Below are 52,292 nucleotides of genomic sequence, written 5' to 3'. Positions count from 1 at the left end.
GGATCTGCACTCGCAATAGGGCCCTATTGCGAGTGCAGATCCCGAGAGAGAGTGCGGGGATGGTGCACCAGCGCGCGGTGTGCGCTCGGCAGCGTGGTCTGCGACGACCCGCGCCAACGCCAGCCGCACCTTCTCTTGGGATCTGCACTGGCTATAGGGCCCTATTGAGGGTGCCGATCCCGAGAGAGGGTGCGGGGATTGGGTATCGGCGCGTGGTGTGCGCTCGGCTGGGGCCGTGCCCTGCGGCTCGGTAGCGTGGTCTGCGGCGAACCGCGCCAATGCGAGCCGCACTTTCTCTTGGGATCTGCACTGGCTCTGGGGCCCTATTGAGGGTGCTGATCCCGAGAGGGAGTGCGGGGATTGGGTATCGGCGCGTGGTGTGCGCTCGGCTGGGGCCGGGCCCTGCGGCTCGGGAGCGTGGTCTGCGGCGAACCGCGCCAATGCGAGCCGCACCTTCTCTTGGGATCTGCACTGGCTATAGGGCCCTATTGAGGGTGCGGATCCCGAGAGAGGGTGCGGGGGTTGGGTGCCGGCGCGTGGTGTGCGCTCGGCAGCGTGGTCTGCGGCGACGCACCCCAATGCGAGCCGCACCTTCTTTTGGGATCTGCACTGGCTATAGGGCCCTATTGAGGGTGCGGATCCTGAGAGAGGGTGCGAGGATCGGGGTTCGGCACGCAGCGTGTGCCTGCCGTGCTTGCGGAGGACTTCGTGCAAGTAGTGGACCCCACCCCGGATGGCCGCGCCGCTGCTCACCCGCGGACTCCGGCCGGCGCGCGCAGGCGTCGTACGCATGGGCGCTGTGCCTCCGATTCGCTCGCTCACACCGTCATTCTGCGTCGGGTGTGGCGCCGGAACTACGACCAGAATCAAGGTTTACGGCTACGAAACTGTTTCCGCAATCTTGTAACACAACCGAATTGGTTCGGAGTGAAGTATAACAAAGCATGGGAATCGTTCGAGCCGCGCTCGTCCAGACGAACTGGACCGGCGACAAAGAGTCCATGATCAAAGCGCACGAGGATTACGCCCGTCAGGCGGCCGCGCAGGGCGCGAAGGTGATCTGCTTCCAGGAGCTGTTCTACGGCCCGTATTTCTGCCAGTTGCAGGACGCGAAGTTCTACGAGTACGCGGAGTCGGTGCCGGGTCCGACGACGGAGCGATTCGCCGCGCTGGCAAGGGAATTGGGCATGGTGATGGTCCTGCCGGTGTACGAGCAGGAGCAGCCGGGCCTGCTCTACAACACCGCGGCGGTGATCGACGCCGACGGCAGCTATCTCGGCAAGTACCGTAAGCACCACATTCCGCACGTCAACGGCTTCTGGGAGAAGTTCTACTTCCGGCCGGGCAATCTGGGCTGGCCGGTGTTCGATACCGCGGTCGGCAAGGTCGGCGTCTATATCTGTTACGACCGGCATTTCCCGGAGGGCTGGCGGGCACTCGGCCTGGCGGGCGCGGAAATCGTGTTCAACCCGTCCGCCACCTCGCGCGGCCTGTCCGGCTACCTGTGGAAGCTGGAGCAGCCCGCCTCGGCGGTGGCCAACGAGTACTACATCGGCGCGATCAACCGGGTCGGCATCGAGGAGTACGGCGACGACGACTTCTACGGCACCAGCTACTTCGTCGACCCCGAGGGCAAGTTCGTCGGCGAGGTCGCCTCCGACACCGACCCCGAGCTGGTGATCCGCGACCTGGACCTGGATCTGATCAAGACGGTGCGCGACCGGTGGGCCTTCTATCGGGACCGCCGCCCGGACGCCTATGGTCCGCTGGTGGCTCCCTGAGGCCCGGCGATCACATGACACTGACCTTCATCCACGGCGGCACGGTGGTCTCGGCCACCGGATCGCAACTGCTCGACGTGCTGGTGGACGGCGAAACCATTGTCGCCGTACTACAGCCCGGCTCGACCGCCCTCGGCGCGGACCTTACCGCCACCGCCGAGGTGGTCATCGACGCGACCGGCAAATACGTGATTCCCGGTGGCGTGGACGGACATACGCACATGCAGATGCCGTTCGGTGGCACCGAGGCGTCCGACACCTTCGAGACGGGCACCCGCGCCGCGGCCTGGGGCGGCACCACGACGATCGTCGACTTCGTGGTCCAGACGCCGGGGGAGCGGTTACAGGACACACTCGGCGCGTGGCATCAGAAGGCCGCGGGCAAGTGCGCGATCGACTACGGCTTCCACCAGATCATCGGTGAGGTCAACGACGAATCCCTCAAGGGCATGAGCGAATTGGTGTCCGAGGGCGTTACCAGTTTCAAGCTGTTCATGGCCTACCCCGGCGTCTTCTACTCCACCGACGGCCAGATTTTGCGCGCCATGCAGTCGGCGGGCGATCTGGGCGCGCTGCTGATGATGCACGCGGAGAACGGGATCGCCATCGACGTGCTCGTCGAGCAGTCCATCGCGCGCGGCGACACCGCCCCGTACTTCCACGGCACCAGCCGCCCGTGGCAGATGGAGGAGGAGGCCACCCACCGCGCGATCATGTTGGCGCAGTTGACCGGTGCGCCGCTCTATGTGGTGCATGTCTCGGCGAAGCAGGCGCTGGAACAGATCGCCACCGCACGCGGCAACGGCCAGAACGTCTTCGGCGAAACCTGCCCGCAGTACCTGTACCTCTCGCTCGAGGAACAGTTGGGCGCACCGGGTTTCGAGGGCGCCAAGTGGGTGTGCTCGACGCCGCTGCGGTCCAGGGCCGAGGGACATCAGGACGAGCTGTGGCGCTACCTGCGCACCGGCGACGTGACGACGGTCAGCACCGACCACTGCCCGTTCTGCATGAAGGATCAGAAGGAAATGGGCATCGGCGATTTCAGCAAGATCCCGAACGGGATCGGCGGTGTCGAGCATCGGATGGACCTGATGTTCCAGGGCGTCAAGAGCGGCCGGATCTCGCTCGAACGCTGGGTCGAGGTCTGCTGCACCACGCCGGCCAGGATGTTCGGCATGTACCCGCGCAAGGGCGTGATCAGTCCCGGCGCGGACGCCGACGTCGTGATCTACGACCCCAACGGGCACACCAGCATCGGCCTGGGCAAGACCCACCACATGAACATGGACTACTCGGCCTACGAGGGCTTCGAGATCGACGGCCACGTCGACACCGTGCTCTCCTGCGGCCGGGTGGTCATCGACAACGGCGCGTACCTCGGCAGCGCCGGGCACGGCCGGTTCGTCAAACGCGAACTGTCGCAGAACCTGATCTGACAGCCGAGCTGTCGCCGACCTCGAAACGGAGAGTGCCGCATGGACATCGGTGTGGTGCTGCAATGCACACCCCCCGCCTCCCGGGTGGTCGAACTGGCCAGACAGGCCGAGACCCACGGGTTCTCGCACGTCTGGACGTTCGACTCGCATCTGCTGTGGCAGGAGCCGTACGTCATCTACAGCCAGATCCTCGCCGCCACCAGGAAGGTCGTGGTCGGCCCGATGGTGACCAATCCGGCCACCAGGGACTGGACCGTGACCGCGTCCACCTTCGCCACGCTGAACGACATGTTCGGCAACCGCACCGTGTGCGGCATCGGCCGCGGCGACTCGGCGGTGCGCACGCTCGGCGGCAAGCCGACCACCCTGGCCACCCTGCGCGAATCCATCGAGGTGATCCGGGAACTCGGCAACGGCCGCAGCGCCAGGGTCGGTGACACGATCGTGCGGTTCCCGTGGGCCGCCGACTCCAGGCTGGAGGTGTGGATGGCCGGATATGGCCCGCGCGCACTGGATCTCACCGGCGAGGTGGCCGACGGGTTCATCCTGCAGCTGGCCGACCCGGACATCACCGCGTGGACCATCGCTCGAGTACGGGCCGCCGCCGAGCGTGCGGGCCGCGACCCCGGTTCGGTGAAGATCTGTGTCGCCGCACCGGCTTACGTGACCGACGGGTCGGACGCCGCGCTGGCCCACGCCCGCGAACAGTGCCGCTGGTTCGGCGGCATGGTCGGCAACCACGTGGCCGACATTGTCGCGAAATACGGTGCGGGCAGCGATGTTCCGGCCGCGCTCACCGAGTACATCGCGGGCAGGCAGGGTTACGACTACAACCAGCACGGCCGTGCGGGCAACACGCATGCAGACTTCGTCCCCGACACCATCGTGGACCGCTTCTGCCTGCTCGGCACGCCCGACGATCAGCTGACCCGGCTGCGTGAGCTGGAAAAGCTCGGCGTCGACCAGTTCGCGGTCTATCTGCAGCACGACGCGAAGACCGCCACGTTGGAGGCGTACGGCGAGTCGGTCCTACCCCGGCTGGCCCACCCGGTCACCGCGACGGAAGGCGCCTGATGGCGACCCTGCTCGTGGGTATCGCCGCCGCACTGGCATTGGCGCTGATCGAGTTCGGCCCGCACCGCACCGATGACGAACAGCCCACGGCGCGCATGGATCGTTCGGCTGCGCACGGAATTGCCGGCAATTTCGGGCGCGGCTTGCGAGAAGGTGCGCGGCGGATGCGCTCGGTCGATCTGGAGGGCCGATGAGGTTGCGGACGGGGCGCGTCGGTTACGCGCTCGCCGTTCTGGTGCTGGTGCTCGCACTCTGGGAGTTGGTGAAACTCGTTGTCCCGGAACGTGGTGTGAGCATCGGCGACCAGCGAATCCTGCCGCGCACCGGAGATGGTGCGCTGCCGCACGTATGGTCGGTCGTCACGGTGCTGGGAGAGCGGGACAGTTCCGGCACGGTGGGCCAAACCTTGCTCAAGACAGCCGGATTCACATTCGGACTGGCCATGCTCGCGCTGCTCATCGGCACCGTCGTCGGAGTCGCGCTGGCGATCCTCATGCAGCGCTTCGCCTGGGTCGAACGCGGACTGCTGCCCTACATCATTGTCTCGCAAACGGTTCCGCTGATCGCGCTGGCCCCGCTGGTGGCCGGCTGGGGCGGCAAGATCGTGATCGCGGGCGAGCCGTGGCGGCCGTGGATGAGCATCGCGGTGATCGCGTCGTACCTAGCCTTCTTCCCGGTGGCCGTCGGGATGCTGCGCGGACTGCAGGCACCGTCGAAGGCGTCGGTCGAACTGCTGCACAGCTATTCGGCCAGCTGGTGGGAAACCTTGGTGCACTTGCGTTTTCCGTCAGCTGTCCCACACTTGCTGCCCGCCTTGCGCTTGGCGGCGGCCGCCTCCGTGATCGGTGCCGTGGTCGCGGAGATCTCCACCGGCACCGCGGGCGGCATCGGCCGCCAGATCATCGTCTTTGCCCAGCAGGCGACCGGCGACGCCTCCAGGCTCTACGCGGCTGTCCTGGCCGCCGCTCTGCTCGGTGTCGCGGTCACCGCCGTCGTCGGCCTCGCCGAACTGGCCCTGCGCCGCTACAGCCGCCCCGCGGGCGCCTCGCGGTCGCTGAACGGAACCTCATGAACCACCGCGCCGCCACGGTGCGCCCCGGACAGATACATCGTTTTGACCGTCCGCCCCGCGAGGCGGGCAGCTTTCCAGGAGGTATCCGTTGACCGCCAAAGCACGACCGGCCGTCGCCACGGCGACGTCAGCGCCGGATCCGGCGGAGCAGGTGGGTGCCGTCGAACTCGCCGAGTCGGCCGCCGAGCGTATCGCGGCGGTGGAACTCGCGGATGTGGGCAAGATCTACGCCGCGGGTGCGGTCACCGCACTGTCGGATGTTTCGCTGACCGTCGCCGCGGGCGAATTCGTCTCGCTCATCGGCCCTTCCGGCTGCGGCAAGTCGACACTGCTGCGGATCATCGCCGATCTCGAGCAGCCGAGCGGCGGCACCGTCACGGTGCACGGCAAGACCGCGCGGCGCGCGCGGATCGACCAGGATTACGGCATCGCCTTCCAGCAGTCCGGACTGCTGGACTGGCGTACCGTGCAGGCGAATGTCGAACTGCCCTTAGAGCTGCACAAGGTGCCGAAGAGTGAACGACGCGCGCGCAGTGCGGAATTGCTCGAGATGGCCGGGCTCACCGACTTCGCCAAGCGCTATCCCGCCGAACTTTCCGGCGGCATGCAGCAGCGCGTCGCGATCGTGCGGGCGCTGGCGCCGAAGCCGTCGCTGTTGCTGATGGACGAACCGTTCGGCGCGCTCGACGAGATGACCCGCGAGCGGATGCAGGGTGAGCTGCTGCGGATCGCGGGGGAGACCGAGGCCGCCGTGGTCTTTGTGACGCACTCGATTCCGGAGGCCGTGTTCCTCTCGGACCGGGTGGTCGTCATGTCGCCGCGACCGGGGCGGATCACCGAGATCGTGTCGACCGGCGGCTGGGGCCGACGCGACGCGGCCGAGGCGGGCGATGACGTGCGTTCCAGCCCAGCGTTTTTCGAGGCGGTGGCCGCGGTGCGCGAGGCGCTGCGCGGCGGTCACGGCGAGACCGGCGGGTCGGTGTGATGACGTCCTGGAAGACGGCACTGCCGTGGCGAACAGTCTTGCCGCCGTTGGCGTTCGGCATCGGCGGGCTCGCGCTGTGGCAGGTGCTGACCGTCGTCGCCGGGGTGCCGTCGTTCCTGCTGCCCGCGCCCACCGCGATCGCGAGCGAGTTCACCGATAACTTCAGCCGCATCGCCGACGCGGCGACCGCCACCGGCACCAATGCGCTGATCGGCCTGCTGGTCGGCGCGGTGCTCGGCATCGTCGCCGCGATGCTGGCCGTCCGGTTCCGTCTGGTGGAGGGGCTGCTGACGCCGCTGTCCGCCGCCGCGGCCGCCGTGCCGATCGTTGCCCTTGCGCCCCTGCTGAATTCGATGTACTCGACCACCACGGACACCCCGCGCCGGATGGTCGTCACCATCGTCGTGTTCTTCCCGATGTTCGTCAGCACGGCCCGCGGCTTGCGTCAGGTTCCGCAAGTCCACACCGACCTGATGACGTCCTACGCGGCGGGCGGCTGGCAGGTCACCCGCACCGTCCGGCTGCCCGCGGCGCTGCCGTACCTGTTCACCGGCCTGCGCATCGCCGCGCCGGGCGCGGTGATCGCGGCCATCATCGCCGAATACTTCGGCGGACTGCAGAACGGACTCGGCAGCCGCATCACCTCCGCCGCCGCCAACACCGCCTACCCCAGGGCGTGGGCCTACGTGGCGGGCGCCGTGCTCGTCGGCCTGCTGTTCCTGGCCGCCGTCCTCTTACTCGAACAACTCACCCGTAGACCCCGCACCACCCTCTGGAGATCTAGATGACGAAGTCCACCAAGCGATTCCGTACCTGTTTGGCGCTCGCCGCGCTGGTCGCGGCCGCGCTCACCGGTTGCAGCACCACCGACAGCTCCTCCGGCACCACCGCCGACGGGCTCACCAAGGTGCGCCTGCAACTGCAGTGGTTCAAACAGGGCCAGTTCGCGGGCTACCTGGCCGCGGTCGACCAGGGTTTCTACAAGGAACAGGGCTTGTCGGTCGAAATCCTGGACGGCGGAACGGATATCGTCCCGCAGACCGTGCTCGCGCAGGGCCAGGCCGACTACGCCATCGCCTGGGTGCCGAAGGCGCTGGCGTCCCGCGAGGCGGGCGCGGGCATCACCGACGTGGCGCAGATCTTTCAGCGCTCCGGCACCAAGCAGGTGTCGTTCAAGTCGGAGAACATCCCCAATGCCGCCGCGCTGCGCGGCAAGACGGTCGGAAACTGGGGCTACGGCAATGAATTCGAGCTGTTCGCCGGCATGACCAAGGCGGGCATCGACCCGGCCAAGGACGTCAAGCTGGTACAGCAGCAGTTCGACATGAACGCCTTCCTCGGCAAGGACATCGCCGCCGCGCAGGCCATGTCGTACAACGAGTACGCCCAGCTGCTGGAGACCAAGAACCCGGCCACCGGAAAGCTTTACACCGCAGATGATTTCACGACCATCGACTGGAACAGCGAGGGCGTCGCGATGTTGCAGGACGCCATCTGGGCCAATAGCGAGAAGCTGAAGGACGCCAAGTATCAGGACCAGACGGTGAAGTTCATCGCGGCCTCGCTGAAGGGCTGGATCTTCTGCCGCGACAACGTGGACAAGTGCCGCGACATCACCGTCGCCGAGGGCAGCACGCTCGGCGCGTCCCATCAGCAGTGGCAGATCAACGAGGTGAACAAGCTGATCTGGCCGTCGCCCGCGGGCATCGGCATGGTCGACAGCGCGGCCTGGGCACGGACCGTGCAGATCGCCAAGGACACCAAGAACCAAGAGGGCGCAACGGTTCTCAAGAAGGATCCCGACGCGAGCGCCTACACGAGCGACTACGTCATGAAGGCACTGGAGCTGCTGATGTCCGCCGGCATCGATACGACCGGTGCGCACTACGCGCCGCAGCAGGTCACGCTGATCGAAGGGGGTAAGTGATTTGACCGATCATGTCTTCTATCCGTGGGCCGCGCAGGCCGAGCTGAACCCGGCGACGATCGTCGGCTCGTCGGGCTCCTACTTCTGGGACGACAGCGGCAACCGCTACCTCGACTTCTCCTCCCAACTGGTGAATGTCAATATCGGACACCAGCATCCGGACATGGTCGCCGCGATCACCGCCCAGGCCCAGCAGCTCACCACCATCTCGCCGACCGTCGGCAACGCGGCGCGCAGCGAACTGGCCGAGCTGATCGTCGAGCGCGCACCCGGTGACCTGAACCGCGTCCTGTTCACCACCGGCGGCGCGGAAGCGGTGGAACACGCAGTGCGGCTGGCCCGTAGCTTCACCGGCCGCACCAAGATGCTCGCCGCGTACCGCTCCTATCACGGCGGCACCGGCGTGGCGATCGGGCTGACCGGGGAACCGCGCCGCTGGGGCGCCGAGCCGACCAACGTCGACGTGGTGCGCTTCTTCGGCCCGTACCCCTACCGATCACCGTGGGGCACAAGCACTCCCGAGGAGGAGACGGCGGCGGCGCTGACCCATCTGCGGCAGGTGATCGAACTGGAGGGCCCGCAGAACATCGCGGGACTGATCCTGGAGACGGTCGTCGGCACCAACGGTGTATTGATTCCGCCGCCGGGCTATCTCGCCGGGGTGCGCGCGCTCTGCGACGAGTTCGGCATCGTCTACATCGCCGACGAGGTGATGGTCGGCTTCGGCCGGGTCGGCGAGTGGTTCGCGGTGCAGGCCTTCGACGTCGCACCGGATCTCATCGCCTTCGCCAAGGGCGTGAACTCGGGCTACGTTCCACTGGGCGGTGTGCTCATCGCCGAACGCATCGCGCAGCGCTACGACCACACCGTCTATCCCGGCGGGCTCACCTACGCGGGGCACCCGCTGGCCTGTGCGGCAGGCGTCGCCTCGATCGGCATCTTCGAGCGGGACGGCATTCTCGATCATGTGCGTTCGGTGGGTGCCGATGTGCTCGGAAAAGGCTTACAGGACTTGGCTACTCGGCATGCGAGCGTCGGCGAGGTGCGTGGGCTCGGCTTCTTCTGGGCACTCGATCTCGTGCGTAATCCGCGGACGCGGGAGCCGCTGATCCCGTTCGCCGCCGCCGGTGCGGCGGCCGAGCCGATGGCGAAGGTGACCGCCGCCGCGAAGGCACGTGGTCTCTGGCCGTTCAACGTGGGCAACCGTTTTCAGATCGCGCCGCCGCTCACCACGACGGCGGACGAGCTGCGCATCGGCCTGGAGATCGTCGACGAGGTGCTGAAAGTCGCTGACGAGTACGTGAACTGACGCCGGTGGGCCCCGCGAGCCGCTCGCGGGGCCACCGTCAGTCCTCGGCTTGCAGCTCCCGGAACACCGCTAATGCGGCGGGTTGGCTGGCGAAATCCAATCGCCGTGCCTTGTGGTTGACCTCGCCGTCGGTGGCCAGCGATACCGGGGCGCCGTCGACCCGAACGTCCAGATGCCCGACGCGCTGATGCACGTAGGTGTCCGAAAGATCCAAGGTCCCCGTGAAGGTGGCGAAGATCAGCCGGAGACGCGAAAAGCGAAGGTCCGCACGGAGATAGCGGACATCGAGGGTGCCGTCGTGTAAGCGGGGACGTGACATCGGGATCTGGTCGGCGGGATGGTACGCGCCGTTGCCGAGGAAGATCATCCAGAGGGAGCTGGGCTTGCCGTCGATCGTGGCGTGCAGGGGCTGCGCGCGAAACAGCACGCACAGCATGGCGAATCCGGCCGCGGGCCACTTGCCCACCCGCCGTTCCCAGCGTTCCCGGAGCCGGACGAAATCGGGGTAGCCGCCGAGGCTGGCCGTGTTGACGAAGGTGCGTTCCTCGCCGTCGTCCAAGCGCACCCGGGCGGTGTCGATGAGGACGAGTTGGCCCGAATCGAGCGCGGCGAGCGTCGTCACCGGATTCTCCACGCCGATGTCGCGCGCGAAGTGATTCAGCGTCCCGCCGGCGAATACCGCCAGCGGAAGGTTGTGTCGCACAGCGGCTTCCGCCACCGTCGAGACCGTCCCGTCGCCGCCGAGTACGCCGAGCGCCGCGATGTCGTCGCGCCGCACCCTGGCATCGATCTCGGCCTCGAGGTCGATGTCGCCCTGAAGTTCGAGGATCTGTGCCGCGGACAGCCGCGCGCGCAACAGATCTGCCAGCTCGCCGCCATCGTCGGTGCCCGAGGACGGGTTGACCACGAACAGCATCCCGCGTCCCTCGGGCAGCGGTTCGGTCCGCTTCGCGGGGCCCAGGGTGGCGGGCTCGTCGTCCCGCACCGCCCACCAGCGCCGGGTCGCCAGCGCGACACCGGAACCCAGCGCCGCACCGACCACCACGTCGGAGGGCCAGTGCACGCCGATATGCACCCGCGAGTAGGCGACCGCCACCGCGAGGGGCGCGATCACCGCGGCCGTCCCCGGCGCCTCCAGCGCCACCGCCGTCGTGAACGCCGCCGCCGAGGCGGCATGGCCCGACGGGAACGAGGAGGACACCGGCGGTTTCACCAGCCGCCGCAGCAGTGGCACCGCCTCCACCGGCGGCCTGCGCCGTGGGAACAAGGGCTTGGCGACACCGTTCGCCAGACCACTCGCCAGGCTCACCGCCGCGAGACCGCGCACCGCCCCGCGCCGCTGGGCCCGCCCGCCCGCCACGAAGAGCCCGGCGGCGATCGCCATCCACAGGCGACTGTGGTTGGCGCTCATGCTGAGTGAACGCAGGGCATGGTCGGCGGGCGTCGGTCGCAAACGCGCGGTGCGCTGCACGAGGCGGCGATCCAGGGCGTTGATCCGGTTCAGTCGTTTTCGCATCGTGTCGAGCTTATCCAGCAGAACGCCCACTAAACGGTGCCGCCGCAGGGATGTCGGCCACTGTGTCGGACCTGCTCGGTACCCTGCTCGCATGACGGAGATCTGGCACAACCCGCAGTGCTCCAAGAGCCGCAATGCCACCAAATTCCTGGACGAGGCAGGCGTCGAGTACTCGGTGCGGCGCTACCTCGACGCCCCGCCCACCGCGGCCGAACTGCGGGCCGTGCTGCGGCGGCTCGGCGCCGAACCGTGGGACATCACCCGCACCGGCGAGCAGATCGCCAAGGATCTCGGCATGTCCAAGTGGGGTCGCACGGCGGCCGATCGAGACCGGTGGATCGAGGCGCTCGCCGAGCATCCGCGGCTGATCCAGCGGCCCATCGTGCTGACCGCCGACGGCGGCGCGGTGGTCGCGCGCGACGACGCCGCATTGCGGTCGCTCGAATAGGCCGTCAAAGCACCGATAGTGGTGTCCTACCGCCGCGAATCAGCCGGTAGGGTCGCAGAATATGAAGGTACAACTGCGCCACAACCCCGCCTCGACCATCGCGCGGTGCTTCCTCGCGGGCGGCGAGCCGATGCGGGTCGAGAGCGGCGCCATGGTCGCCCATTCGGCGGGAGTCACGTTGGCGGCCAAGGCCGAAGGCGGCATCCTGGCCGGGCTGAAGCGCTCGGTGCTCGCCGGTGAATCGTTCTTCGTCTCGACGTTCACCGCGCCGCAGCAGGGCGGCTGGGTGGATGTGGCGCCCGCGCTGCCCGGCGACATGCTGAATCTGCAGATCACCCAGGATCGCCCGTTCTTCATCAGCCGCGGCGGCTGGATCGCGAATTCCCATGGGGTGCAGGTGGAAAGCAAGTGGGGCGGTTTCGCGAACCTGTTCGGCGGCGAGGGTGGGTTCGGTCTGCGCGCGCACGGTGACGGCGAGATCGTGGTCGGGGTGTTCGGCGCGATCGATGTGATCGATCTGCAGCCGGGGGAGCCGATCACCATCGACACCGGGCATGTGGTGGCCTACGACCTGGCGATGAACTTCACCATCCGCCGGGCGGTGGTCGGCCGGTCCATTCAGTCGCTCAAGTCCGGTGAGGGTTTCGTCTTCGACTTCGTCGGGCCCGGCCGGGTGCTACTGCAGACGCGCAACCCTGGCGCTTTCGCCGCGTGGGCAAGTTCGGTAGCCTCCTCCGGGTAATCCGGCGCGGCGACCATCGGCGTTCACGCGGTGTTCAAGCCTCGGCCTGTCGGTCGTCAAGGCTCCGGTGCTCATCGATAAAGCCAACAATCGGAGAATCATGGAATTGCTCGAAGTTGTCGCCAACCTCTTTACCTCCATCCTGTCGCTGGGTAGCGGCAGCGCGGCCTGATCAGCGTCGCTGAGTAAGACGAGCGCGCGAGCGCTCAGTTGAGCAGATCGCCGACGAGTACCCGGGTGTCCGGCACGAACGGCCACTCCGGGTCGGCCAGGTGGGCGCGCAGTTCCGCGTCGGTCCACCACCAGCCGTCGGCGATCTCCTCCTTCTGGTGGCGGATCGGCCCGTCGTAGCGCAGTTCATAGGCGAAAACGTGGCAGCGCATGGGTTTTCCCAGCCACTCGCCGTCCCAAGCCGCCTTGGCCGCAGGTCGGAGCGCTTCGGCGCCGGGCACCGTGATGCCGAGTTCCTCGGCCAGTTCCCGGACGGCCGTCTCGTTCGGCGATTCCCCCGGATCGACCACCCCGCCGGCCAGGCAGTCGTGCATGCCCGCGAACACCATCTTGGTATCGGTGCGGCGGTGCACGTAGATCCGCTCGCCGTCCCCGGACCGAACCAGCACACCGGCGCTCGCGTGCCACATGCCGTCGCGGTACACCGCAGCCCGGTCGGCGGACCCGACCACCCGGCCCGCCGCGTCGTAGACGGCGATCATCTCGGACTTCTGCTGGACTCGTTCCGGCTGCGCTGACACCGGTCGAGAGTAACCTTAGGCGCGCCCGCCGACTCGAGAGAGGACAGCGCCGATGGTGCTTCCACGCGCACTGGCGAAGTTCAACCGGTATGCCACCAACCCCGCCGCCGGACTGTTCGCGGGCCGTGCGCCCGGCTTCGCCCTACTGCAGCACAAAGGCCGAAAGTCCGGGCGCGAGTACAGAACTCCGGTGTCGGTGTTCGTTCGCGACGGCGTCTACCGCATCGCGCTGACCTACGGCCGCAACGTAGACTGGGCCAAAAACATCAGCGCCGCAGGCACTTTCACCCTGCACACGCGCGGCAAGACCATCGAGTTGACCGATCCCGCTGTCCTGCATGATCCGTCGGTGCACTGGGCGCCGGTAGCGGTGCGTCCGTGGCTGAAGGCGTTGTCGGCCGAGTACTACGTCGAAGCGCGGCCCGCAGCCGAGTAGCGCTCGGCCTGCGCCCGGGGCGGAATCCGCGAGACAGATTCCGCCCCAACGCAACTCAGTCCGCTATCGGCGGCGGGCGGGTTTCGCGCCCACCTTCGGCGCCGACTCTGCGCGGACCGGCTTGGGAGCCGACTGCGGGCGGATGGGTTTGGCGCCCACCTTCGGGGCCGACGGGGTGCGGACGGGCTTGGCACCGGGCTTGGGAGCCAGCTGGGCGCGGGCTGTCGCGATCTGCTCGGCCTCGGCGGCGGCCTCCGCATCGAGGCGGCGGTACACGAAGTGTTGTTGGGCCAACGTCCACGCGTTGTTGGTGACGAAGTAGAGCAGGATCGCCACCGGGACGAATGCGCCGCCGATCAGTGCGAACGCGGGGAAGGCCCACAGGGTGAGTGGGCGCATCAGGGCGAGCTGGGCGGGGGTTTCCTGGCGGGCCAGCGACGCGCGGGCGGTGAAATGTGTTGCGACAGCGGCGATCAGCATCAGCGGGATAGCGACGACGGCGACCGTTGCCAGCAGGTCGCCCGAGCCGGCCAGGATGGTCGACAGCGGGGCGCCGAAGATCTTGGCGTGCAGGAACGATTGGACGTCGGTGGCGCTGAAGACGTAATTGGGTGTGGCGGCGTTTTGCTCCGGGCTCATGGGGGTCGCGACGGCTTGGAAGGGGAGGTGGCCGAGTCCGGCGGTGCGATCGAATGAGCGCAGCACGTGGTACAGGCCGATGAAGGCCAAAACCTGACCGATCATCGGAATCAGTGTCGCGAAGCTATTGATGCCGTTGTCTTTATACAGTTTCTGTAGTTCGGTCGCCTGGCGTTGCCGGTCGTTTTTGTATTTTTGTTTCAGCTTGGAAACATCGGGTTGCAATTTTTTGACAATTGCTTGATTACGCGCCTGTTTCAGGAATGGCACAAAAAGGGCGGCGCGGAGGGTGAGCACCAGAAAAATCACCGAAAGAACCCAGGCGAGACCGCTCGCGGGTCCGAGTGCGGCGGCGAAGACGTAGTGCCAGAGCCAGAGAATGGCGGACACGGGGTAGTAGACGAAGTCGAGCATGGACAGCACCTGACTGTGGGCGTGCGTACGCGCACGAGAACGGAAGGGTTTCGACGACAACGCCGACGGCACCCCGCAGCAGGTGCGGAGTGGACGTCAGGCGGTCGGGAACCCTGGTGCTCGTGGGCGCGGACGCCCCGGGGTGTCCGGATTGCTCTGGCGCAGGAAAGAGCCACGTCGGCGGCGTTGCGCGGACGGTGGCGGGCCGGAGCCGACGAGTGCGAGCGGCAGTGCGGCGGCCGGGTGCAGCGTGGCCAGCGCGACGAACAGCGACGCCGCGACCATGCCGACGACGGCCACCGAACCGGGCTCACCGGCCGGGATCGCGAAGAGGACGAGCGCGGGCAGCACGAATGCGACAACCGCATACGCCATCAGCTGAGCCCGCGAGATCATGTTTCGAGCATACTGCCCGGCCCGCCGACCGGCCCCCGTCATGCCGGACGAACGCCGGATCGAGTCGCGAGATGAGGTCACGGCTCGACTCCGGCGTTCGCCGGCATGACGGGGAAACCGTCAGCTCAGAGGCTGATGTCCCAGTCGACGTCGCGGCTCATCATCGACGGCGGCAGCCCGAAGGTCCGCCGACAGGTCCGGGTCAGGTGCGAGCTGTCCGCGAACCCGGCCGAGGCCGACGCGGTCGTCACATCGTCACCGGCCATCACGCCGTTCATCGCGATGTGCAGCCGCAGCCACAGGATGTACCGGCGCAACGGAATACCGACCTGTTCGGTGAACAGATGGGTCAGCCGCGTCGCCGAAATCCCCAGCTGCCGCGCCACATCCGAGCCGCGCACCGACCCGCCCTTGACCATGTCGGGCAGCAACTGCAAGGCCGCGGTCACCACACCGTGCCGATCGTCCGGGCCCGCTTGCGCGTTGTCCCGCAGCAGATCCGCGAGGACGTCCGCGACGTGCTCGGCGAGTTTGCCGTGCGCGGGATCGACGCTGAGCGTATGCACCCATCCGTGCAGGTGCGCCCGCCGATCGGCGGCCGCACCGGCGATGGTTTCCGGATCCAGGTAGATCGCGATGCCGTGGCTGGCACCGCCGCAGACCCGGTGTGGCGCGTCGGTGGGCACCACGATGTGGGTGCCCTGCCGCCGCACCCCACTGCCGTCCACGATGGAGATAGGTGAGCACGCGGCCATCACCTGCACAGCGTGATGGGCATGTAGTTCGGTGGGTAGGATCTCGCCTTCGAAGGCCAGAATGCCCGGCCGGAGCAGGGCGGTGCCCTGCCACGTTGCCGCGGCGGTGTCGTCGGCGCACGATGACGTCGAAAAGTCGTTGCTGACCAGAGCCTTCATCATCGGACGCTCCCGGCTTTCACGAGAAAATTCTCGCTGGATCCTGTGCTGAGACTATCGGGTTCGGCTACCCGGTAGTCGTGGTTTGTCAATCGTTGCGGCCCGAACAAGTCCGCTTGTCCGCGGTGCGACATCCTCGTCTTCGAGGGCGTCGCGCCGGCGGGTCGAGACGGTTGCGCGCTGGGCGAGTAGTGGCACCTCATACCCGCACCGAGATCGCTGCGGACAGGGTCCCGGCGACCTTGTCGAGGAACTCACCGATCAGTGGTGCCGCGGTGGGTGTCGCGGGGAAACGGGTGCGCAATGCGAGCCCGTCGTCGGTGCGGGTGAACCACAGCTGCACGTCGTCCAACGGCGCGCTGCGGCTGAGCTGGGCCGGATTTCGGGGGACCGTCCGGGTGGTGTCGCTGCGCGAACCGCCCGGTAGTCGCCGGTAGTCGGTGTAGGAGACGCTGAACAGATCCCGCCTGGTCAGGCGCAGATCGTTGCCCATCGCGGCCAGCACCCGGTTCGCGGGAACCTGGGCCAGCCGCTGTCCAGACCGGACCGCGTCGTCGGCGGCCTGTGCGGTGGCGCAGAAGTCGTGCGCCACCGGCACATGCGCGGGCGCGTTCGACACCAGCCAGCCGAAGGTGTTGTGGTGCCGAGGCTCTCGCCGCGTGTGCACCGGAAACACCAGGTCGGTCCCGCTGCGCCCGCCGAGTTCGGCCGCTGCCATCGCGACCGCGGCCAGCAGTGCGGCGAACATCGAATACCCGTCGGCCCGCGACTTGCGATGCAGCGCATCGGTGGCCATCGAGCCGAGCAGCAGACGCACATCGCTGCCGAACGGAGCCACCGCCCCGGAAGGCAACCCGAGATCGAGCGGGAAGTGCGGCAGGTCGTTGCCCGCGGCGTGCAGGAAGTCGCGCCACGAGCGGATCAGCGGACCGGTGACCGCCGCCGGAATGGCGGCTTCCCTGGCCGAGTAGGACAGGAAACTGCCCGGCTCGGGCAGCCGGTCGGCGGCCGCGACGGCACCGTCGTTGCCGTCCTCGCAGGCGGCCCGGTACAGCTCGTCCAGTTCGGCCACCGCGATGGTGATCGACCAGGCGTCGCAGACCGCATGATCGAATCCGCACACCACGGTGGAGGTTTCGGGCCTGCTGATCGCGCCGAGGAAATACGGCGCGAAGGTGAACGGCGAGCACGCCTGGTCGAGCCGGCCGCCGAGGACGGTGCGCAGGTCCTCGGTGGTCGCGGTCTCGACGGCAGGCTGGGCGACGAGCCGAATGTCACTGTCCATCACCACGTGCACCGTCGGCGGCTTGCCGTCGGCCGGCGGTTCGAAACTGCAGTGCAGCGCGTCGTGGCGCGGCAACCACACCGAGAACGCCGTCTGCAGCGCGGATTCGTCGATCGGGCCCGCCACGTCGAAGGTGGCGGCGAGCCAGGTGGTCGGTCCGCCGGAGGACAGGTGGATGGCCTGGTTGGCGGAGGGCGGTGTCGCGTCCGGTGTCGGACCGGGCTCGGCGAGCGCGGTCCATTCGAGCAGGGTGCCCGGTGGTGCATTCAGTTGGTCGAGAAAAAGCAACTGCATCATGACCTCGCGAGAGCTGGTGCGGTGACCGCGAAATCGCCGGTGGCGGCGATGGCGCGCAAGGTGGTGCGGATCTGCCCGAGATAGTCGGCGGCCGACTTGTGCGCGACCGGTGTGTCCGGGTACATCATCGTGACGTGCAGCCGCTCCACCTCACGGTTGAACCAGATCGGCGAGGTCTGCCCGATCTTGCTGCGCGAGCCGAGACCGTTGATCCCGGAAACGCCGGGCATCGCGGCCTCCAGTGCCGGACCGGACACCGCGCGCATGTCCAGGTAGGACACCCACGGCCAGTCCGTCGTGACCGGCAGCGGCGCTCCGGTGAGCACGGCCGCCCGATCGAGCGCGGCATGGATCGGGACGTTCGCCAGCGGCTTGGTCCAGTCCAGTGCGACACCGGCTCGGCCGATCAGCTCGGTGAACCGATGCGCGCCGTCGAGATCGAACGCGATCGGCATCAGGTTGATGAACCACCCCTGCGCGAGCTGATACTGCGGTTCGCTTCGGGTGCCGACCACGTTCATGCCCAGATAGCTTGTCCGGCCCGCGAATTCGAGCTCGGCGAGGGCGACCGCGGCGTACAGCCCCGCGGAGAACGAACCGCCCGCGTTCTTGCATGCCGCGGCGAACGCGTCGATTTCGGCCGCATCGAGCATGTCGACCTTGGTGCCGAAGCTGTCGGCCACCTCGCCGGGCGCGAGGCCGAGCTCGATCGGCAGCGGGCGGACCTGATGCCCCTTCTCGGCAAGCAGGCCGGCCAGCTGCTCCAGCTCAGGCGGCTGTGCGGCGACGGCGGCGCGCTCGGTCCGCGCGAACTCGACGAAGCTGCCGACCGGCGGCAGCACCGGCTCCTGACCGGTGCTGAACGCCGTGTAGAGCGCGTGGAATTCGTAGGTGGACGTGAGCACCGACATGCCGTCGGTGAACGCGTGGTCGGCGCTGTAGACCACGGTGAAACCGTCCGCACCATGGTCGATCGCGCAGCAGACGATCGCGGGCCAGCGCGTCGGATTCGCGTTGGCCTTGAACTTCGCGACCAGGGTGTCGCGGAGCTCGCCGCTGTCGGTGAAGGTGGCCAGGGTGCGGGTTTCCAGGTCGACCGCCGCCGGGTCGAGCAGGTACCTGGTCAGCGCGAACCCGCCGTCGGACTCGTCGATCCGGAACCACGAGCGCAAGGTCTCGTGGCGCTGCAGGAACGCGATGTAGGTCCGGCGTAGTGCCTCCGCGTCGAGCGGACGCGCGACCGAGAAGCAGAACGAGAGCTCGGAGGCGAGCGGGTCGTTGGTCTGCCTGCGCGCCGACCAGCGGCGGATGTGCGATTCCTGCAGATAGGTCGCGGGAATGTCGGAGGGTGCGGTGGTCGCGGTGGCCGCCTGGCTCGCCGCGGTGGTGGTGAACTCGAGTAGCACGCCGGGTTTCGGCTGCCAGTGCTCGGTGAGGGTCATCTCTACCATGACAGCGGCGCTCCTTCGATCGGACGGATTCGGGCGTCTCCATAGCGGGTGAACTCGGCGAGCAGATCGCGCATCCGCAGCACGTGCCGGTGGATGTCGCGGGTCGCCTTGGTGGTGCCCGGGTAGCGCATGTTGAGCGTCACGCCGTGCTGTGTGCGGACGAACCAGAAGAAGAACTCGTCGGCCGACACGTTGCGGCTGCGCAGCCAGCGGGTGTTGGTATCGACCCAGGTCGGGGCGGACTGTGCGCCGCGCACGTCCATGTACGACACCATGAACGAGATGCGCGGCCGGGTGCCGAGCAACTCGCAGACCCGGCCGAACGGCACGGTCGCCGCGCCGCGGGTGCGCCGCAGCTCCTCGCCCGCGGGCCGGATGAGCTCGGCGAGATTACGTGCCGGACCGCAATCCAACTGGAACGGCGCCAGCCCGACGAACCAGCCGAGCGTGTCCGCCCACTGCGGTTCGGTGCGCGTGTGCAGCGGGATCACCGTGCGGAAATCCCGGCCTGCGCCGAGCTCGGTGGTGGTCACCGCGAACGCGGCCAGCAGTGCCGCGAACAGCCCCTGACCCTGTTCCCTGGCGACCACCGCCGCCGCGTCGGCCGCGTCGGCGTCGAGCACCTCGACCGACAGGTTGCGCTGCGGCGCCCGGCGCGGCGAGGCCTCGGCGGGACCGGTGAACTCGATCGGCGCCGCGGCCACCTTGCTGAGCGTGCCGCAGGGCAGGGTGTTCTCGGTGTTCTCCGGGAAGAAGGTCTCCCAGGTCTGCACCGCGGGGTTCGCGGCGGTGGCCGCGGTCGCACGGACCCGCTCGTCATGGCAGAAGTCGACGTAGCTGCCGGTATCGCACAGCTCAGCGGACTTGCCCGCGCGGACCGCGTTGTAGAGCGCGTGCAGTTCGCCGCCGGTGGAGACGGTCGAGTAGCCGTCCATGATCGAGTGATCGGCGGCGAACACGACGGTGAAGCTGTCGCGGTTCGCGATGGTCACGGCGACGTAGGAGGGCCACCGCAGCGGCGAGGTGCCGTCGTCGAGTAGCCCGTGTACCAGGCGATATGTCGCCATTGTCGAGGTCGGCGCGCCCGCGTCGACCGGTTGCACCCGGATCTCACCGGGCGGCAAGGTGTACCTGGCCGGCTGGCCGCCCTCGATGGCGACATGCGAGCGCAGACCCTCGTGCCGGTCGATCCAGGCATCGAAGGCGGTACGCCAGGCCTGCGGGTCGAGCGGTCCGTCGATCCGGTAAGCATGACCGAGCCAGTAGTGGCGCCGATCCCGTATTCGACTGTGTTCCACCGCATCTCGAAGATGATGCTCGTGATTATAGGAAACGGCACGAGTATCTCGCGGCCAGTCGGCCCAGTGCGAAGTGGCTGTCGGGAGCCACTCGATCACACGGCCGCTAGGCAACGGATAATCGGCCAGTTCGATGAATTCCATGACACACCTTCAGCTGCCCATCGGCGATCCCCGTGCGCGGTACGGGAATTGCCGATCCGAATAGTGACAAGAATTTCGGCCTGCATCCGAGAACTTTGTCCGAACGGTTCCGGGACGTCATCGTCGGACCGGAACGAGACAAACTGTAGAAGAAATTGTTGATGAATGTGTGGGTGAGCCTGATCACCGGTATTTGCCGGAGAAACACGGACAACGGCGTTGCGGGCGGCGCAATGGCCGAGCGCAACGCCGCTGCCAGCGCGGATGTGAAACAATCAATGTTCAGGTAGCTGATAGATTGCTGGACAATGTGTCTCAATGCACCTGGAATTCATCCCAGGTTTGCATGATCTTTACAGCTCCCGGGCATGAAGCCGGGCTAAACGTGACGTCGGCCGCAGGCCGGATCGGGCGATCCGGCTCAGCCGCCGAAGGATGACGCCGGTGCCAGCGGCACCACCAGGCTGGACGGCCGCGCCGCGTCCCGGTGCAGCTGTTGGGATGAACCGAGCAAACGCGGCAAATCGGTCGGAATGGGCATAGTGGACGGGAAGGTGCCGCTGGTAATCCGAAGGCGCAGCGCGTGTCCCGGCTCCAGCCGGTAGAAGGTCGGGCGAATCTTGACCTCCACCTTGGTCACCTCGCCGGGCGTCAGCAACTGTTCGACATCCTTGCGAATCACGTGTTCCGGCGCGTAAATGGTGCCATCGGTTGCGCGCCAAGTCTTTTCGTCGTCCAGCGTACGCTGGCTGGCCAGCTGTGAGCCGCCGGTGATGTTCACCGCCGAGCCATCGGGCGCGACATCGTCGAGCCAGACCTGGAAGGCGGCATCGTCGCTGGTCGAGGACGCGTACAGGGTGACGCTGCTCGGTCCGGCCAGCACGGTCGGCTCGGTGACCGGGTCCATCGTGTAGCGGTGGCCCGCGGTCGGTTCCTGCACCCACTCGGTACACGGGTTGTAGGCGTTGAACAGGCGGAACAGGAAATCGAACAGCCCGGCGCTGTACTGGCCGAGGCTCTGCCGGTTGCAAATGGTGTCGATGCCGGTGTAGTCCAAGCGATCCGACGCGTCCGCGACCGTGGGCGGCTGTGGGACCAGGTGATCACCGTCGAAGTACCGCTGCTGGATCGCGGCCTGCTCGAACGGGTATCGGGCGGTGGCGACCGCCATGTTGTTCGGATCGATGACGTGCAACGGGGTGCCGGTCTTGTCGATGCCGTTCGGAATGTCCTTGAGCCAGCGGTCGAACCAGGCCAGCGTGATCATGTCGGTGTCGAGCCGCGAGCCGGGCCCGAAGCCGAGACCGACGTGGTACCACGGGCCCATCAGCAGCTGGAACCGGCCGTCGGTGGCCTGGCCCGGCGCCATCGGCGCGAACTGGTCCCTGCCCTTGGCGAGGTTCTGCAGCTGGGAGTAGTTGCGCCACGGGCCTTCCTGATACAGATCCCACAGGCCGCCGACCTGGTACATGGCGATGTCGTTCGCGACGACCTTGTTCAGGTCGGTCTCGAATCGGCGGTCCTGCCAGAACTGGCCGTCGTAGGCCAGCGGCCCGCCGCCGTACGCCTCGATCAGCAGCTTGATCGTGCTGTCCGAGGAGACGGCCGCCTGGAGATGGTCGACCAGTGTTTTGATGAACATCTGCGGCGAGACCACCGCCGTGATGAACGGACCCAGCAGGCTCAGGTATGGCACCAGCACCGAGATGGCGGTGAGCAGGATCGGGCTCATCATGCCGTCGTGGCCGAGCACCTCGTTGAAGATGTTGTTCGGCATGGCCATCGGCACGATCGCCTTCAACGGCGAGCCGGGCGACACGGATTCGGCGGTCCGCAACGCCGACAGCGCGGGGAACGAGTACCCGTACATGCCGACCTTGCCGTTGGAGCCGGGCAGCTTCGCGGCCCAGTCGACCAGTTGGGCACCGTCCAGGCCGTCCTGCTGCGAGGCCGGGTTCCACGCGCCGGTCGACCCACCGGTGCCGCGCACGTCGGCGATCACCTCGATGTAGCCGCGCCGCACCAGCATGTCCTGAGCGCTGGTGGCCTGGTTGATGATTCGGCGCGCGTCCTTCAGCTGGTCCGGCAGCGGGATGTGCAGCGTATCGATCACGCTGGTCACCGCTGCGGCCAGCGCGCTGGAGACCGCGCCGTAGGTGGTGAAGTTGACGACGACCGGGAAATCGCCCGCGGCGCGCTTCCCGGTGGCGGGGTCGGTCGGGTAGCGCACCTCGGTCTGCAGCTGGGTGCCGTCGGAGAGCGGAACGATGTGTCCCAGTTCGTAGGCGATGCCGTAGCGCTCGGGCGTCGGCTGATAGTCGGCGGGCAGGCCGAAGTTGGCCGGCGCGTTCGGGACCGGGCCCGCGGTGGGCACCGCGTTAGCTGCGGGTGCGAGCTGCAGGATCAGACCGACGGCGGTGATGGCGGCGGCGACCGGCACGGCACGGCGCGCCCGGAATGCAATTCTCAACTACCTGAACCTTTGCTGGCTATGGTCGAGGCCGGGCGGGCGGCTATCCGTCCGCGGGCCGATACCGCGGTTCGAGTGCCGAACTGGGCCGCCCACTCCCGGATTGTGTCCGGCTGGTCGGCGGCCACGCCTGACCTCATCGTCGTTACACAGCACAACGCATAAGCGGGGTGCTCCAACACCGGCAATTCCCAAGGGGATTCGCCGTGTCTTTGGAATAGTGCCTAAAAGTTGTTAGACCGCAGCCGATTACGGAGCTAATGCGGCGGATTATGGTGCGAACGAGGCGGATTCGAGTCGCCTGGCCAGCCGCGCGGCGGACAGCGTCATCGCGTCGGCCGGGCGATGCGGGTCCAGCCCGGTCAGCTCGTGCACCCGAGAAAGCCGGTAGGTCACCGTATTTCGGTGCACGTTGAGCTGCCGTGCGGTCGCCAGCTGATTGAAACCGCTGTCGACGAACACCTCCAGGGTCTCCGCCAGCATCGGCTGCGCGTCGAGCGGCGCGAGCACCGAGGCCAAGCCAGGCCGGGCCGCGTCGCTCACCGCGACCGTGTACTCGAACTGCAAATCCTGTCTGCGGCACAGGATGTCGCGGCGGGTGAGGCAGCGGCCCAGTTCGGCGAGCACCCGCGCCTCGGCGTACATCGTCGGGATCGCGTCCTTGCTGCGGGCCGCGCCGACACCGACCCAGTAGGGCGGCGGTTCGGCCGGTTCCTGCGCGGGCAGCCGGGAGGTGAGCGCGGACAGCGTGGCCGATCCGTCGTCACCCGACTGCAGCGGGATCAGCGCGGTCCAGCCGCCCGCGTCCAGCCGCAGGAACACCCCGGGAATCGCCTCCACCCGATGCCGCAGCGCCGACGCCGGGCCGCCGCGGGTGCCGCACAGGCGGAACACCGCGACGAGGAAGGCATCCGCCACCGGGATCACCGGATCGTTCGCCCACTCCACCGGGTCGCGGCCGGTGAGCAGCGCGTCGGCGATGCCGCGCCTGCGTTCCAGCAGCTCCCAGCGCGGGTCGTGCACCCGCTGGGTGGCCGCGGTGGCGATCCGCGAGACCACCAGCGTGACGTATTGCAGCAGCATGAGCGACGCGTCGAAGAGCAGCTCGCGCTCGGCCGGGGTGGCCGAGGCGCGCAGCCGTTCCCAGATGAACGCCGCGCCGAACCGATAACGCTCCAGCACCTCCGGCAGCGGGGTGCCGTCGCGCAACCGGTCCATCGCCAGCTCGACGAGTTCCCTGGTGTCCTCCTCCGTCGGCTCCTCGCCGCGGCGCAGGTACTCGAAGAACAGGTCGACGTTGAGCTTGGTGCCTCGGGCGAAGTCGGTCTCCACCAGGGACTGCGGCAGCCGTTGGTACGGCGGCAGCGCGGCGTAGAACGCTTCGAGCGTCGACGCGGTACGGCGATGAAGCTCGTCGAACACCCGAGTCCGCGATGGCATCATGCTGGTTCTTCTTCCCGGACTTAGGTGGAGTACAAGGTTTCGATGGTATCTGTGTAGCCGTTCGAGATGGGCTTGCGCTTGAGTTTGCCAGTTGCGGTCAGGTAGTCACTGCCGTTCTCCCAGACCTCGGGGAGCACGACGTACTTCCTGATCTGCTCGACCCTGGACAGTTTGCTGTTCGCCGCGGCGATGCCCTGGTCGATGGTGCTCAAGATCTCCGGGTCCTTCGACAGCTCCGCGACGGTGCTGCCCGCCAGGTGGTGCCGCTGCGCGTACGCGGCGGCCAGATCGGGATCGAGGATCAGCAGCGCCGTGTTGAACGGCCGCTGCTCGCCGATGACGACCACGGTGCCGATCAGCGAGCAGTTGTCGGTGACCGTGTTCTCGATGTTGGCCGGGGACATGTTCTTGCCCGACGCGTTGATGATGAGCTCTTTCTTGCGGTCGATGATCGACAGGTAGCCGTCGCTGTCGATGGTGCCGATGTCGCCGGAGTGCAGCCAGCCGTCGGCGTCGATCGCCTCCGCGGTCTTGGCCGGGTCGTCCCGGTAGCCGCGCATCACCATCTTGCCGCGGATCAGCACCTCGCCGTCGTCGGCGAGCTTGACCTCCGCGCCGGGCAGCACGGTGCCGACCGTGCCGATCTTGACCCGCTCCGGCGGGTTGAGGGTGGCGCCCGCGGTGCATTCGCTCATGCCGTAGCCCTCGCACAGCGGGATGCCGAGCCCGAGGAAGAACTCGTGCACCTCCGGCGGGATGGCGTTCGAGCCGGTGACCGCGATGCGGACCCGATCGAGTCCGAGCCCGTCGCGGATCGAGGCGAGCACCAACCGATCCGCCAGCGCGTACTGGACCTTGTCGATGGCGCCGAGGGTGCGGCCGTCCGAGGTGGCGCGGGCTTTCTTGCGGCCGGCGCCGATCGCCCAGTCGATCAGGCGGCGCTTGACCGGTGACTCGGTGGCGAACCGTTCCTCCAGTGCGCCTTTGACTTTCACCCACACCCGGGGCACACCGAGGAACACGCTCGGGTGCACCTCCGCCAAAGCCGTTGCCACCTGCTTGAAGTCGGCGACCGTGGTGATCTGGCAGCCCTCCAGCAAGGTCAGGTAGTGCGCGAACCAGCGGTTGGCGGCGTGCGCGTCGGGCAGGTAGGAGATCACCCGGTCGTCCGGGCCGCCACCGCCGAATGTGTCCAGGACTCGGGCGTTTTCGATGAAGTTGGTGTGGGTGAGCTCGACGCCCTTCGGCGGGCCGGTGGTGCCGGAGGTGTAGACGATGGTGAGCAAGTCGTCGGGCTCGACCTTGCGCCAGGTGGCCTCGAAATCGAAGGTGCCTGCGGTCGCCTGCTCGACGTCGGTGAGCGCGACGGTGCCCTCGGGTGCCTCGTCCACGCAGATCACGTGCTCGACGTGCACGCCCTGCGCGGCGGCCTTGGCGACCGCCTCCAGGATTTTCGGCGCGAACTGGCTCTCGCAGACGACGGCCTTGTTGCGCGCGTTGCTGAACTGGTAGACGAGCAGGTCGACCGGGTTGGTGTTGTACACCGAGAACGGTGTCGCGCCGGTGTGCAGGACGGCGGTGTCGCAGAGGTGGAACTCGGGGCGGTTGGTCAGCATGATCGCGACCGTGTCGCCCGGTTCGATGCCCAGCGCGGCGAGGCCGGTCGCGATGGCCTGCACGCGTTCGCCGTACTCCCGCCAGGTGATCGAGATGGCGCCGCCGAGGGTGCGCAGCGCGACCGAATCCGGATACTTCGCGACGTTTGACTGGAACGCCGCACATAGCGTGTCCGGGCGGGCGGCCGCCGGGACTGTCGATGAAACCAAGAACCTAACCTCTGCTAGCGAAGGGCTGAGGTCATGCCCGGTCGGGTGGGGACGGGGATGACCTCATCGTCATCTATCAGCAGAACGCATGAGCGAGTGTGTGCGCTAGCGACAAACGCGCAGAGTGTGGCGCGCGACATTGTGCACTTGACCAAACGGAGGCCTCCAGGGTCGCTTCAGCACCGCTACCGTTCAGCCTGCCCGGGGCGGGCCGGTCGCGCGAGGGCCGTTCCGGTCAGCGGGATGACATTTTCAGCCGCATATCGGCCAGCTTTCCGGGTGATCCAGCGGGAGGCTCGGTGCCGCCATGGCGGCGGCGGTGCTCGGCGCGAAGCAGTTGTCGCCCGCGCTGCCGAGGCGGCCGCCGCCGAAGTCGAGCACCGAGCCCGCGCCCAGGGTGCTGTCACTTCGACCAAGGGCGATCGGGCCCGCGAAGCGCGACCGTTCGATCTTGCCGGTCAGCTCGGCCAGGTCGCCGACGGTGCGGACGTGCAGGTCGGCCACGGTGCTGTCCGCGACGGAGGTGTCGGCGATATCGAAACGCATGGTCGCCGTGGCGGGCGCGGGACCGGCGGGGGAGTAGGCGTACACGCCGATGCCGTCGGCGCTGCATCGGCTGAGCTGCGCGTTGCGCAAGGTGAGTGCGGTGGTGTTGTCGCGGCCGAAGCTGGCGGCGAACAGGCAGCTGCCGAGATTGCCGGGGACCAGCGGATTGAGCGCGGCGCCGGGGAAGCTGGAGCCCGACGCGGTGAGGCCGTCGATGGTCATCACGTGCCGGGCGCCTTCGGCGCTGAGGTTCAGGTTCTGCACGATATCGCCTGGGACATCGAGGAATTCGCTGTTGGTGAGGGTCACTTCGCTGTCCGGGGTGCCGTTGCTGGTGACGAATTCGATGCCGTTGGCGGAGAGGTGGCCGCCGCCGTGCCGATAGCTGTTGCGGTCGATGGTGATTCGCATGCGGGCGCGGTCGGCGGCGTTGACGAAGATGCCCTCGCTGTCGGCGGCGGCGTTGAGCGGGTCGTTCGCGGGCAGTGCGATGCCGCGCTGGGTGTTGCCGCGCAACGCGGCGGTGAGCGAGGAGGTGCCGGTGCTCTGCAGGCCGACGGCGAGGACGGAGAGTTTGGCGATGCCCTCGTTGATGTTCTCGGTCAGGTTGTCGGTGATGGTGGCGGTGACCTGGGCGGAGCCGGTGCTGCGAACATCGATACCGTCGCCACACGCGGTGTCGTGCACGGTGTTTCGCTCGATGGTGAGAGTGCTCGCGCCGGCGTCGGAGTCGATCATGATGCCCGCCCAGCCGTTGTTCAGTGCGACCACGTTCGGGGCGACCGGGAGCGACATGCCGAACGGGACGCCGATCATCGGCGGGAACGGCTGCACCAGGAAGCCGTCGTGGCAGGCGCGGTTGGTGGCGGCGACGGTGTTGCCCGCGAGGACGGTCGTGCCGACATCGCGGCCGTAGATGCCGCCGCGCTGGGCGCTGGTGACGGTGAGGTCGCGGACCTCCGTGCCGGGTGCGAGCCGGATCGCGTCACCGTCGTTCGCGGCGGTCGTATTGGCCACCGCCGCAACGTTTCCTGGGGCCTGGCGGCCGAGTAGGCGCTGGCCCGGTTTGAGGGCGATGCCGCCGTCGAGCGGTGGGGTGCCCACCGGCGCGGCCAGGACAACGAGGGTGTCACCGTCGCCCGACGCCTGCTGGACCGCCTGCAATGTATTGAAAGGCGTTGCCTCCGTGCCATTTCCGCCTGCTACGGCGGTCGCGCTGACGAACCAGGTCCGGCCCGGGCCGGCGCTCGCGTGTATCGGCGCCGTGGCGACGGCGAGCGCGCAGCACAGCGCGCTCGCCGCGGCGAACCGCGGTGACAACAGTGTCATGGGGGCCTTCCAGATCGAACTCGACGATGCCGCGCATCGTCGTGTGATCCAGCCCACCCCACAATCGGACCGCGTGGTATCGGCAGAATCCCGAACCTACCGCCGATTCTTTGTGCGAACGCCAAGTCCGCTGGTCCCTCAGGCGACGTCTACGCCACGCCAGAACGCCACATAGTCCTTGATCTCGGCCGCCTCGGGTTTCGGATCCGGGTAGTACCAGGCGGCGTCGGGGTTGGTTTGGCCGTCGACGACGACGGTGTAATAGCTGGCAGTGCCCTTCCATGGGCAGAACGAGTCGGTCTGTGACGGCTGGAAGAACTCGGTGTGTACCGAGTCGGGTGGGAAGTAGTGGTTGCCTTCGACGATGATCGTGTCGTCGCTGCTCGCGAGGACACGACCCTGCCACGTTGCGGTTGCCATGTCTTCGATTCTGCCGGAGCCGCCGCAGTGGTCCCAGTGATTAATGGACCGCGGCGGGTTCGAGCGGGTACGGCGGGTCGCCGATGCCGACGATGCGCAGGTTGCCCCATGGGTCGCGTTCCTGGAGGCGGCCTGCGGTGGGGAAGCGACCGGGGAGGGTCAGGAAGACCTCGGCGCGGCCCGGATCGGGCAGATCGGTGCCGGTGATCCGGCCGTACCAGTGGTAGCTGCCGTCGATGGGGTCGGCGTGGCCGCCGAGGGTGACCGTCACCGCGAGCAGCGAGCCGGGGGAGTCGAGCGTGGCCGGGCCCGAATACTCTAGTGCCGGTTCGCGATCGGCGGCCACGGTGAGGTCGTAATGACCCGGATCCGGGTGCCGCATGGTGCGCCAGTAGGAGACGCTGGAACCTGGCCAGGCGGCGCGGTTGACGCCGTGCTCGTCGAGATACCAGCTGTTGCAGCCGCCCGCGTTCCACACGGTGCCCGCCAGTTTCTGCTGGGTGCGGCGATTGAACTCGTGCTGGGTGGCCGCGCGCACCTCCATCCGGGTGCTGGAGGTCTTGCGCAAAAGTTCGACGCACTGTCGGATGTAGCGGGCCTGTGCCTCGATCATGAAGATGATCGACTGGTGTCCGCCGCCGGAGTTCGGGCCGACGATCAGGAACATGTTGGGGAAGCCGTGTACGGCGACGCCGAGGAAGCCCTCCACGCCGTCACGCCAAGCCTCTTGCAGGGCAAGGCCGTTGGCGCCGGCGATGTGCTGATCGGCGAATCGGTCGGAGATCTTGAACCCGGTGCCGTAGACGATCGCGTCGAAGCTGTCCTCAGCGCCGTCGACGGTGGCGATACCGGATTCGGTGAGACGCGCGATGGGTGTGGTCACCAGGTCGACGTTGTCGCGCTGCAACGCGGGATAGAAGTTGTTGGACACCAGGATTCGCTTACAGCCGAGCCGGTAGTCCGGGGTGAGCCGATCGCGCAGGTCCGGGTCGTGGACCTGGCGGCGCAGGTGCCCGCGGGCGACCGTCTCCACCCGGCGCATCAGCTCCGGGTTCATGAACGCGGGGATCATCGCCTCGTAGCCCCAGTAGACGGCCCAGCGGTAAAGCCGTTGCGCGCCGGGCAGATACCGGAACATCCCGTGCTCCACCGAGGTCAGCGGGCGGTCCGGTTTCGGCACGATCCAGTGCGGGGTGCGCTGGAAGACCGTCACCTGCGCGGCCTCTTTGGCGATCTGCGGCACGAACTGCACCGCGCTGGCGCCCGTGCCGATCACCGCGATCCGCTTGCCGCGGATATCGAAGTCGTGGTCCCACTGCGCCGAGTGGAAACTCTTGCCGCGGAACGTGTCCCGGCCTGGGAACGCCGGCACCGAGGGCTCGTGCAGCGGGCCGGGCGCCAGCACGACCATCCGGGGACGGAATTTCCGCCCATCCGCGAGGCCGATATCCCAACGGTCGGCGGCATCGTCGAAGTCGAGCGTCACCACCTCGGAGTGCAACCGAATGTGCCTGCGCAGGTCGTACTTATCCGCGACGCCGCGCAGGTAGTCCAGGATCTCCGGCTGCCGCGCGAACATCCGCGTCCACCGCTTGTTCGGCTCGAACGAGTACGAATACATCAGCGACATCACGTCGCAGCCGGCCCCCGGATAGGTGTTCTCCCGCCAGGTGCCGCCGATCTCGTCGGCCTTCTCCAGCACGACGAAATCGTCGATGCCCGCCTTGCGCAGCTCGATGGCCATGCCGAGACCGCCGAAACCCGCACCGACAATGACGATTTCAGGGTTCTCGATCATGCGAGCAACCCCCGCCGCCGCCAGATCCACTCGCCGACCGGACCGATGAGGCCCTGCTTCTGCAGGAACACACCGAGATTCGCGGCGCCGATGCCGAGTGCCTTCTTGGCGTCCGGGTTGCTGGTCGCGATCCGCCGGGCGGAGCGCCCGTCCAATCCGGCGCGGGTGTACATGTGCCGATTGGTCAGCAGGTAGACGAACAGCGGCGCAGCGACCGCGACACACAGCCTGGTGTAGGCGAGTTCGGCGCGCGACATGCTCGGCACCATCCGAGCCAGCGCGTCCCTGGCGAAACCGATGTGGCGCGCCTCCTCGGTGACGTGGATGCGCATCGCGCGGGAAACCAAGGGCTGCAACTCCGGATCGTCCAGGGTGCGCCGCTGGATCGCGTCGAAGATCTCCTCACCGACCAGCGCGCCGACCCAGGTCATGGAGCCGCGCAAGAAGATCGGCAGCACGCCGATCGCCATTCGGCCCGCGCGGTGCGGCCAGTACGGTCGTGCCTCGATGCGGTCGATCAGTTTGCCGAACATCATCATGTGCCTGCACTCGTCACCCATCTCGACGAGCGTGTAATGCGAATGCCGGGTGGTCGGGTCGTCGGCCATCAACTCGCGCAACAGGAGTCGGTTCAGCAGGTTCTCGAACCAGATGCCGACCGACAGCACGTTGGCCAGTTCCTGGCGGGACAGTTCGCGCTGTTGCTGCGGCGTCATCGATTCCCACAGCGCGGTGCCGTACAGCGAAACGACCTCGGCGGGGAGGAAGAGTTTGTCCGGATCGAGCGGCGCGTCCCAGTCCATGTCGACCACCGGGTCGTAGGACTTCTTGACCGATCCGGTCAGTAGGCGCTGCGCGAAGGACTCTTGCGGGATCAGTGCGGCCTCGTTGCCCATGACTGCTCTCCAACATGTCGACTATCCGGTACAAGCTGTCACATTTAGATTAGTGAGACGCACTGTCGCAGTCAACCGTCGTGCGGGTATCGTGATTAGGTGACCACGACCAGCGGAAACCTCGAGCCGCCCGTCGCCGACGGGCGCGCTACCCGCTGGAACGGACATAAGGCACAGCGCAGGGCCGACGTGATCGACGCCGCGATCACCGTTATCGAGGAGCACGGCGTCGAGGTATCGGTGCAGCAGATCGCCGACCGCCTCACGCTGCCGCGCCCGGTGGTCTATCGCCACTTCGAGGGCCGCGCCGACCTGGACGAGCAGATCCGCCGCCAGATCCTGGAATCGCTACTCGCGCAGATCATGCCGAAGCTCGACCCGGAGGGCACGGTGCGCGATGCCGTGCGCGGCGTCGTCGGCACATACGTGCGCTGGGTGGAACGTCACCCGAACCTGCACCGCTTCATCGGCGGCGCGGCGCCCCAGGGTGATTCGTCGCTGGCCGGTGCCCGCGACCGCATCGGCGGCCGGCTGGCCGACCTGTTCGCCCTCTGGCTGTCCCGCTTCGGCATCGACCCCGGCCGGGCCCGGCCGATGGCCTTCGGCATCATCGGCTTCGTCGACGGCGTGGTGAACAGCTGGCGCGCCGACCCGGCCACCACCCTCTCCTCGGATCAGGTCGAGGGCATTCTCACCGAATCGGTGCTGGCGCTGTTCGAGGGCAACGCGCGCAGCCTCGGTGTTCCGCTGGAACGCGATGTGGTCGTCGGCGACCTACTCGCCAGGCCGGAAGCGTTGCGGGTTAAGTAGTTCCGTCGGTCCTCAGCGTCGGTCGGTGCAATTCGACTGCCAGGGCGATCAATTCGGCCACGTAGTCGCCATCGGTGCGGGCCAGCCGTAGCGCCTCGGGCAGCGGGACCGCGCGCACCTCCAGGATTTGCTCGGCGTCGTCGGGATTGGTCGGCACCGAGTCGAGGACGACATCGGCGGCACACCAGAGCCAGGCCTTGTGCGGGTGCGGCTGCCAATCCCGAAAGGGTGCAGCCAGATTGCTGGTGGCGTAGTGCGCGCCGAGCCGGCGGACCGGGCCGGTAGGGTAGGCGCCTGCTTCTTCGCGGAGCTCGCGGCGCAGGCAGTCCTCGATCGACTCGTCTCGCTCGCGCGTGCCGCCGGGAAGTAGCCAGATATCGCGATCGTCGCGGCAGAGCACGATAGTGTCGCCGACGAAGCAGACGACGTGGATGTTGGTGACCAGTTCGTCGGGCGGGGCTTCGGTCGAGAACCGGACGTCCATATCACCCCACGCCCAGTGGGTCGGGGTGTGCAACAACGGATAACGGTCGGCCAAGGTCACCTCATGAAACTACTGGCAGGCGACGATACGTACGAGGGGGATTGTGTTGACTACGCTCATGCCGGTGTCCGAACCTGTGCCCTTGACGAGGCTGCTCGATGACGCGGGGTTACTGTCGCTCGAGCACCGGCTACACGTCGAAGAATTGCTGGGTTCGCATCGGTGGCAGGCCGATATGGACGCGGGGCGGCTCGAATTCGTCGGTGCGGAGCAGACATTCGTGTGTACCGACTTTCACCTGCTCGGCACCGCCGACGCCGAGACGTGGCTGTGGGCATGGGCGAATCCGTGGGGCTTCCCCAAGCCGCTGCTCGCGGTGGCGCGGATGGTGCGCGAGTTCGGCTTTCGCTATGGCGTCGCCGAATTGTGCGCCGCGGAAATGCCGGTCGCGCTCGGCCGGGCGGCGCCGGAACCGCATCAGGTGGCGGAGCTGCTGGCCGACGCCGCGAAAGTGATTTCCGGGCATTGGAGTTCGTACTGCGGCGTCACCGACGGCACGTGTGTCGCGTTTCTGGTCGAGCACCCGGCGTTCGAACTGCCGCCGCCGAGCGCGTCGGTGATCGCGCGCGTACTCGCCCATGGCATAGGCGCATTGCCGCTGGTCGACCATCGGCGCGCCACCCAGAGTTACCTGAGCAGGCGCGGCCTGGCCACCGGTTTTCTCGAGGACTATCGCGTGCTCGAATTCAGCGGCTCCGGCCTGGCGGGGACCATCGAATTCGATGCGGCGGGCGGCGTCGCGAACCTCGATGTCGGCGTGGTCATGGATCGAATCGAGTTGCCGTCGGAGTCGAAAACGCAGTCGGCCAACTCGCATTGAGGATCGAGCGCCCGGCCCTCGCGGATCGGGCGCCCGGCTGCGATCAGGCTTTTCCGGCCAGCGCCTGGTAGCTGCGATGCCAAGCCCATTCGACCGGCCCACGCTCGAAGTGACGTAACCAGAAGTGCGCGCCGGTCACGATGATCAGGGCAACCAGCAGGTAGATGCCGACGGTGAACGGCACCCGCGCGTCGGGCGAGACGCGGGCGGCCAGCCCGAAACCCCAGCCGTAGCACAGGATCGACGCCACCAGGTTCTGCAGGATGTAGCAGCTGAGCGCGGCGCGCCCGACCTCGGTGAGGCGGCGGCCGGCGAACCCGACCTGTGGCCTCCGCAGATAGAAGTGCGCGACCAGGGCCAAAATGCCCAGCGAGACAACAGGTGCGGTGCCGTACCGGGTGACGATGAAGTAAGTACCGTTGCCCGTGATCCCGGCGATCAGGTCGATCGGCATCGCGACACCGAAACCGGCGATCATCAGCCACTTGCGCATCGGCGCACCCTCCGGCCGGAAGATCCCGGCCCGAAACAGCCTGGCGCCCAGCAGGAACAACGCCACCGACATGGCGAACACGAACACCGTTTCCGAGCGGAACTCGCCTGCATTCTGCAGCCGGAACACCACCAGGTCCCAGAACGACCCGTCGGCATAGGGATTCGGGTCCAGCGTCCGGTGCGTCGGCGCGGGGCGCGGATGGAACGCCGTGGCCAGCCCGATGGCGGTGAGCATCACCAGATGAATGCCCGCCGCGACGATCAGCCAACGACGTTGCGCGCGTTCACCGGTCGCGAGCACGAACGCGACGAGCAGCCCGGTGATCGCGTACCCCATCAGCACGTCGAACTCCGCGACGAACACGAAGTTCAGCAGGCCGTCCAGCAGCAACAGCCCGGCCCGGATCGGATACTTGCCCGGCCAGCGTCGTCCGCCGCGCTGCGCCGAGCCCTGCTGAATGGCCAGCCCGATGCCGAACATGATGGTGAGCAGCCCGAGGAACTTGCCCTGCGCCAACTGCTGCAACGCCCGTTCGGCCCACAGCCAGCCGGTCGCGGGATCCTTCAACTCGTCGATGTAGCCGACCAGCCCCTGCGGGTTGGTCATGATCCAGATATTGGTGCCGAGCGTGCCGAGAATCGCGATACCGCGCAGCACATCCAGCGCGACCAATCGCGAACGCCCGGCCGGGGCAGCGTCCGCCGCACGATGCCGCGCTGCGGTGCCGACGTGCGGATCGGCGAGAGATTCGGTCATGCCCCGACTATCGCGCCGACCCGCGGCCAACCGGGTCCTCCGGAAGTACCACCCGCGGTATGAGATTGAATGCGACCAGGGTCCATCACGTCGCCATCCGGCCCGGTGCAGGCAGCCCACGGACTCCGGCCGACGCTGCCCGTTAGGCTCGACCTATGCAGCGCATCATCGGAATCGAGGTCGAGTACGGCATTTCGACCCCAACCGAGCCGTCGGCCAACCCGATCCTCACCTCAACCCAGGCCGTGCTCGCCTACGCCGCCGCCGAGGGTGTGCCGCGCGCGAAACGCACCCGCTGGGACTACGAGGTGGAGTCGCCGCTGCGCGACGCGCGCGGCTTCGACCTGAGCCGGATGAACGGACCGGCGCCGGTGATCGACGCCGACGAGGTCGGCGCGGCGAACATGATCCTCACCAACGGTGCCCGGCTCTACGTCGACCACGCCCACCCCGAATACTCCGCGCCCGAGGTCACCGACCCACTGGACGCGGTCATTTGGGATAAAGCGGGCGAGCGGGTGATGGAGGCCGCCGCACGGCACGCGTCGAGCGTGCCCGGCGCACCGCGCCTGCAGTTGTACAAGAACAACGTCGACGGCAAGGGCGCCTCCTACGGCACCCACGAGAACTACCTGATGAGCCGCGACACCCCGTTCAACCAGATCATCCTCGGGCTCACCCCGTTCTTCGTCTCGCGCCAGGTGATCACCGGCTCCGGCCGGGTCGGCATCGGGCAGTCCGGCGACCACGCGGGCTTCCAGCTGTCCCAGCGCGCCGACTACATCGAGGTCGAGGTCGGCCTGGAGACCACGCTCAAGCGCGGCATCATCAATACCCGCGACGAGCCGCACGCCGACGCGGACAAGTACCGCAGGCTGCACGTCATCATCGGCGACGCCAACCTGGCCGAGATGTCCACCTACCTCAAGGTCGGCACCACCGCGCTGGTGCTCGACCTGATCGAGGCCGGCGAGGACCTGTCCGAATTCCAGCTGGCCCGTCCGGTCACCGCCGTGCACACCATCAGCCACGATCCGACGCTGCGCGCCACCGTCGCGCTCACCGACGGCCGCGAGCTGACCGGCCTTGCGCTGCAGCGGATGTACCTGGATCGGGTGATCAAGTTCGTGGATCGCACCGGCAACGACGACAAGCGCGTGCAGGACATCATCGAGAACTGGGCCATGGTGCTCGATCTGCTCGAGCGCGATCCGATGGAGTGCGCGAGCCTGCTCGACTGGCCCGCCAAGCTGCGCCTGCTCGAGGGCATGCGCCAGCGCGAGGGCCTCGGCTGGGCCGCGCCGAAGCTGCACCTGATGGATCTGCAGTACTCTGACGTGCGGCTGGACAAGGGCTTGTACAACCGCCTGGTGGCCCGTGGCTCGATGAAACGGCTCGTCACCGAGCAGCAGGTGCTGGACGCGATGACCAACCCGCCCACGGACACTCGCGCGTATTTCCGCGGCGAATGCCTGCGCCGGTTCGGCGCCGACATCGCGGCGGCGAGCTGGGATTCGGTGATCTTCGACCTCGGCGGCGATTCGCTGGTCCGCATCCCGACCCTGGAGCCGCGTCGCGGCACAAAGGCGCACGTAGGCAAGCTGCTGGACGGCGTGACCTCCGCCGCCGATCTTGTGGAACAGCTCACAACCTGATCACAAGAGCGCTATCGACTCGGCCCACATCGGCACTTAATACGACACCGTGTCGGTCTGGCTGGGTAGTGTTGAAGAACGAGCACGGACATTGCTCATGACCGGGGCCGTGCTCAGAACGGAGCTCCGGTCATGATGAGGACAGAGGAGGTCGGCTGCCATGGCACAAGAGCAGACCAAGCGCGCCGGGGGCGGCGACGAGGACGACGGTCCGGAGGGAGCGGACGCCGCCGGTCAGGAGCGCCGCGAAAAGCTGGCGGAGGACACCGACGACCTGCTCGACGAGATCGATGATGTGCTCGAGGAGAACGCCGAAGACTTCGTCCGTGCGTACGTTCAGAAAGGCGGCCAGTGACAGTAGGTGACCCCTCGCGTCTCCACCTGGGGTACGCCCTCTCGTCCTTCTCCGAATACCTCCGCATGCACGCTCCGGAAATGTTGCCAGGCAACAAGTTCGGACCGATCGATGGCGCGGCGTTGAGCGCCACCAGTGCGAAGGACATCGCGCCGCATGGCACCACCATCGTCGCGATCAGCTACCGCGGTGGCGTGCTCATCGCCGGTGACCGGCGGGCCACTCAGGGAAACCTGTTGGCCAGCAGGGACATCGAGAAGGTCTACATCACCGACAGCTTCTCCGCGGCCGGCATCGCCGGCACCGCGGGCATGGCCGTCGAGATGGTGCGGATCTTCGCGGTGGAGCTGGAGCACTACGAGAAGCTCGAGGGCGTATCCCTGACCTTCGACGGCAAGTCCAACAAGCTGTCGAAGATGGTGCGCGAGAATTTGCCCGCGGCCCTGCAGGGGCTGGCGGTGGTGCCGATGTTGGTTGGATACGACGTCAATGCGACAGATCCGGACAAGGCCGGTCGCATCGTGTCGTACGACGTGGTGGGTGGACGTAGCGAGGAGCGGTTCGGCTACGCCGCGGTGGGATCGGGTTCGGTCTTCGCCAAGGGGTCGCTGAAGAAGCTGTACGCCAAGGGAATTGATCAGGAGCGCGCGCTGCGCATCGCCGTCGAGGCGTTGTTCGACGCGGCCGACGACGACACCGCGACGGGTGGACCCGATCTGATGCGCGGGATCTATCCGACGGCGATCGTCATCGACGAGGAGGGTGCGGTCGAGGTGACCGAGGACCGTCTCGCGGTGATCGCACGCGGGATCGTCGCCGATCGTGAGGCCGCCGAAGAGGGGAGTGCCCGCGCATGACACTGCCTTATTACGCGTCTGCCGAGCAGATCATGCGCGACAAGACCGAGCTGGCCCGCAAGGGCATCGGCCGGGGTCGCAGCGTGGTGGTCCTGGTGTACGACAAGGGTGTGCTGTTCGTCGCGGAGAACCCGTCCGCGACGCTGCACAAGGTGAGTGAGCTCTACGACCGGGTGGGTTTCGCCGCGGTCGGCAAGTACAACGAGTTCGAGAATCTGCGCCGCAGCGGAATCCTGCAGGCCGACATTCGCGGTTATCAGTACGACCGCCGCGACGTCACCGGCCGTGCGCTGGCCAACGCCTACGCGCAGGTGCTCGGGTCGATCTTCACCGATCAGCTCAAGCCCTACGAGGTGGAGATCTGTGTGGCGGAGGTGGGTTATCCGGAGCAGCAGCCGACCTCGGTGCTGTATCGGATCACCTTCGACGGGTCGATCGTGGACGAGCGCGAATACGTGGTGATGGGCGGCACGACCGAGCCGATCCTCACCGCGTTGAAGGCGTCCTACAAGCCAGGTCTCGACCTGGCCGGCGCGGTCAAGGTCGCGGTGGCGGCGCTGCAGGCGGGCGTCCCCGAGGGCGCCGAGAAGGAAAAGCGGGTGCTCGACGTGAACTCGCTCGAGGTCGCGGCGCTGGAGCAGGGCCGGCCGCGGCGGGCGTTCCGCCGGGTCACCAACTCCGCGCTGGAGCAGTTGCTGAACCCGGCCAAGAAGGGCAAGGCCAAGGCGGCCGAACCGGCGCCTGCGGAGACTCCGGAAACGGAGTAACCACCAGCTGGAACCTCGGGCCCGTGTAGGGGCATACCGCGATCGCGGGTGCCCGTGCACGGGCCCGAAGTCTGTCCGCAGCCGCTGTTCGCGAGGGTGATCCTGGCCACTTCGTTCCGTGCGCCGGACCGAATCGTTGTGAAGACGTATGCGTTCGTGTTGTCCGCAGCCCCACGCGAGCGCATCACATGGCTGTAATGTCGATAGTGTGCAGCGACGAATCATGGGGATCGAGACCGAGTTCGGTGTGACATGCACCTTCCACGGTCACCGTCGGCTGTCCCCCGACGAGGTAGCCCGGTACCTTTTCCGCCGGGTGGTGTCCTGGGGCCGCAGCTCGAACGTGTTCCTCCGCAACGGTGCTCGGCTCTACCTGGATGTCGGGTCCCATCCGGAGTACGCGACTGCGGAGTGCGACAGCCTGCACCAACTGGTGACCCACGACCGAGCGGGCGAGCGGGTCCTCGAAGAGTTGCTGATCGACGCCGAGCAGCGGCTCGCCGAAGAAGGCATCGGCGGCGACATCTACCTGTTCAAGAACAACACCGATTCCGCGGGCAACTCCTACGGCTGCCACGAGAACTTCCTCGTGGTGCGCGCCGGGGAGTTCTCCAGGATCTCCGACGTGCTGTTGCCGTTCCTGGTGACCCGTCAGCTGATCTGCGGTGCGGGCAAGATCCTGCAGACGCCGAAGGCGGCCACGTTCTGCCTGTCCCAGCGCGCCGAGCACATCTGGGAGGGTGTCTCGTCCGCGACCACGCGTTCGCGCCCGATCATCAACACCCGCGACGAGCCGCATGCGGACGCGGAGAAGTACCGCCGCCTGCATGTCATCGTCGGCGACTCGAACATGGCCGAGCCGACCACCATGCTCAAGGTCGGCACCGCCGCGCTGGTGCTGGAGATGATCGAGGCGGGCGTCTCGTTCCGGGACTTCGCCCTGGACAACCCGATTCGCGCCATTCGCGAGGTAAGTCACGATCTGACCGGACGTCGTCCTGTGCGGTTGGCCGGCGGTCGCCAGGCCAGCGCTCTGGACATCCAGCGCGAGTACTACGCCCGCGCGGTCGAGCATCTGCGCAACCGGGATCGCGATCCGCAGATCGATCAGGTCGTCGATCTGTGGGGTCGTACCCTGGACGCCGTCGAGGCGCAGGACTTCGCCAAGGTCGATACCGAAATCGACTGGGTGATCAAGCGCAAGCTGTTCCAGCGCTACCAGGACCGCTACAGCATGGAACTGTCCGACCCGAAGATCGCCCAGCTCGACCTCGCCTACCACGACATCAAGCGCGGCCGCGGCGTCTTCGACCTGCTGCAACGCAAGGGCCTGGCCAAGCGCATCACCGAAGACGAGGCAGTAGACGCCGCCGTCGACACCCCACCCCAAACCACCAGGGCCAAACTCCGCGGCGACTTCATCACCGCCGCCCAGGAAGCAGGCCGCGACTTCACCGTCGACTGGGTCCACCTCAAGCTGAACGACCAGGCCCAACGCACAGTCCTGTGCAAGGACCCGTTCCGCTCGGTCGACGAACGCGTGGACCGCCTGATCGCTTCGATGTAGGAAAAGCGCTACTCGGGCTCCGATAACGCGTCATAGGGTATTGCTATGGCGACCATCTGGATTCGGGATGTTCCGTACGAAGACGTGCACGTGCTGCGTCGCTGTGCCGCCGATGCGGGTGTGTCACTGCAGGATTACCTGCGACAGTGGGCGATCGAGCTCGCGCGGGGTACCGAGGCGGAAGTTCGTGGCGAGTGACGAGTAGCTGGATCGGCTCCTTGCTTCCCCATGAGGCGGGGGCCGAGCGCGCCCTCGGGTGATAGTCGCCGTCGGACTGTTCCGCCGTGTTGGCCTACGCAGTCGCCGTGGCTGTGCCTACCGTGGACGTATGGCAGGCACAGAACTTCTGAACGAGCTGCTCGACGTTGAGCGTAGGGGTTGGGATTCGCTCTGTGATGGCACGGCGGCGGATTTCTACGGCTCCCTGATGACCGGTGATGCTGTGATGGTGCTGGCGCACGGGACGGTGCTGGGGCGGGGCGAAGTTGTTGCCGCGCTCAAAGATTCACCGCCGTGGCGGGCCTACGAGATCCTCGACCCGTGGGTGGTCGACGCCGATGTGGACAGCAAGATTCTGGTCTACACCGGCGTCGCCTACGGCGATGCGGAAGCGCCTGCGTTCCGCGGGATCATGTCGAGCGTGTATCTGCGCGCGGGCGGCGAGTGGAAACTGGCGCTCTATCAGCAGACGCCGATCCCGGATCAACCCTCCGCGAGGTAGCGCTCGACCGTTTCGACCTTCGAGGTGATGGCGTCGGTGACACCGGGGCGGATGTCGGCTTTGAGGACCAAACTGCAGCGTGGGGCGGCGGCCATGACGGCGTCGGTGGCCTGTTTGACGACGGCCATCACCTCGTCCCATTCGCCCTCGAGCGTGGTGAACATGGCGTCGGTGTGGTTCGGCAGGCCGCTGGCCCGTACTACCCGGACGGCTTCGGCGACGGCGCGCCCCACGTCGACGCCCGTGCCGAGCGGAGTCACTGAGAAAGCAACGATCATGCTCCCATCTTGCCGCCTCGAAGCGCGACCATGCCCTGGTGACCGAACTTGTGAGCGAACGAATCGCGCGCCGACGCGCACGTGCGGAGCCAGGCCGATTACCCTCTATCGGGTGGCGATATCCAAGGTCGAGCGGCTGATGAATCTGGTCATCGCGCTGCTGTCGACCCGGCAGTTCCTGACCGCGGAGCGGATCCGGGACAGCGTCGCGGGGTACGAGGATTCGGCCAGCGACGAGGCGTTCAGCCGGATGTTCGAGCGGGACAAGAACGAGCTGCGTGACCTGGGCATACCCCTGGAGATCGGGCCGGTCGGCAAGTACTCGTCGGTCGAGGGCTACCGGATCAACCGGGACGCCTACGAGCTGCCCGAGATCGATCTATCCGATGAGGAAGCCGCCGCGGTCGCGGTCGCCGTGCAGATGTGGGAATCGCCGGAGCTGTCCGCCGCCGCGGACGGCGCGTTGCTCAAGCTACGTGCCGCGGGCATTCATGTGGAGACCGACGCGGCCGTGGCTTCGGTGCCTGCGGTCCCCGCGCGGACCCGCGGCTCGGAACCGGTACTCGGCAAACTGCTCGCCGCGATCGACGCGGGCCAAGCGGTGCGTTTCGAGCATCGCGGCGCGATCAATGCCCCGTACCTGATGCGTGATGTCGAACCGTGGGGTGTGGTGACCCGGCACGGCCGCTGGTATCTCGTCGGGCACGACCGGGCCCGCGATGCGGTCCGCAGCTTCCGGTTGTCCCGGATCGGCGACGACGTGACCGCCTACGGTCCGGAAAACGCCGTCAGCAAACCGGACGGTATCGACCTGCGCAAGATCGTCGACACGGTCACCAGTTCGGCACCGGTCAGCGGCACCGCGACCGTGTGGGTGGCCGACGGCCGCGGCCGCGAGCTGCGCCGGATCGGCCAGGTGACCGGCGAACGCACCATCGGCGGCCGGGTCGGCGCCGTGATCGAGCTGCCGGTGCGCTCCCGCGACTGGATCGCCCGCCTGATCACCGGCCTCGGCCCGGACGCGGTCGTGCTGGCCCCGGAGGAACTGCGCGCGGATGTGGTCGCCCGCCTGCGTTCGGTCTTCGATCGCACGGAGGTCACCGCGTGAGCGAGCGAACCGTCGACGCGGCACCGGGACCGGGCGTCAGCGAGGTGCGCGCGTGAATTCCAGACTGTCCGTTCGGCTTTCGCGGCTGCTGAACATGATCCCGTACTTCATCGCGCACCCGGGCATCAGCGCCGCGGAGGCCGCCGCCGATCTCGGCGTCACCACCAAGCAGCTGATGAGCGACCTGAACCAGCTGTGGATGTGCGGCCTGCCCGGCTACGGCCCCGGCGACCTGATCGACCTGTCCTTCTCCGAGGAGAGCATCGAGGTCACCTTCTCGGCCGGCATCGACCGCCCGCTGCGCCTCACCTCCACCGAGGCGACCGCGCTGCTGGTGGCGCTGCGCTCCATCGTGGACATGCCGGGCATGGTCGACCCGACCGCGGCCCACGCGGCCATCGCGAAGATCGAATCGGCCATCGTCGGCGGCTCCGGCGCCGAACCCGACGGCCACCGCACTCCGCCGACCGAGGCGCCCGCCGTCGCCACGGTGCGCTCGGCGTTGGCCAGGCAGCGCGCGCTGCGCCTGGTCTACTACTCGGCGAGCCGCGACGTCGTCACCGAACGGGTCGTCGATCCGATCCGAATTGTCTTGGTGGACAACAACAGTTACCTGCAGGCCTGGTGCAGGCAGGCCGAAGGGGTGCGCCTGTTCCGGTTCGACCGGATCGAGGCCGCCACCGAACTCGACGAACCGGCCAGGCCGCCGAGTCACGCCACCGAGGAATCCGCAGCACTCGACCTGTTCCAGGACGACCCCGCGGTTCCGTTGGCGCGCTTGCGAATTCGCGGCGACTACGCCTGGGTGCTCGACCAGTACCCGATGAACCGGATCGCGGTACACCCCGACGGCAGCCTGGAGGCGACCATGCGGTTCGCCACGCTGGACTGGATGGCCCGCCTGCTACTCGGCTTCGGTTCCGGCGTAACGGTTCTCGGCCCGCCGGAACTGGTCGCCGCGGTGCGCGAGCGCTCCAACGCCGCACTGGCCGCCTACGCGGCGGCCGGATTCGAGGCGGCCGGGTGACCAGCCGGATCATGGTGATCGGTGCGGGCAGCATCGGCCTGTTCGTCGGCGGCAAACTGGCCGTGGCGGGGGCCGACGTCACGTTCGTCGGCAGGCGGCGGATGCTCGACGAGATCACCGCGTCCGGTCTGCGGCTCACCGACCTGGACGGCGGCGACGATTCGCTGCCCGCCGGGCGATTCCACACGGCTACCGAGCCGGACGATGTCGGCTCGGCCGATCTGGTGCTGGTCGCGGTGAAATCGGCCGCGACCGCCGACGCGGTACGCGAAGTCACCGGCAAGATCCGGCCGGGCACGGTGGTGCTGAGCCTGCAGAACGGCATCGGCAACGACACGGTGATCAGGGAGATCCTGCCCCATTGCGTGGTGCTGGCCGGGATGGTGATGTTCAACGTGGTGCATCACGAGGGCGGCCGGTTCCATCGCGGCACCGAGGGCGTGCTCGCCGTGCAGGACGATCCCGGCCTCACGCCGTTCCTCGGCGTCTTCGAACAGGCCGGTCTCGCGCTGCGTCGCTACCCTGACCTGCGTCCGGTCCAGTGGGCAAAACTGCTGCTGAACCTGAACAACCCGATCAACGCCCTGTCCGGGCGGCCATTGCGCGAGGAACTCGCCGACCGCAACTATCGCCGCTGCCTGTCGCTGGCCCAGCGGGAAGCGCTGGCGGTGATGAACAGGGCACGAATCACACCAGCCCGCCTGACACCGTTGCCACCAGCGGTGGTGGCGACGCTGCTGACCGTCCCCGACGGTATTTTCCGGCGGGTGTTCGGTCGGGTGCTCGCCGTCGATCCGATGGCCCGCTCGTCCATGGCGGACGATCTCGCGCTCGGCCGCAAAACCGAAATCTCTTGGCTCTGTGGCGAAATCGTCGGTCTGGGCACGATGGTCGGGCTGCCGACGCCGGTGAATCAGCGGCTGATCGAACTGATCGTCGCGGCCGAGCAGGGCGACCGGCGCACCTGGACCGGTGCGGAACTGTACGAACAACTGCGGACCGCGCACGCGAGCGGCCGTTGAGAGTGTGCGTACGGCTCGGCTGAACGCTGGGCCAACGCGGGCCGGACGGTGCGTTCACGCACGTCACCCTCCGGTAGCATCAGAACCATCACCAGTCTTGGGAGGTAATAATCATGGGCAGTCTGAGCATCTGGCACTGGCTGATCATTGCGGTCGTTTTCGTGATGTTCTTCGGTGCCAAGCGGATGCCCGACGCGGCCCGCAGCCTGGGTCGGTCGCTGCGCATCTTCAAGAGCGAGGTCAGTCAGATGCAGAACGAGGGCAAGGAGTCCGACAGCGCGTCGGCCGCTCCGGTGCAGCAGCCCGCGCAGCAACTGCCTGCCGCACAGCCGGTGACCCCGTCGGTCACCCAGCAGCCGCAACCCCAGGCCGAGCCGAAGACGCTCTGAGCGTAATGCTCGTCCCGGAGTGAGCAGGAACTCACTCCGGGCATTGTGCTGTTGTATTCAGCACTCGCCAGCTCAATAGCCGAGCTTCCGACCCAGGGGCAATCACCAGCCATGCGAATCCCGTTCGATCCCCGGCAGAGCAAGCGCCGGACCAACCCCGACGGCACGATGTCGTTGGTCGAGCATCTGCAGGAACTGCGCTATCGGTTGCTCGTCTCGATCGCCGCGGTCATCGTCACCACCGTGCTCGGGTTCATCTGGTACGAGTACGGGTTCCTCGGCGTCGAGAGCCTCGGCGACATTCTGCGCGGGCCCTATTGTTCGCTGCCGGATTCGTCACGCGCCGCGATCAGCCCGGACGGCACCTGCAAGCTGCTCGCCACCGCGCCGTTCGAGCAGTTCACCCTGCGCTTGAAGGTCGGTATGACCGCGGGCATCGTGCTCGCCGCGCCGATCTGGCTCTACCAGTTGTGGGCGTTCATCACACCCGGCCTGTACGCGAAGGAACGCAAGTACGCGGTCGGCTTCGTGTCGACCGGCACGGTGCTGTTCGCGACCGGCGCCACGTTGGCGTATGTCGTTGTCGCCCATGCCTTGAGCTTCCTGCTCTCGATCGGCAACAACGTCCAGATCACCGCGCTGAGCGGCTCGCAGTACTTCGGCTTCATCATCCAGCTGCTCGTCATCTTCGGCGTGAGCTTCGAAACACCGCTGCTGATCATCGGATTGAACCTCATCGGGGTGCTCACCTACGCGCGGCTCAAGGCGTGGCGGCGCGGAATCACGTTCGGGCTCTTCGTGTTCGCGGCCATCGTGACCCCGCAGGACCCGTTCTCCATGCTCGCGCTGGCGATCGCGCTGACGGTGCTGTTCGAGGTCGCGATCCAGTTCTCCCGGATCAACGACATCCGCAGGGCCCGCAGGGAAGAGGCGAGCCTGGCCGCGCTGGCCGACGAAGAGGCGTCCTCGATCACCGGCCCCGACCCGATCGACCCGACCGACTCGCTGGTGACGCCCCCGGATAAAACCGGGCGGTCGATGTCGGACTACTCCGATACCCTCTGACGGTGACACATCACCGGTCGCATACGGGCGAGCTAGCGAAGTTTTCCACCGAGCTGAAGTTCAGCCTGGATCCTTTCCAGCGCACCGCCTGTGCGGCACTCGAAGAGGGGCACAGCGTCCTGGTTTGCGCGCCGACCGGTGCGGGCAAGACCGTGGTCGGCGAGTTCGCCGTGCATCTGGCGCTCGCCGCGGGCGGTAAGTGCTTCTACACCACGCCGATCAAGGCGTTGTCGAACCAGAAGTTCGCCGACCTGACCGAGCGTTACGGGCGCGACAGCGTCGGGCTGCTCACCGGCGACCAGTCGATCAATCCTGGTGCGTCGGTGGTCGTGATGACCACCGAGGTGCTGCGCAACATGCTGTACGCGTCCTCGGACGCGTTGCACGGGCTGTCGTTCGTGGTGATGGACGAGGTGCATTACCTCGCCGACCGGTTCCGCGGCGCGGTGTGGGAGGAAGTGATCCTGCATCTGCCGCCGGACGTGAAGCTGGTCAGCCTGTCGGCGACGGTCAGCAACGCCGAGGAGTTCGGCGCCTGGATGGAGACTGTGCGCGGCGATACCGCGGTGGTGGTGGACGAGACCCGGCCGGTGCCGCTGTGGCAGCACGTGATGGTCGGGCGGCGGATGTTCGATCTGTTCGACACCGATTCCACCGATCAGAAGGTGCTGGTCGACGAGGATCTGGTGCGGTTCATCCGGCAGCGGGAGGCCGCCGATCGGGCGAACAGCTGGGATCGGCCGCGCCACGGGCGTGGTGGTCCGCGTCGTGATTTCCGGCCGTTGCCGCGGCCCGAGGTGCTGGCCAAGCTGGACGAAGAGGGGCTGCTGCCCGCGATCACCTTCATCTTCAGTCGCGCGGGGTGCGACGGTGCGCTGGCGCAGTGCCTGCGTGCCCGGCTGGATTTGAGCCGCGAGGACGACCGCGAACAGGTCGACGAGATTATCGAGAAGCATACCGGTGACCTGCCGAAGGCGGATCTCGAGGTGCTCGGCTTCTGGGAGTGGCGTGAGGCGGTGCATCGCGGGCTGGCCGCGCACCATGCCGGCATGCTGCCCGCGTTCCGGCATACCGTCGAGGAACTGTTCGTCAAGGGTCTGGTGCGAGCCGTATTCGCTACGGAGACACTGGCTCTCGGCATCAACATGCCCGCGCGCACGGTGGTGCTGGAGCGGCTGGTCAAGTACAACGGCGAGTCGCACGCGGAGCTCACTCCCGGTGAGTACACCCAGCTGACCGGTCGCGCCGGACGTCGCGGCATCGACGTCGAAGGTCACGCGGTCGTGCTGTGGCAGCCGGAGGTCGATACGAGCGCGGTCGCCGGTCTGGCCTCGACCAGGACCTATCCGCTGCGCAGTTCGTTCAAGCCCGGCTACAACATGTCGATCAACCTGATCGACCGGATGGGTTCCGCCGAATCGCGTCTGCTGCTGGAGCGTTCGTTCGCGCAGTTCCAGGCCGACCGCTCGGTGGTCGGGCTGGTGCGCGGCATCGAACGTAATGAGGCGCAACTGCGCAAGCTGCGCGATCAGCTCGGCGGCACCGATGGTGACTTCCTGGAATACATTTCGCTGCGCGAGCGGATCAAGCAGCGGGAACGCCAGATCGAACAGCAGGGTCGCTCCGATCGGCGCGGGATCGCGGTCGCCGCGCTGACCGCGTTGCGCCGCGGTGACGTGGTGGCGATTCCGTCCGGGCGACGTGCCGGTCTCGCGGTCATCCTCGAACCCGACGCGACACCGGGCGATCCGCGGCCGCTGGTGCTCACCGAGGACAAGTGGGCGGGCCGGGTGTCGGTCGCCGATTTCCCGGTGCCCGCAGAGACATTGGGGCACATGCGGTTGCCGCGACGGATCGACCACCGCACCGCGCAGACCCGCCGCGATCTGGCGTCGGCGCTGCGCAGCACCGGAATTTCGGCGCCGGGCCGGTCGCGGCGCGGCAAACGCGGTTCGGCCGCCGACGATCGCGAATTGTCGACCCTGCGCCGCAGCCTGCGCTCCCACCCGGCGCACACCCGCGCGGATCGGGAGCAGATGGCCCGCATCGGCGAGCGCTACAACCGGCTGGCCCGGGAAACCGAGACCATGCGCCAGAAGGTTGCCGCCACCACGAACTCGCTGGCCCGCACCTTCGATCGGATCGTCGGGCTGCTGGAGGAACGCGGCTTCGTGCACGAATCCGAGGTGACCGCGGACGGGCGCAGGCTCGCGCGGATCTACTCGGAGAGCGACCTGCTCGTCGCCGAATGCTTGCGGCAGGGGCTGTGGCGTGGGCTCGGTCCGGCCGAATTGGCCGGTGTCGTGTCGATTCTCGTGTTCGAATCCCGCCAGGACGGTGGATATCTCGGCGTCACGGGTCCGACGGAGCCGATCCGGCGGGCGATCGGCGAGACCATCCGGGTGTGGAGCGAATTGCGGGCCGACGAGTCGCGGCACAAGCTGCCGCCGACCAGGGAACCGGACCTGGGTTTCGTCACCGGCGTGCACAAATGGGCGCGCGGCGACGGGTTGGCCGAGTCGTTGCTCGCCAGCGGCGACCAGGCCGCGCCGCTGTCCGCAGGCGATTTCGTGCGCTGGTGCAGGCAGGTGATCGACCTGCTCGATCAGATCCACGGCAGCGCCGACGATCCGGAGGTCGCCTCGACCGCTGCGAAGGCCGTGCGCGCGATCCGGCGGGGTGTCGTCGCGGTGGACGCCGCGTAGCGGATTCGATTGTGATTTGATTTCTTTCGCGTACCGACCGTGGCGGAGGACCTGAGATATCCGACCGTTCCCACGCGGGGGGCTACCGTGTGTACAACGATGCGAGTGGAGGCAACCAGATGAGCGGCCCGTTTGGACCCAGCGAACCCGGGGAGGGACGCAACGATCCCACCCAGCAGTGGGGTGGACAGCAGGCACCCGGCGGGACGCCCCAGTGGGGCCAACCGCAGAGGCCTGCGTCGGCACAGCCGACCCAGCAGTGGGGTGATCAGCAGCCGCCGCAGCAGCCGTGGGCTCCGCAGCCGCAGCAGCCTGCCCAGCCGCAGTGGGGTCAGCAGCCCACTCCGCAGTGGAGCCAGCCCGGTCAGCCGAGCCAGCCGCAGTGGGGTCAGGCGCAGCCGCAGGATTGGCAGCAGGGTCAGCAGCCGCAGCAGCAATGGGGGCAACAGCAGCCGCAGTGGGGCCAGCAGCAGCAACCGCCGCAGTCCGGCGGCAAGGGGAAAGGCCTGGTCATCGGCCTGGTCGTGCTCGGTGTGGTCGTCATCGGCGCCATCATCGCCCTCGTTCTCGTGCTGACCTCCAAGGACAAACTGGACCAGTCCGCCGTCCAGGACGGCGTCAAAAAGGTCCTCACCGACTCCTACGGCATCCAGGACGTCGCCGACGTCTCCTGCCCCTCCGGCCAGGAGGTCAAGGTCGACGCCACCTTCGACTGCAACCTCAAGGTCAGCGGCGAAGCCAAAAAGGTCACCATCAAGATCACCAAGGAAGACGGAACCTACGAGGTCGGCCGCCCCAACTAGGACCGTTTCCCCAACGCCCGGTCGGCCCATTTCCATGGGCCGACCGCCCGCGTCTGTACCCACGCACACCCGAGGTCCGCACTGTTCCGTGCGCGGGCAAAAGCGGCGAACAGCGCCCCCGCCGTGCCAACCCCCGCACCGACTCTCGGGATCTGCACTCGCAATAGGGCCCTATTGCGAGTGCAGATCCCGAGAGAGTGTGCGCGGATTCTGCCATCAGCGAGGCTGCACACCACTTGCGTGAGCTGGGGGTCTCGCTGCGCGCGAATTGTCCAGCTGCGCACGGTATTGCCAGCAATTTCGTGCGCAACTGGCTGAAAGGTGCGCGAGGCCGTGGCGATCCTCACCGGTGCGCAGTGAGCGGCGGGCAAAGAGGCGAACAGCGGGCCCCGCCGTGCCAGCCCCCCGCACCGACTCTCGGGATCCGCACTCGGAATAGGGCCCTAGAGCCAGTGCGGATCCCGAGAGTCAGTGCGGATTCTGCCGTCAGCGAGGCGTATTGGAGGCTGCACACCGCTTGTGTGAGCTGGGGGCTCGCTGCGCGCGAATTGTGCAGCTGCGCACGGTATTGCTAACGATTTCGTGCGCGGCGGGCAAAGAGGCGAGCAGCGGGCCCCGCCGTGCCAACCCCCGCACTGACTCTCGGGATCTGCACTCGGAATAGGGCCCTAGAGTCAGTGCGGATCCCGAGAGTCGGTGCGGATTCTGCCGTCAGCGAGGCGAATTGGAGGCTGCACACCGCTTGTGTGAGCTGGGGGCCTCGCTGCGCGCGAATTGTGCAGCTGCGCACAGAGTTGCAAGCAATTTCGTGCGCAACTGGCTGAAAAGTGCGCGGGGGCGCGGCGATCCGCACCGGTGCGCAGTGGGCGGAGTGGCGCGATGGAAGTCGCCGCGCACGAGTTCTGCTACCGCGCGCGGAATTGCTGGCGATACTGTGCGCGGCGGGCAAAGAGATGCGCGGCGGGCTGCGTTTGTCTAGCCGGTGCGGGTGGCGAGGGCCTTGATTAGGCGGGTGATGGGGCTTTCCGCGTTGTAGGCGGTGGCCAACTCGTGGAGGCGGTCGGGGTTGGCGGGGGTGGTGGGGAGGGTGTCGGGGCGGGAGAGTTCGACTTCGGCGTCGCAGACTACGCGGACTACGGGGGCTGCTGCCTTCAAATAGTCTTCTGCCGCACGGAGTTTGGCGCGGATGCCCTGGGCGAGGTCGGCTTCGGGGTCCTCGACGGCGGCGACGAGTGCCTCCAGGGAACCGAATCGGGTGATCAGGAGCGATGCGGATTTCTCGCCGATGCCCGCGACGCCGGGCAGGCCGTCCGAGGCATCGCCGCGCAGGGTGGCGAGATCGGCGTAGGCGCGGCCCGCATTCTCCAGCGGCACACCGTATTTGGTGGCGACCTCGGCCGGGCCGAACAGCTCGGCCTTGGCCAGTCCGCGGCCCGCGTACAGCACCCGCACGGGCGGCTTCGGCGTATCGCGGACGAGTTGCAGCAGGTCGCGGTCGCCGCTGACAACCACGACGTCGTCGGTGGTCTCGCGGGTCGCCAAGGTGCCCAGCACGTCGTCGGCTTCCAGCCCTTCGGCGCCGCCGGTCGCGATCCCGGCCGCGGCGAGGACCTCCATGATCATGTCGACCTGCGGGGTCAGCGTGTCCGGCACCGTCTCAGCGCCCGGACCCGCGTCGGCAGAGGTATCGAGCCGGTGCGCCTTGTACGACGGCACCAGTTCGACGCGGAAGGTGGGCCGCCAGTTCAGGTCGAGACACACCACCAACCGGCTCGGCGCATGCTTCGTGATCAGCGACGCGACCATATCGGTGAACCCGCGCACCGCATTGACCGATCGCCCGTCCGGCGCGGTGATCTTCTCGGGAATCGCGTGAAAGGCACGGAACCACAGGCTCGCCCCGTCCAGGAGCAACAGCGGTCCACCGGAGGTCGCAGCAGAAGTCACGCGCTGAGGCTACCTCCCACCCCCGACAAACCCCCGGCGATCCGGCCCGATGTGCGAGCCGCCGTGAGCTTGCGCCGCCCGGCATCCCCACCCGAGCCGATCGCGTCCCCACTCGGCGACTACCGGGAGCTCGGGTTCGCGTGAATGGGTCAAACAGGTAACGTCGGATGAATGAGCTCGCATACGGATTCCAGGTTCGCGGCGGACGTTTACGGTAAGCGGTTGGAGCGGGCGGTGGAGCTGATGCGGGCCGCTCATCAGGACGCGTTGTTGATCACGCCGGGCCCGGATCTGCGGTACCTGATCGGGTCGGCCGCCGAGTCGTTCGAACGGCTGACCTGCCTGGTGATCCCCGCCGATGGCGCGACCCCCTCGGTGGTCATTCCGAAACTGGAACTGGCCTCACTGGAAGGATCCGCGGCCGGCGAACTCGGCTTGCAGGTCCTGGACTGGGTCGACGGTGTCGATCCGTACGGCATCGTGAAGTCCGCGTTGCACGCCGGCTCCCGCGTGGCCGTCGCCGACGCCATGCCCGCATTGCACCTGATCCCGCTGGCCCAATCGTTCACCGGCCTGCCCGCCTCCGCCACGCCGGTGCTGCGCGAACTGCGCATGATCAAGGACGCCGCCGAGATCGACGCGCTGCGCCGCGCCGGTGCCGCCATCGACCGGGTGCACGCGCGAATGAGTGAATTCCTGCGGGTCGGACGGACCGAGGCCGAGGTCGGCGCCGATATCGCCGCCGCCATTGTCGAGGAAGGCCACACCGAGGCCGCGTTCGTCATCGTCGGCAGCGGCCCGCACGGCGCCGACCCGCACCACCACGACTCCGAGCGCCGCATCGAATCCGGCGACGTCGTGGTGATCGACATCGGCGGCCCGGTCGACCCCGGCTACTACTCCGACTCGACCCGCACCTACGTCCTCGGCGAACCCGACCCGAAGATCGCAGCTGACTTCGCCGCCCTCGAACAGGCCCAGGCCGCCGCCGTAGCCTCCGTCCGTCCTGGCGTCACCGCCGAGTCCGTCGACGCCGCCGCCCGAAACCTGTTGACCGAAGCCGGTTTCGGCCCCGCCTTCGTCCACCGCACCGGCCACGGCATCGGCCTCTCGGTCCACGAGGAGCCCTACATCGTCGAAGGCAACGACCTGAGCCTGCAGCAGGGCATGGCCTTCAGCATTGAACCCGGCATCTACTTCCGCGGCAACTGGGGTGCCCGCATCGAAGACATCGTCGTGGTTACCGAAGACGGCTGCGAGTCCATGAACCTGCGGCCGCACGGGCTCACGGTTCTGTAACCGCTCACTGCGTCCCGGACCGCACTCGCTCTGGAGCGCAGAGCGAGCACGGTCCGTTCGGCGGCTCGGGGCAGGGTGCTGATCAGCGCTCTGCTTGCCGTGATCACCCGAGATACGTTGCTGGACAGGTGATCACGAGGAAATGGTGTCGTTGGTCTCTCGGGTGGATTCAAGTGGTGGATGCAACACTGCTGATCTGGAGTGTTGATGAGTCATTGGCCGTTGAAGTCTGTCATGCGTCGGTTCTGGGATCTTGT

48 protein-coding genes are annotated in these 52,292 nt (G+C 67.4%); 29 read left to right on the top strand and 19 right to left on the bottom strand.

From position 1 onward, the window contains the following. Positions 1-944: 944 nt before the first annotated feature. The 9 genes from ACFWF1_RS42250 (at position 945) to ACFWF1_RS42210 (ending at position 9,584) form a co-directional block, all read left to right on the top strand. Positions 945-1,781: a nitrilase-related carbon-nitrogen hydrolase gene (locus tag ACFWF1_RS42250; RefSeq protein ID WP_357389285.1), complete on the top strand. Its 837-nt coding sequence runs from the start codon at positions 945-947 to the stop codon at positions 1,779-1,781. Between the two features lie 14 nt (positions 1,782-1,795). Further along, complete coding sequence (gene hydA / locus ACFWF1_RS42245; RefSeq protein ID WP_379290377.1) at positions 1,796-3,217, top strand: dihydropyrimidinase; 1,422 nt, start codon at positions 1,796-1,798, stop codon at positions 3,215-3,217. Positions 3,218-3,256: 39 nt separating this feature from the next. Next, positions 3,257-4,291 carry a TIGR03842 family LLM class F420-dependent oxidoreductase gene (locus ACFWF1_RS42240; RefSeq protein ID WP_379290379.1) on the top strand — a complete coding sequence of 345 codons (1,035 nt, stop codon included), beginning with the start codon at positions 3,257-3,259 and terminating at the stop codon, positions 4,289-4,291. Then, positions 4,291-4,485, top strand: a complete 195-nt coding sequence (locus ACFWF1_RS42235; RefSeq protein ID WP_379290381.1) for a hypothetical protein — start codon at positions 4,291-4,293, stop codon at positions 4,483-4,485. Before ACFWF1_RS42240 ends, ACFWF1_RS42235 begins: the two co-directional genes overlap by 1 nt. After that, a complete protein-coding gene (locus ACFWF1_RS42230; RefSeq protein ID WP_379290383.1) occupies positions 4,482-5,363 on the top strand; it encodes an ABC transporter permease in 882 nt (293 codons plus the stop codon). The genes ACFWF1_RS42235 and ACFWF1_RS42230 overlap by 4 nt, the downstream gene beginning before the upstream one ends. A gap of 88 nt (positions 5,364-5,451) precedes the next feature. Further along, on the top strand, positions 5,452-6,348 hold the full coding sequence (locus ACFWF1_RS42225; RefSeq protein ID WP_379290385.1) for an ABC transporter ATP-binding protein: 897 nt from the start codon (positions 5,452-5,454) through the stop codon (positions 6,346-6,348). Then, entirely contained in the window at positions 6,348-7,136 is a 789-nt protein-coding gene (locus tag ACFWF1_RS42220; protein ID WP_379290387.1) for an ABC transporter permease, read from the top strand. The genes ACFWF1_RS42225 and ACFWF1_RS42220 overlap by 1 nt, the downstream gene beginning before the upstream one ends. Then, the gene (locus ACFWF1_RS42215; protein ID WP_379290388.1) at positions 7,133-8,275 is read left to right on the top strand and encodes an ABC transporter substrate-binding protein; all 1,143 of its coding nucleotides are present in this window, start codon (positions 7,133-7,135) and stop codon (positions 8,273-8,275) included. The genes ACFWF1_RS42220 and ACFWF1_RS42215 overlap by 4 nt, the downstream gene beginning before the upstream one ends. 1 nt (position 8,276) lies before the next feature. Continuing rightward, entirely contained in the window at positions 8,277-9,584 is a 1,308-nt protein-coding gene (locus ACFWF1_RS42210) for an aspartate aminotransferase family protein (protein WP_379290390.1), read from the top strand. 37 nt (positions 9,585-9,621) lie between these two features. On the opposite strand, the gene ACFWF1_RS42205 is transcribed toward ACFWF1_RS42210, so the two are convergent. Continuing rightward, complete coding sequence (locus tag ACFWF1_RS42205; RefSeq protein ID WP_379290391.1) at positions 9,622-11,100, bottom strand: bifunctional phosphatase PAP2/diacylglycerol kinase family protein; 1,479 nt, start codon at positions 11,098-11,100, stop codon at positions 9,622-9,624. 91 nt (positions 11,101-11,191) lie between these two features. Here ACFWF1_RS42205 and ACFWF1_RS42200 point away from each other — a divergent pair, with 91 nt between their 5' ends. Then, a complete protein-coding gene (locus ACFWF1_RS42200) occupies positions 11,192-11,548 on the top strand; it encodes an arsenate reductase family protein (RefSeq protein WP_379290393.1) in 357 nt (118 codons plus the stop codon). 61 nt (positions 11,549-11,609) lie between these two features. Continuing rightward, positions 11,610-12,290 (top strand): TIGR00266 family protein, encoded by a 681-nt coding sequence (locus tag ACFWF1_RS42195; protein WP_379290395.1) that lies wholly within the window; start codon positions 11,610-11,612, stop codon positions 12,288-12,290. Between the two features lie 206 nt (positions 12,291-12,496). Here the strand turns inward: ACFWF1_RS42195 and ACFWF1_RS42190 are convergent, their stop codons facing one another. Further along, complete coding sequence (locus ACFWF1_RS42190; RefSeq protein WP_379290463.1) at positions 12,497-13,003, bottom strand: NUDIX domain-containing protein; 507 nt, start codon at positions 13,001-13,003, stop codon at positions 12,497-12,499. A gap of 91 nt (positions 13,004-13,094) precedes the next feature. Here ACFWF1_RS42190 and ACFWF1_RS42185 point away from each other — a divergent pair, with 91 nt between their 5' ends. Further along, on the top strand, positions 13,095-13,478 hold the full coding sequence (locus ACFWF1_RS42185; RefSeq protein ID WP_379290397.1) for a nitroreductase family deazaflavin-dependent oxidoreductase: 384 nt from the start codon (positions 13,095-13,097) through the stop codon (positions 13,476-13,478). 63 nt (positions 13,479-13,541) lie between these two features. On the opposite strand, the gene yidC is transcribed toward ACFWF1_RS42185, so the two are convergent. From yidC to ACFWF1_RS42120, 13 genes are all read right to left on the bottom strand, one after another. Next, on the bottom strand, positions 13,542-14,531 hold the full coding sequence (yidC, locus tag ACFWF1_RS42180) for a membrane protein insertase YidC (protein WP_379290399.1): 990 nt from the start codon (positions 14,529-14,531) through the stop codon (positions 13,542-13,544). Between the two features lie 96 nt (positions 14,532-14,627). Then, positions 14,628-14,927 carry a DUF6412 domain-containing protein gene (locus ACFWF1_RS42175; protein WP_357389310.1) on the bottom strand — a complete coding sequence of 100 codons (300 nt, stop codon included), beginning with the start codon at positions 14,925-14,927 and terminating at the stop codon, positions 14,628-14,630. A 125-nt stretch (positions 14,928-15,052) separates the two neighbouring features. Beyond that, positions 15,053-15,844 carry a helix-turn-helix transcriptional regulator gene (locus tag ACFWF1_RS42170; protein ID WP_379290401.1) on the bottom strand — a complete coding sequence of 264 codons (792 nt, stop codon included), beginning with the start codon at positions 15,842-15,844 and terminating at the stop codon, positions 15,053-15,055. A gap of 196 nt (positions 15,845-16,040) precedes the next feature. Beyond that, on the bottom strand, positions 16,041-17,423 hold the full coding sequence (locus ACFWF1_RS42165; protein ID WP_379290403.1) for a condensation domain-containing protein: 1,383 nt from the start codon (positions 17,421-17,423) through the stop codon (positions 16,041-16,043). Beyond that, positions 17,420-18,874 carry a condensation domain-containing protein gene (locus ACFWF1_RS42160; RefSeq protein WP_379290405.1) on the bottom strand — a complete coding sequence of 485 codons (1,455 nt, stop codon included), beginning with the start codon at positions 18,872-18,874 and terminating at the stop codon, positions 17,420-17,422. Before ACFWF1_RS42160 ends, ACFWF1_RS42165 begins: the two co-directional genes overlap by 4 nt. Continuing rightward, complete coding sequence (locus tag ACFWF1_RS42155) at positions 18,868-20,172, bottom strand: condensation domain-containing protein (protein WP_379290407.1); 1,305 nt, start codon at positions 20,170-20,172, stop codon at positions 18,868-18,870. The genes ACFWF1_RS42160 and ACFWF1_RS42155 overlap by 7 nt, the downstream gene beginning before the upstream one ends. A 565-nt stretch (positions 20,173-20,737) precedes the next feature. Further along, positions 20,738-22,786 (bottom strand): CocE/NonD family hydrolase, encoded by a 2,049-nt coding sequence (locus tag ACFWF1_RS42150; protein WP_379290409.1) that lies wholly within the window; start codon positions 22,784-22,786, stop codon positions 20,738-20,740. A 270-nt stretch (positions 22,787-23,056) separates the two neighbouring features. Next, a complete protein-coding gene (locus ACFWF1_RS42145) occupies positions 23,057-24,229 on the bottom strand; it encodes a PucR family transcriptional regulator (protein WP_379290410.1) in 1,173 nt (390 codons plus the stop codon). Between the two features lie 20 nt (positions 24,230-24,249). Continuing rightward, complete coding sequence (locus ACFWF1_RS42140; RefSeq protein WP_379290412.1) at positions 24,250-26,055, bottom strand: AMP-dependent synthetase/ligase; 1,806 nt, start codon at positions 26,053-26,055, stop codon at positions 24,250-24,252. Positions 26,056-26,307: 252 nt separating this feature from the next. After that, positions 26,308-27,930 carry a right-handed parallel beta-helix repeat-containing protein gene (locus ACFWF1_RS42135; protein WP_379290413.1) on the bottom strand — a complete coding sequence of 541 codons (1,623 nt, stop codon included), beginning with the start codon at positions 27,928-27,930 and terminating at the stop codon, positions 26,308-26,310. Between the two features lie 138 nt (positions 27,931-28,068). Continuing rightward, positions 28,069-28,350, bottom strand: coding sequence for a DUF427 domain-containing protein (locus ACFWF1_RS42130; RefSeq protein ID WP_379290415.1), 282 nt, complete (start codon positions 28,348-28,350; stop codon positions 28,069-28,071). A gap of 40 nt (positions 28,351-28,390) precedes the next feature. Continuing rightward, positions 28,391-30,148 carry a DUF4873 domain-containing protein gene (locus ACFWF1_RS42125; protein WP_379290417.1) on the bottom strand — a complete coding sequence of 586 codons (1,758 nt, stop codon included), beginning with the start codon at positions 30,146-30,148 and terminating at the stop codon, positions 28,391-28,393. After that, positions 30,145-31,044 carry a diiron oxygenase gene (locus tag ACFWF1_RS42120; protein WP_379290419.1) on the bottom strand — a complete coding sequence of 300 codons (900 nt, stop codon included), beginning with the start codon at positions 31,042-31,044 and terminating at the stop codon, positions 30,145-30,147. The genes ACFWF1_RS42125 and ACFWF1_RS42120 overlap by 4 nt, the downstream gene beginning before the upstream one ends. A gap of 99 nt (positions 31,045-31,143) precedes the next feature. Between ACFWF1_RS42120 and ACFWF1_RS42115 the strand changes: the two genes are divergently transcribed. Beyond that, entirely contained in the window at positions 31,144-31,854 is a 711-nt protein-coding gene (locus ACFWF1_RS42115) for a TetR/AcrR family transcriptional regulator (protein ID WP_379290421.1), read from the top strand. Here ACFWF1_RS42115 and ACFWF1_RS42110 read toward each other — a convergent pair. Further along, the gene (locus tag ACFWF1_RS42110; RefSeq protein ID WP_379290423.1) at positions 31,847-32,398 is read right to left on the bottom strand and encodes an NUDIX hydrolase; all 552 of its coding nucleotides are present in this window, start codon (positions 32,396-32,398) and stop codon (positions 31,847-31,849) included. The genes ACFWF1_RS42115 and ACFWF1_RS42110 overlap by 8 nt on opposite strands. 64 nt (positions 32,399-32,462) lie before the next feature. On the opposite strand from ACFWF1_RS42110, the gene ACFWF1_RS42105 reads away from it, so the two are divergent. Beyond that, the gene (locus tag ACFWF1_RS42105; RefSeq protein ID WP_379290425.1) at positions 32,463-33,218 is read left to right on the top strand and encodes a DUF6882 domain-containing protein; all 756 of its coding nucleotides are present in this window, start codon (positions 32,463-32,465) and stop codon (positions 33,216-33,218) included. Positions 33,219-33,261: 43 nt separating this feature from the next. On the opposite strand, the gene ACFWF1_RS42100 is transcribed toward ACFWF1_RS42105, so the two are convergent. Continuing rightward, complete coding sequence (locus ACFWF1_RS42100) at positions 33,262-34,470, bottom strand: DUF418 domain-containing protein (protein WP_379290427.1); 1,209 nt, start codon at positions 34,468-34,470, stop codon at positions 33,262-33,264. Positions 34,471-34,625: 155 nt separating this feature from the next. Here ACFWF1_RS42100 and dop point away from each other — a divergent pair, with 155 nt between their 5' ends. From dop to ACFWF1_RS42065, 7 genes are all read left to right on the top strand, one after another. After that, positions 34,626-36,125: a depupylase/deamidase Dop gene (gene dop / locus ACFWF1_RS42095; protein WP_375914356.1), complete on the top strand. Its 1,500-nt coding sequence runs from the start codon at positions 34,626-34,628 to the stop codon at positions 36,123-36,125. A gap of 160 nt (positions 36,126-36,285) precedes the next feature. After that, entirely contained in the window at positions 36,286-36,480 is a 195-nt protein-coding gene (locus ACFWF1_RS42090; protein ID WP_150404595.1) for a ubiquitin-like protein Pup, read from the top strand. Then, the gene (gene prcB, locus ACFWF1_RS42085; RefSeq protein ID WP_379290429.1) at positions 36,477-37,337 is read left to right on the top strand and encodes a proteasome subunit beta; all 861 of its coding nucleotides are present in this window, start codon (positions 36,477-36,479) and stop codon (positions 37,335-37,337) included. The genes ACFWF1_RS42090 and prcB overlap by 4 nt, the downstream gene beginning before the upstream one ends. After that, the gene (prcA, locus tag ACFWF1_RS42080) at positions 37,334-38,104 is read left to right on the top strand and encodes a proteasome subunit alpha (RefSeq protein WP_379290431.1); all 771 of its coding nucleotides are present in this window, start codon (positions 37,334-37,336) and stop codon (positions 38,102-38,104) included. Before prcB ends, prcA begins: the two co-directional genes overlap by 4 nt. 208 nt (positions 38,105-38,312) lie before the next feature. Next, positions 38,313-39,671, top strand: a complete 1,359-nt coding sequence (gene pafA, locus ACFWF1_RS42075) for a Pup--protein ligase (RefSeq protein ID WP_186818252.1) — start codon at positions 38,313-38,315, stop codon at positions 39,669-39,671. Between the two features lie 45 nt (positions 39,672-39,716). Next, entirely contained in the window at positions 39,717-39,869 is a 153-nt protein-coding gene (locus ACFWF1_RS42070; protein WP_379290434.1) for a hypothetical protein, read from the top strand. A 130-nt stretch (positions 39,870-39,999) separates the two neighbouring features. Next, positions 40,000-40,392 (top strand): nuclear transport factor 2 family protein, encoded by a 393-nt coding sequence (locus ACFWF1_RS42065; protein ID WP_379290436.1) that lies wholly within the window; start codon positions 40,000-40,002, stop codon positions 40,390-40,392. Here the strand turns inward: ACFWF1_RS42065 and ACFWF1_RS42060 are convergent. Continuing rightward, positions 40,374-40,670 carry an MTH1187 family thiamine-binding protein gene (locus ACFWF1_RS42060; RefSeq protein WP_379290438.1) on the bottom strand — a complete coding sequence of 99 codons (297 nt, stop codon included), beginning with the start codon at positions 40,668-40,670 and terminating at the stop codon, positions 40,374-40,376. The two genes, ACFWF1_RS42065 and ACFWF1_RS42060, sit on opposite strands and share 19 nt — an antisense overlap. Before the next feature lie 112 nt (positions 40,671-40,782). Here ACFWF1_RS42060 and ACFWF1_RS42055 point away from each other — a divergent pair, with 112 nt between their 5' ends. From ACFWF1_RS42055 to ACFWF1_RS42025, 7 genes are all read left to right on the top strand, one after another. Next, entirely contained in the window at positions 40,783-41,778 is a 996-nt protein-coding gene (locus tag ACFWF1_RS42055) for a helix-turn-helix transcriptional regulator (RefSeq protein ID WP_379290440.1), read from the top strand. Between the two features lie 52 nt (positions 41,779-41,830). Beyond that, on the top strand, positions 41,831-42,805 hold the full coding sequence (locus tag ACFWF1_RS42050; RefSeq protein WP_379290442.1) for a helix-turn-helix transcriptional regulator: 975 nt from the start codon (positions 41,831-41,833) through the stop codon (positions 42,803-42,805). Further along, positions 42,802-43,827 (top strand): 2-dehydropantoate 2-reductase, encoded by a 1,026-nt coding sequence (locus ACFWF1_RS42045; protein ID WP_379290443.1) that lies wholly within the window; start codon positions 42,802-42,804, stop codon positions 43,825-43,827. The genes ACFWF1_RS42050 and ACFWF1_RS42045 overlap by 4 nt, the downstream gene beginning before the upstream one ends. 113 nt (positions 43,828-43,940) lie before the next feature. Then, positions 43,941-44,216, top strand: a complete 276-nt coding sequence (gene tatA, locus ACFWF1_RS42040; protein ID WP_357389358.1) for a Sec-independent protein translocase subunit TatA — start codon at positions 43,941-43,943, stop codon at positions 44,214-44,216. 111 nt (positions 44,217-44,327) lie between these two features. Beyond that, entirely contained in the window at positions 44,328-45,281 is a 954-nt protein-coding gene (gene tatC, locus ACFWF1_RS42035) for a twin-arginine translocase subunit TatC (protein WP_379290446.1), read from the top strand. 2 nt (positions 45,282-45,283) lie between these two features. Next, positions 45,284-47,986: a DEAD/DEAH box helicase gene (locus tag ACFWF1_RS42030; protein ID WP_379290448.1), complete on the top strand. Its 2,703-nt coding sequence runs from the start codon at positions 45,284-45,286 to the stop codon at positions 47,984-47,986. Between the two features lie 119 nt (positions 47,987-48,105). Then, on the top strand, positions 48,106-48,789 hold the full coding sequence (locus ACFWF1_RS42025) for a DUF4333 domain-containing protein (protein WP_379290450.1): 684 nt from the start codon (positions 48,106-48,108) through the stop codon (positions 48,787-48,789). Positions 48,790-49,764: 975 nt separating this feature from the next. On the opposite strand, the gene ACFWF1_RS42020 is transcribed toward ACFWF1_RS42025, so the two are convergent. Beyond that, on the bottom strand, positions 49,765-50,736 hold the full coding sequence (locus tag ACFWF1_RS42020; RefSeq protein ID WP_379290452.1) for a 5'-3' exonuclease H3TH domain-containing protein: 972 nt from the start codon (positions 50,734-50,736) through the stop codon (positions 49,765-49,767). A 171-nt stretch (positions 50,737-50,907) separates the two neighbouring features. Between ACFWF1_RS42020 and ACFWF1_RS42015 the strand changes: the two genes are divergently transcribed. After that, positions 50,908-52,035, top strand: a complete 1,128-nt coding sequence (locus ACFWF1_RS42015) for a M24 family metallopeptidase (protein WP_379290454.1) — start codon at positions 50,908-50,910, stop codon at positions 52,033-52,035. The last annotated feature ends 257 nt before the right edge of the window (positions 52,036-52,292 follow it).

The sequence above is a fragment of the Nocardia sp. NPDC060255 genome (genome assembly GCF_042727395.1).
GTDB lineage: Bacteria > Actinomycetota > Actinomycetes > Mycobacteriales > Mycobacteriaceae > Nocardia.
This window is presented reverse-complemented; position numbering and strand designations above follow the sequence as displayed.

Excerpts from the sequence above, each read along its gene's own strand:
- yidC (WP_379290399.1), bottom strand. The coding sequence starts at position 14,531 with ATGCTCGACTTCGTCTACTACCCCGTGTCCGCCATTCTCTGGCTCTGG.
- ACFWF1_RS42125 (WP_379290417.1), bottom strand. The coding sequence starts at position 30,148 with ATGATCGAGAACCCTGAAATCGTCATTGTCGGTGCGGGTTTCGGCGGT.
- ACFWF1_RS42025 (WP_379290450.1), top strand. The coding sequence starts at position 48,106 with ATGAGCGGCCCGTTTGGACCCAGCGAACCCGGGGAGGGACGCAACGAT.
- ACFWF1_RS42230 (WP_379290383.1), top strand. The coding sequence starts at position 4,482 with ATGAGGTTGCGGACGGGGCGCGTCGGTTACGCGCTCGCCGTTCTGGTG.
- ACFWF1_RS42120 (WP_379290419.1), bottom strand. The coding sequence starts at position 31,044 with ATGGGCAACGAGGCCGCACTGATCCCGCAAGAGTCCTTCGCGCAGCGC.
- ACFWF1_RS42205 (WP_379290391.1), bottom strand. The coding sequence starts at position 11,100 with ATGCGAAAACGACTGAACCGGATCAACGCCCTGGATCGCCGCCTCGTG.
- ACFWF1_RS42235 (WP_379290381.1), top strand. The coding sequence starts at position 4,291 with ATGGCGACCCTGCTCGTGGGTATCGCCGCCGCACTGGCATTGGCGCTG.
- hydA (WP_379290377.1), top strand. The coding sequence starts at position 1,796 with ATGACACTGACCTTCATCCACGGCGGCACGGTGGTCTCGGCCACCGGA.
- ACFWF1_RS42185 (WP_379290397.1), top strand. The coding sequence starts at position 13,095 with ATGGTGCTTCCACGCGCACTGGCGAAGTTCAACCGGTATGCCACCAAC.
- ACFWF1_RS42220 (WP_379290387.1), top strand. The coding sequence starts at position 6,348 with ATGACGTCCTGGAAGACGGCACTGCCGTGGCGAACAGTCTTGCCGCCG.
- ACFWF1_RS42100 (WP_379290427.1), bottom strand. The coding sequence starts at position 34,470 with ATGACCGAATCTCTCGCCGATCCGCACGTCGGCACCGCAGCGCGGCAT.
- ACFWF1_RS42130 (WP_379290415.1), bottom strand. The coding sequence starts at position 28,350 with ATGGCAACCGCAACGTGGCAGGGTCGTGTCCTCGCGAGCAGCGACGAC.
- ACFWF1_RS42145 (WP_379290410.1), bottom strand. The coding sequence starts at position 24,229 with ATGATGCCATCGCGGACTCGGGTGTTCGACGAGCTTCATCGCCGTACC.
- ACFWF1_RS42190 (WP_379290463.1), bottom strand. The coding sequence starts at position 13,003 with ATGATCGCCGTCTACGACGCGGCGGGCCGGGTGGTCGGGTCCGCCGAC.
- ACFWF1_RS42060 (WP_379290438.1), bottom strand. The coding sequence starts at position 40,670 with ATGATCGTTGCTTTCTCAGTGACTCCGCTCGGCACGGGCGTCGACGTG.
- ACFWF1_RS42195 (WP_379290395.1), top strand. The coding sequence starts at position 11,610 with ATGAAGGTACAACTGCGCCACAACCCCGCCTCGACCATCGCGCGGTGC.
- ACFWF1_RS42175 (WP_357389310.1), bottom strand. The coding sequence starts at position 14,927 with ATGATCTCGCGGGCTCAGCTGATGGCGTATGCGGTTGTCGCATTCGTG.
- prcA (WP_379290431.1), top strand. The coding sequence starts at position 37,334 with ATGACACTGCCTTATTACGCGTCTGCCGAGCAGATCATGCGCGACAAG.
- ACFWF1_RS42215 (WP_379290388.1), top strand. The coding sequence starts at position 7,133 with ATGACGAAGTCCACCAAGCGATTCCGTACCTGTTTGGCGCTCGCCGCG.
- ACFWF1_RS42170 (WP_379290401.1), bottom strand. The coding sequence starts at position 15,844 with ATGATGAAGGCTCTGGTCAGCAACGACTTTTCGACGTCATCGTGCGCC.
- ACFWF1_RS42135 (WP_379290413.1), bottom strand. The coding sequence starts at position 27,930 with ATGACACTGTTGTCACCGCGGTTCGCCGCGGCGAGCGCGCTGTGCTGC.
- ACFWF1_RS42200 (WP_379290393.1), top strand. The coding sequence starts at position 11,192 with ATGACGGAGATCTGGCACAACCCGCAGTGCTCCAAGAGCCGCAATGCC.
- ACFWF1_RS42160 (WP_379290405.1), bottom strand. The coding sequence starts at position 18,874 with ATGGTAGAGATGACCCTCACCGAGCACTGGCAGCCGAAACCCGGCGTG.
- ACFWF1_RS42090 (WP_150404595.1), top strand. The coding sequence starts at position 36,286 with ATGGCACAAGAGCAGACCAAGCGCGCCGGGGGCGGCGACGAGGACGAC.
- ACFWF1_RS42070 (WP_379290434.1), top strand. The coding sequence starts at position 39,717 with ATGGCGACCATCTGGATTCGGGATGTTCCGTACGAAGACGTGCACGTG.
- ACFWF1_RS42065 (WP_379290436.1), top strand. The coding sequence starts at position 40,000 with ATGGCAGGCACAGAACTTCTGAACGAGCTGCTCGACGTTGAGCGTAGG.
- tatC (WP_379290446.1), top strand. The coding sequence starts at position 44,328 with ATGCGAATCCCGTTCGATCCCCGGCAGAGCAAGCGCCGGACCAACCCC.
- ACFWF1_RS42165 (WP_379290403.1), bottom strand. The coding sequence starts at position 17,423 with ATGATGCAGTTGCTTTTTCTCGACCAACTGAATGCACCACCGGGCACC.
- tatA (WP_357389358.1), top strand. The coding sequence starts at position 43,941 with ATGGGCAGTCTGAGCATCTGGCACTGGCTGATCATTGCGGTCGTTTTC.
- dop (WP_375914356.1), top strand. The coding sequence starts at position 34,626 with ATGCAGCGCATCATCGGAATCGAGGTCGAGTACGGCATTTCGACCCCA.
- ACFWF1_RS42015 (WP_379290454.1), top strand. The coding sequence starts at position 50,908 with ATGAGCTCGCATACGGATTCCAGGTTCGCGGCGGACGTTTACGGTAAG.
- ACFWF1_RS42240 (WP_379290379.1), top strand. The coding sequence starts at position 3,257 with ATGGACATCGGTGTGGTGCTGCAATGCACACCCCCCGCCTCCCGGGTG.
- ACFWF1_RS42250 (WP_357389285.1), top strand. The coding sequence starts at position 945 with ATGGGAATCGTTCGAGCCGCGCTCGTCCAGACGAACTGGACCGGCGAC.